A 48,686-nucleotide genomic window follows, 5' to 3' on the forward strand; every position below is an offset into this window, starting at 1 on the left:
CCGCGACGCGATCGGCCTCGGTGTCGGCACCGCTCATGCCTGCGCTCCGGACAGCAGCGGATCGAGCTTGCCGGCGCGCTGCAGCGCCATCATGTCGTCGTAGCCGCCGACGTGGACGTCGCCGATGAAGATCTGCGGCACCGAGGTGCGCCGGGTCGTGGCGACCATCTTCTCGCGCTCCGCCGGGTCGAGGTCGATGCGGATTTCGGTCCACGCCAGCCCGCGGCTGCGCAGAAAGTTCTTGGCGGCCACGCAGTAGCCGCAGATCGCGCTGGTGTAGAGGGTGATCGGCGGCGACGACGCGGGCGCGCCGGTATTGCTGGAAACGTTCAAGGCGGACTCCTGAAACTTGTGCGGCATGACGGGGTCGAAGATGGGGACGCCAGGGGCCGATATCGAGATCACCGACGGAACAGTGCATGGAAGGCATGGCACGACGCCATTGCACTGCGCACTGTCCGTGGGGCCTCGACATCGCCCGACGTCCCGCGATGCGCCAGCGCCGGCCCCTCGTCTGCCCGCCTATCGGGGCTGCCGATTAACGAGGAGTTCACGCCCGCGCGCACCATCCCCGGCATTCTGCCGGAGTTGCCATCCAAGGGGCATGATGGCGGTCTGTTCCGTGCTCAGCCCTGCCCGCCTACCGGATACGCAATGCCTCGAGTCCCGATCTTCCGCAGCCGCGCCGCGACGACCGCCTGGATGACCGCCCTGGTCCTGCTGGTCGCCAGTGTCTGTGCGCCGGCGCAGGAGAGTCGGCTGCCCGATATCGGCTCGTCGGCCGGCAGCGTGCTCGGACCGGCGCAGCAGCGCGAATACGGGCAGATGCTGCTCAGCCAGCTGCGCCATTACGACTACGTGCTCGACGATCCGCTCGTCGACAGCTGGCTGCAGGCCACCGGCAACCGCCTGGGCGCCGCCAGCGACCAGCCGCGCCAGGAATTCACGTTCTTCATGATGAAGGACCGCAGCATCAATGCCTTCGCGACGCTCGGCGGCTATATCGGCGTCAATGCGGGCCTGGTGTTGACTGCGGAGACCGAGGATGAGGTCGCGGCCGTGCTCGGCCACGAAATCGCCCATGTGACCCAGGCGCACGTGCTGCGCAGCGTCGAGCGCGCGCAGAAGGACAGCGTGCCGATCCTGCTGGCGATGCTGGGCGCCATCGCGATCGCACAGTCGGCCGGCGGCAGTTCCGCGGGCGATGCCTCAATGGCCGCGCTGGCCAGCGCCCAGGGCCTGATGGCACAACGCCAGATCGACTACACGCGCTCCAACGAGTCCGAGGCCGACCGCCTGGGCATCCGCACGCTGTCGCGCGGCGGCTATTCGGCCGACGCGATGGCCAGCATGTTCGAACGCATGCAATCGGCGTCGCGCACCAACCAGGGCAGCGAGCGCGAGCGCATGCCCGACTATCTCAAGACCCACCCGGTCACCACGACCCGCATCAGCGAGGCCAGGCTGCGCGCCGAGCAGCTGTCGCGCAATACCGTCACCACGATCACGCGCACGCCTGAAGCGGTCCGGATCGAGCGCGTCGACCCGACCGCCGTCCCGATCGGCGACGCCGTGCGCCCGACCGACAATCCACTGCTGCCGTGGTCGCTGCAGTTGCCCGAGGGCGGGCTGTCGACCGACGCCACCCAGTTCGGCTGGGCGCGCGAGCGCCTGCGGGTGTTCAGCGCCAACACCCCGGATGCGGCGATCCGCGAATACGAGCGCATGCAGCGCGCCAAGCCCCTGGACGACGCGCAACTGTACGGCCTGGCGCTGGCGCGCCTGCGCGACGGACGCGCGGCACCGGCCTCGCTCGAGTTCGCCAAACTGCTCGAGCGCCATCCCGGCGACCTGTGGCTGTTGCTGGGCATCGCCGAGGCCGAGTCCAAGGCCGGCCATGCCCGCGATGCCGACGCCCAGTACGAAGCGCTGCTGGCGCGGATGCCGCGCAACCGCGCGGTGACGCTGAGCTATGCGCAGTCGCTGTCGGAGCGCAATACGCCCGAAGCCGGCCGGCGCGCCCAGGAAGTCCTGCGCCCGCTGGTTGCCGCTGGCGGCAACGACCCGGTGTTCCAGCGCGCCTTCGCGCGCGCCTGCGAAATCGCCGGCGACCCGGTCCGGGCCGGCGAAGCCTGGGCCGAGGCCTCCTTCCTCAGCGGTCGCGAGGAGCAGGCCCTGGTCCAGCTCAACACGCTGAAGAAGCGCAGCGACCTCGATTACTACGCCCGCGCCCGCATCGACGCCCGGATCGCGACGATCACCCCGATCGTGCTGGAGCTGCGCCGCCAGGGCATCCGCGACCCCGACTTGCGGCGGCAATAGGCTCGCAGCCAGCGGACGACAGGGTTGGAACAGGCCGATGAAGGGCCGGCGTCACAGGCCGACAACCAGCCTGTCGCGGTGCCGCCACAAGGCCGCCGGACGCCAGCCCCGACCGCTGTCACATTAAAGTCATAAAACTGTCGTCTAATGCCGGTGTCGGCCAACCGGCCGTCCAAAGCGGACAGACACATGCAGAAGCGGATCCTGATCGTCGACGATGAACCTGCCATCCGCGACATGGTCGCGTTCGCGCTGCGCAAGGGCGAATTCGAACCCATGCACGCCGGCGACGGTCGCGAGGCGCAGGCCGCCATCGCCGACCGCATTCCCGACCTGATCCTGCTCGACTGGATGCTGCCCGGCACCAGCGGATTGGAACTGGCGCGGCGCTGGCGCAAGGACGCCCTGACCCGCGAGATCCCGATCATCATGCTGACCGCACGCGGCGAAGAGAACGATCGCGTCGGCGGACTCGAGGCCGGCGTCGACGACTATGTGGTCAAGCCGTTCTCGGCACGCGAACTGCTGGCGCGCATCCGCGCGGTGATGCGCCGCTCGCGCGAGGACGACGAGGACGGCAGCGTCAGCGTCGGCCGCCTGCGCATCGACGGCGCCGCGCACCGGGTGTTCGCCGACAACGAACCGGTCAGCATCGGTCCGACCGAGTACCGCCTGCTGCACTTCTTCATGACCCACCCCGAGCGCGTCTACACGCGTTCGCAGTTGCTGGACCATGTCTGGGGCGGCAGCGTCTACGTCGAGGAGCGCACGGTCGACGTGCACATCCGCCGCTTGCGCAAGACGCTGGAGCCGACCGCGCTGGACAACATGGTGCAGACGGTGCGCGGCTCGGGTTACCGGTTCTCGGCATCGGTGTGAGACAGGCACTGTGACGGGAGCACCTGGCGCAGGACGCGACAGCACGATGGTCATGGCGGACACGCCCGCGATCGCAGATGCTCTTACCATGGTCGCGTCCCGACTCTCCTGTTCCGGTCCCTGACCATGCCTCCCCGCATCCATTCCGCCTGGACCCGCACACTGGGACAGCTGGCGCTGATCCTGCTCGCGGGCGGGCTGGTCGGCCTGCTGGTCGGGCAGGTCTGGCCGGTGCTGACCGCGACCGCGCTGGGCGTGGTCGCCTGGCACTACTGGAAGCTACGCAAGCTGCTGTCGCGCCTGACTTCGCGCACGCGGTTGCCGGAGAATTCCGGCTTCGGGGTCTGGAACGAACTCGACCGCCTGCTGCACCAGAACCAGGACGGCATGCGCACGCGCAAGCGTCGGCTGCTGGCGATCCTGCGCGCCTACCGGGCCGCGGCCGCCGCCCTGCCCGATGCCGTCGTCGTCGTCGACCGCAACAGCCAGCGCGTGCAGTGGTTCAACGAAGCCGCAGGCAGCCTGCTGGGCCTGCGTTATCCGCAGGACATCGGTTCGGCCCTGGGCGAGCGTCTGCAACCCTTGCCGATCTCGCACTGGCTGGCGGCCGGACGCCATGCCGAGCCGATCCTCGATATCGCATCGCCGTTCGCCGACGGCACGCGCCTGAACCTGCGCCTGATCCCCTATTCCGACGCGCACTGGCTGCTGATCGCACGCGATGTCAGCAAGCTGATGCAGCTTGAGCAGATGCGCCGCGACTTCATCGCCAACGTCTCGCATGAACTGCGCACGCCACTGACGGTGGTCCACGGCTACCTCGACATGCTCGATCCGGCCGACCAGCCGGAATGGGCGCCGATGCTGAAGGAAATGCAGCACCAGTCGCAGCGCATGACGCAACTGGTCGAGGACCTGCTGACATTGTCGCGGCTGGAAGCGCAGGACAGCATCGAGGACGACGTGGTGTCGATGTCGTCGATGCTGTCCACGCTGCGCCGCGAGGCCGAGGCGCTGAGCCAGGGCCGGCATACCGTCGTGCTCGAAGACCTCGCGGCGGTCGACCTTCAGGGTTCCACCCGCGAGCTGCACAGCGCCTTCTCCAACCTGGTCAGCAATGCGGTGCGCTACACGCCCGCCGGTGGCCAGATCACGATCCGCTTCGCACCCGACGGCCAGGGCGGCGTCGCGCTGTCGGTGCGCGATACCGGCTACGGCATTCCGGCCTCGCACCTGCCACGGATCACCGAGCGCTTCTACCGTGTGTCCAACAGCCGCTCGCGAGAATCCGGCGGCACCGGCCTCGGGCTGGCAATCGCCAAGCACGTGCTGAACCTGCACCAGGCCCGGCTGGACATCCACAGCCAGGTAGGCCAGGGCAGCTGTTTCTCCTGCCATTTCGGCGCCGAGCGCACCAGCGCGCGCCATGAACCGATGTCCGGAGTCTGATGTGACCCGACCCACCAAGCCCCGCTCCACCGACCGATCCACTACGTCCCGCTCCACCAAGTCACGCCCCGGCACGCTCGCGGCGACGGCGACGTCGCCCGCCAGCCCCCGCGCCGCCACGGCGAAGCGAACGCGCAAGGCCGCCGGCAGCCTGCTCGATGCACCCGCCGTCGAGACGCTGCAGGCCGACAACGACCCCCTGCTCGACCCCGCGCTGTACCTCAACCGCGAACTCTCGCAGCTCGATTTCAACTTCCGTGTGCTCGCGCAGGCGATGGACGACAGCGTGCCGCTGCTCGAGCGGCTGCGTTACCTGTGCATCTCCTGCACCAATCTGGACGAGTTCTTCGAGATCCGTGCAGCGACCGTGCGCCACGCGCAGGATTTCGGCGTGACGATCCAGCCCGACGGCCTCGCGCCGGCCACCGTGCTCAAGCGCATCCACGAACGCGCCGCCGAACTGGTCGACGCCCAGTACCGCTGCTGGAACGACGTGCTGCGTCCGACGCTGAGCGACAACGGCGTGCGCGTGCTGTCGCGCGGCAGCTGGAACGCGCGCCAGACCCGCTGGCTGCGCGCGTACTTCCGCGACGAGATCATGCCAGTGCTGTCGCCGCTGGGGCTGGACCCGGCGCATCCGTTCCCGAAGATCCTCAACAAGTCGCTGAACATCGTCGTCGTGCTGAAAGGCAAGGACGCATTCGGCCGCAGCGGGCACCTGGCGATCGTGCGCGCACCGCGCTCGCTGCCACGGATCATCCAGCTGCCGGAGAGCATTTCCGGTGGCGAGTACGACTTTGTGTTCCTGTCGGCGGTGCTGTCGGAATTCGTCGACGAAATGTTCCCGGGCATGCAGGTCACCGGCTCGTACCAGTTCCGGGTGACGCGCAATTCCGAATTGCTGGTCGACGAGGAAGTCGAGAACATCGCGCTGGCGCTGCGCGACGAACTGGTCGGACGCGGTTACCTGCGCGCGATGCGGCTGGAGATCGCCGCCAACTGCCCGAAACCCATCGTGCGCACCCTGCTGCAGAACTTCGACCTGCCGGAAAACGCGGTGTACCGCATCGATGGTCCGGTCAACCTCAACCGCGTGGTCCAGGTCTACGACCAGGTGCAGCGTCCGGACCTGAAGTTCACCCCGTACCAGGCGCGCATCCCCAAGGGCATCGACGCGATCTTCAGCCGCATCTCCGAACAGGACCTGCTGCTGCACCACCCCTTCGAATCGTTCGCGCCGGTGCTGGAGCTGATCAAGCAGGCCGCCGAAGACCCCAACGTGCTGGCGATCAAGCAGACACTGTATCGCACCGGCAAGGACTCGACGATCGTCGAGCACCTGATCCAGGCCGCACGCAACGGCAAGGACGTCACCGTCGTCGTTGAGTTGCGCGCGCGCTTCGACGAGGAGGCCAATCTTGGCTTGGCCGACCGCCTGCAGGAAGCCGGCGTGCAGGTCGTCTATGGCGTGGTCGGCTTCAAGACGCATGCCAAGATGCTGCTGATCGTGCGCCGCGAGGGCCGCAAGCTGCGCCGCTACGTGCACATGGGCACCGGCAACTACCACGCCGGCACCGCGCGCGCCTACACCGACATCGGCCTGATCACCGCCAATCCCGAGATCGGCACCGACGTGCACCTGATCTTCCAGCAGTTGTCGGGACTGGCCCCGGCCATCCAGCTCAGCCGGGTGCTGCAGTCGCCGTTCACGCTGCACGCGGGCATGATCGCGCGCATAGAGCGCGAGCGTGCGCATGCGCTGGCCGGCCGTCCGGCACGCATCGTCGCCAAGATGAACGCCCTCAACGAGCCACACGTGATCCGTGCGCTGTACGCGGCCTCGCAGGCCGGCGTGCAGATCGACCTGATCGTGCGCGGCGCCTGCAGCCTGCGCCCGGGGCTCGAAGGCATCTCCGACAACATCCGTGTGCGTTCGATCGTGGGGCGCTTCCTCGAGCACCATCGCGTCTACTGGTTCGCCAACGATGGCGATCCCGAGCTGTTCTGCGCCAGCGCCGACTGGCTGGAGCGCAACCTGCTGCGACGCGTGGAAACCTGCTTCCCGATTCTCGATCCCGAGTTGGTGCAGCGGGTCAACGAGGAGGTCTTGACAAATTATCTCGCAGACAATCTCAACGCATGGGAATTGCGCAGCGATGGCAGTTACCGCAAGCTATCCCCCGACGGCGATGCGATGCCCCATTCGGCGCAAACCTCGTTACTTGCGAAGATCTGTGGATGACCGACACCATCGCCCTGGCTGAATCCCTCGTGCCTGCCCTGCAGGACGGCGACATGCTCGCCGCCATCGACATCGGCTCCAACAGCTTCCATATGCTGGTCGCGAGCTATACCTTGGGCCAGCTGCGCGTGGTCGATCGCTTGCGCGAGACCGTGCGCATGGCCGAGGGACTGGACGCCAAGGGCGGGCTCTCGGTCGAGGTGCGGCAACGCGCCCTGCAATGCCTGGCCCGTTTCGGCGAGCGCATCCGCGACATCCCGCCACAGCGCGTGCGTGCGCTGGCGACCAATACCGTGCGCCGGCTGGCCTCTCCGCAGGCGTTCCTGATGCCGGCCGAAACCGCGCTGGGCCACGCGATCGAAGTGATCTCCGGCCGAGAGGAGGCGCGCCTGATCTACCTGGGCGTCGCGCATGCGCAGCCGCCCAAGAGCGGGCAGCTGCGGCTGGTGATCGACATCGGCGGCGGTTCCACCGAATGCATCATCGGCGCCGGTTTCGACGCCATCGAGCGCGAGAGCCTGCAGGTCGGCTGCATCGGCAGCACGCGGCGCTTCTTCACCAATGGCAAGCTGTCGCGGCGCAGATACCGCGAGGCCCTGCTCGAAGTCTCGGCCGAGTTCCAGCAGTTCGCCGGTGCCTATCGCTCACTGGGCTGGCAGGAAGTGCTCGGCGCGTCCGGCACGGTCAAGGCGATCGGCGAGATCTGCGCGGCGATGAAGCTGACCAAGGGCGCGATCACCGCCGAGGCCCTGCCCATCGTACGCGACCATCTGCTGACCGCCGAACATATCGACGAGATCCAGCTGCCGGGTCTCTCCAGCGACCGCAGGCCGATCATCGCCGGCGGCGTGCTGGTGCTGGAGGCCGCCTTCAACGCGCTTGGCCTGCAGCGAATGGCCGTCAGCAAGGCGGCGATGCGCGAGGGCGTGCTGTACGACATGCTCGGCCGCGGCAGCGAGGACGATCCACGCGAGCTGTCGATCACCAGCTTCACCCAGCGCTACGGCATCGACACCGCGCAGGCCGCACGCGTGGAATCGACCGCGGTGCGCCTGTTCAACCAGGTCGCCAAGGCCTGGAAGCTCGATGCCGACGACCTGCTGATGCTGGCCTGGGCCGCGCGCCTGCACGAACTCGGCCTGGCCGTCGCGCACAGCCAGTACCACGTCCATGGTGCCTACCTGATTGAAAACTCGGACATCTCGGGTTTCTCGCGCCAGGAGCAGCTGTTCCTGGGCGCACTGCTGCGCACGCATCGCCGCAAGATCCCGAAATCCGCATTCGATGCCCTGCCCGACCGCCTGCTCGCCGCCGCCAAACGCACGGCCGCCCTGTTGCGGCTCGCCGTGCTGCTACATCGTTCGCGCGAAGAAGGCGAGATCCCGCAACTGTCGCTGTCGATCGCCGACAACCGCCTGCAGTTGCAGCTGTCGCGGCGCTGGCTCGACAGCCGCCCGCTGCTGCGTGCCGACCTCGAAGGCGAGCCCAGCGACCTGGCCGCACTGGGCTTCCAGCTGGTCACCACGTCCGAATAGCGCGCTGGCGCAAAGGCTGGCGATCGCAGGCAAACGCGAAGTCGCAGCGGCCCACGCGACGCGTCATCCCACGGTCACGGCAACGACATCCTGGCTTAACCCGCGTGCGGCAGCATGCGGAAAACCGGGAGTCGCAGATGCGCCATGCCATCGTCACCGAGACGTACCCGCCCGAGGTCAACGGCGTCGCCCTGACCGTGCGCAGCCTCGAAACCGGCCTGCGCGCACGCGGCCACGATGTCAGCGTGATCCGTCCGCGCCAGCTCGCAGACAGTGCCGCCGATCTCCCGCAGGACGACGGCGGGCAGCCATTGCTGGTGCGTGGCCTGGGCCTGCCACGTTACCCGGGCCTGCGCTTCGGCATGCCCTCGACCCGGCGACTGGTGCGGCAATGGCAGCAGGCGCGCCCTGACGCGATCTACATCGCCACCGAAGGCCCGCTGGGCTGGTCGGCGTTGCGTGCGGCACGCCAGCTGCAGATTCCGGTCGCAACCGGATTCCATACCCGCTTCGACCACTACATGCGCGACTACGGCGTGCGCTGGATGCAGCCGGTCGCGCTGGCCTGGATGCGGCGCTTCCACAACGCCGGCAATGCGACCCTGGTGCCGACCTGCGAACTGCTCGACTTCCTGCACGGTGCCGGCTTCCAGCATCCGGTGCGGCTCGCGCGCGCGGTCGACAGCGGGCTGTTCAACCGCCAGCGCCGCGACATCGCATTGCGCAGGCAACTGGGCGTGGCCGATGACGCCCTGATGGTGATCCATGTCGGACGCATCGCCGCCGAAAAGAACCTCGATCTCGCGGTCCGCGCATTCCGCGCGATCCAGCGGCAGCGTGCCGACGCACGCTTCGTCTGGGTCGGCGACGGTCCGCTGCGCGAGTCGCTGCAGGCCGGACATCCGGACTTCGTGTTCGCCGGCATCCAGCGTGGCGAGGAGCTGGCGTGTCATTTCGCCAGCGCCGACCTGTTCCTGTTCCCCAGCCTGTCGGAGACCTTCGGCAACGTCACGCTGGAAGCACTGGCCAGTGGCGTACCGACCGTCGCGTTCGACTACGGCGCCGCCCGCGAACACCTCAGCGATGGCATGCACGGTCGCCGCGTCGATTCGGACGCCGCGTTCATCGCCGCCAGCGTCGAACTCGCGACCCAGGACCAGCGCCGGACCGTCATGGGCCTGTCCGCGGCCGACGCGATGCTGGCGCTGCGACCGGAGCAGGTCGCCATCGATTTCGAATCCATCCTCCACCGCCTTGCCCACCAGGGGACGACCCATGCGCCAGATGCCTTCGCGCCGAGCCATGTCCATCCATGAGGCACGCTGGTGCCTGCATGCCAACCGCTGGGGCCAGCGGCAGGCCATCCGCACCGTGTTCTCGGCGATCAGCCGCCTCGGCGACGGCGTGTTCTGGTATGCGCTGATGCTGGCGCTGGTGGTCTTCGACGGCCTGCACGGCCTGCGCGTATCTGTCCACCTGGCAGTGACCGGGATCATCGCGCTGGCGCTGTACAAGGGCCTCAAACGCTGGACGCGACGCCCGCGCCCGTTCGCCAGCGATGTCCGCATCCGTGCCTGGGTCGCGCCGCTGGATGAATTCAGTTTCCCGTCGGGGCACACCCTGCATGCGGTCGCATTCTCGATCGTCGCCATCGCCTACTACCCGATGCTGGCCTGGGGTCTGGTGCCGTTCGCAGCCAGCGTGGCGCTGTCGCGAGTGATCCTCGGCCTGCACTATCCCAGCGACGTGATCGCGGCACTCGCGATCGGCAGCGGCCTGGCCGGGCTGTCGCTGTGGCTGCCGGCGGCACTCGCGACGATGCCCTGATCCCTGTCCCGCGATCGCGATACCCGCGTCCCGCCGTACGCCGGCGGCAGCGGGCGCTCACGGGACATCGTGTAAGGTGTCCGCCTCGCCAGCGGCACGACACGTCGGGAGCCCCGCATGCATCGCAAGACATCCGCCGCCATGGGCGCCGTACTGGTCCTGTTGATGTGCATGCTCACCGCCTGCGCGACATCACCGCGCGCTACGGCGTCGAAACCTGCGCCGGATGCCGACGCGGAAGCCGGCATCTTCGACGTGGTCACGCTGAACCTCTATCACGACAAGGCCGACTGGCCGCGGCGCCAGCAGCAAATCATCGCCGAACTGCGCGCACACCAGCCCGATGTCATCGCCTTGCAGGAAGTGCTGCAGACCGCCGAGTTGCAGAACCAGGCACAGACCCTGGCCGAGGCCCTGGGTTACCGGTTCGTGTTCTTCTCGACCGATCCACAGGCCAATGTCCACCGTTACGGCAATGCGCTGCTGACGCGCCTGCCGATCGCCAAGCAGGCGCAGGCCGACCTGGCCCCGCTCGACGACCATCGCACCGCCGGCATGCTGCGACTGCGCAGCGAGGGCGGCGATGTCGACGTTTACGTCACCCACCTGCACTGGACCGACGACGGCGGCGCGATCCGTGCGACCCAGATCCAGGACCTGCTGGCGTTCATTGCACGCAACTCGGGGGATGGCACGGCGCATGTCGTGGCCGGCGATTTCAATGCGCCGGTCGACGCGCCGGAACTGGCGCCACTGCTGGCATCGCATCTCGACAGCTTCGGTCTGCGGCATCCAGACGCCAGCGCCGACGACAGCACGACGCTGAATCCGGCGTGGTACACGCAACGCCGGCGCATCGACCACATCCTGCCGCAGCAAGGCCGCTGGGACGTCATCGACGCCGGCCGCCTGTTCACTGCGCCCGATGCCAACGGCACCTGGGCCTCGGACCATCACGGTCTGCAGGCGCGGTTGCGGCTGCGCCAGGAGAACGCAGCGCCGTCGACCACAACGCAACCGACCGCACCGCCGTCGACCGCGACACCATGAGCCCATGTCTCGCGCAGCCGACCTGATGGACGGCCGCACGAACGATCAGGGATCCAGCGCCTCCAACCTTACCTGGGCGATCGCGGGTCGCAGCTGCGCCATCCAGTCTCGGTCGACACCGACCTGGGACGCGGCACGGGTCGTTTCCAATGCCCCGATGTCGAGATCGGCGACCGCCCACACCTGGGTGTCGGCCGTCTGCGCCACGATGCCATCGGCCGGGAAGCCCACATCCATCGGTGCATACAGCGTGGCTTCGCCGGTATTGACGTCCAGCGCCGGACTCCAGGGCGCCAGCCCTGCGGTCACCGCCTGCGCCACGAAGCAGCGGTTCTCGAGCGCACGCGCCATGCAGCCCACGCGCACGCGGGTCGCGCCGGCCGCAGTGTCGGTGCAACTGGGCACCAGCAGCAGGCGTGCGCCGGCATCGCGCTGGGCGCGGACCGACAGCGGGAATTCGGCGTCATAGCAGATCGCCAGCCCGACCCTTACGCCTTCGATGTCGAACACCTTCAGCGCATCGCCGGGCACGATGGCGCCGGTGCCCTTCTCGAAGCCGGTCAGCTGCAGTTTGTCCTGCCAGGCATGACCGCCCGATGGCGAGAACAGGTCGGCACGGTTGCGGTAGCGGCCATCGTCCATCGCCAGCAGGAAGCTGCCGGCGACCACGTGCAGGCCGGTCTCGCGGGCCAGGCCCGAAAAAAAAGCGCGCCAGGGCGCGCGGTAGCGCTGGATCGCCGCCAGCGACGCCAGCAGGTCGCCCTGGACATCCGGTTCGAAGGTCGCGGCCAGCTCCAGCGACAGGTATTCGGGCAGCACGGCAATGCGCGCGCCCAGTGCCGCGGCCTCTTCGAGCAGGCGCCGCAGCCGCTCGGCGAAGACCTCGAACGAGGCCGGCGCCTGGATCGGGTATTTGGCGACCGCGACTCTCATGACACCTGCTCCCGGACATCCGTGATTGGTCGCCGGCGGTCCGCAGCACGCTCCAGCGGGCGCAGCCAGAACGTCAGCGGATGCGAGATCTCGCCGGCATCGATCTCGTCCCACGGCAACTGCATCGTCATGCCAGGCTGGCGCCGGTAACCGCGCCCGGTCCAGAACGCGTCGTTGTCGCGATGCTGCGCGGGCCGGCGCGGATCGGCAGGGTCGCGATCGACCGCGGCGAACGCCGTGCAGCGGAAACGGCCCAGCGCGCGCGCATGCGCCTCGCGATGGTCGAAGAAGGCATGCCCCAGCCCACGGCCGCGCCACGCGGGCAGCAGCACCGACTCGCCGAAATAGAACACGTCCTCGATCCGCAGCCCGCGCTGCTCGAACGGCTGCCGGAACGCCTCCGTATCGTCGGCCAGCGGGATGCCGGTCGCGGCTCCGACGATCTCTCCGTCCGCCAGTGCCAGCACGAACACGCTGTCCGGCGAAGCCGCATAGGCGGCCAGGTAGTCGCGCTCGTAGCCAAGGTCGCCGGCATACAGGTACGGCCAGTCGCGGAACACCGCGATCCGCAGCGAGGCCAGCGGCTCGACATAGCGCGCCGCGGCGGTGCCACGCACGATCTCCACGCGTGGATCGGCAGGGTCATGCATCGGTTTGGGGGTCCACCGGACGGCTGGGGTCGCTGCGCATTGTGCAGAAATCCCGCACCCGCAGCGACCGGCGCAGGCTGTCCGGATTTCGGCGGACTTCGCGTGTCTTTCAACAACATCGGAGAAAACAGCCCAATTTCATCGAAAGTCGAGTTCACAGCCAAGAGGAGAGAGGATGACATCACTCAGCGCAGACCTTCATTTCTGGACCAGACGCGCCGCCATCGGCGGCATCCAGGCATTGACCGCCCTCGCGCCGCCGATCCGCAACTACCAGCGCGTCGCCTTCCACATGGACACCGTGTTCTGGCAATGCGCCGCCCATGGCTATCCGCTCGAGGCGCCACGCGTCCTCGATCCATTCGCCGGGGCCGGCATCAACCTGTCGCACAGCTACCTCGATCGCGCGACCCGGGCGCACCTGTGCGATATCAACGCCGACTATGCGCGGCTGGCCGACAAACTCGGCCCCAAGGTCACCGCCATCCACGGCGACAGCTTCAAGATGCTCAACGAGGGCGATCCACGGCTCGGCACCTATGACCTGATCGTGCTCGACAACAATCTCGGTGGCGTCTACTACGGCTTCTGCGAGCACTTCGACGCGATGCCGGCCACGTTCCGCTATCTGGATCCGGAAGCGCCCTACGCCGTGGTCGCGCTGAACTTCATCACCGACCCCGTGCAGATGAACGCCGACCCGCGTTTCCAGACGCCGGAGGCCTCGTTCCGGGAACAGATGGCGCGCCGCGCCGCGTTCTACGGCACCGATGCGGCCACAATCACGCCCGAGATCGGCGCCGCCGCCTACGATCGCCAGGCACGCACGCAGGGCTGGTACGTCGAAGGCCATGCATTGGCGCCGCGTGCGGAGTTCTTCCACTTCCTGCTGCTGTTCCTGCGCCGGACCTCCAACGCGCACTGTTGAAGCCACCACACTGCAGCCGCTGGATCGACATGGAGCGCACAAGGCGATGCACGTACCCTGCAACAGCAAAACCCGGACGACGATCCACCGTCGCCCGGGCTTTTCCTCGCCGATACGCCCGGGTCAGGCCACCGGTCAGGCGACCTGGTCGGGCAAGCGCGGCGGCTGTCCGGCCGACAGTGCGTACCAGTCCACCTTGCGCGTGACCACCATGATCGCGGCCAGGATCACGAACAGCAGGCCGGCACCCAGCACCAGCGCATTGTCTTCGGACACCAGCAGGCCATAGAGCGCGCCATACAGCAGGGCCAGCATCACCGCGAAACCGGCGCCGCGCGCGCGGCTGCGCAGCACGTGCGACAGGTAGAAGCCGAGCAGCCCGATGCAGGCCACGCAGGCGACCAGATAGGCGATGCCGAACGCGATGTGCTCGGACAGGCCGACCAGCAGCAGGAAGAAGATCGCCAGCGCCAGCCCGACCAGCACGTACTGGATCGGATGGATACGCAGTTGCTTGATCAGCTCGAACATGAAGAAGCCGACGAAGGTCAGCAGCACGAACAACAGGCCATACTTGCTGGCGCGATCGGCCTGGCTGTACGGATTGACCGGATCGACCAGCGAGATGCCGATCGCATCCAGGGCGGTGCCGACGCCATCGCGGATCAGCGCGACATCGCCCGAGCTCAGGTTGCCGCCGTTGCGGTACTGGGCCTGCGCATTGGCGGCCAGCGCGCTGACCTCCCATTCGGCGCGGAAGCCGTTGGCATCCAGCGTCTTGGCATGCGGCAGGAAGGCGCCGTTGAACTGCGGATGCCGCCAGGGCGAAGCGATGGCGATGTGGTTGCGTTCGGCCAGCGGCGCGATCGCCAGCGCTTCCGATCCGCCCAGCGACAGTTGCAGGCGCGCATCGAGCAGCAGCGGCTTGCCGGCGACCGGCACCGGCAGGCGCACATGCACGCCGGGCGCGTCGCGACTGCCCAGGCCCTGCAGCAGTTGCGCCTCGACCCCGTTGAGCTGCAGTCGTGGCGCACCGCGCAGGCCACGCACGTCGGCAATGCCGTAGCTCAGCCAAGGCCGCCCGATCCTGCGCGGCAGGGCGGGATCGGCATCGGCCGGGATCGCGACATGGAAACTCGCGTTCATGGCGCCCGACAGCGCGTACATGCGCACCTCGTGCAGTCCGATCTGGCGCGCATACGGCGCCATCGTCGCGTCCAGCGCGAACTCGCGCGGGAAGAAAGTCCAGGTGCCGCTCTCGCCGTCGCGCTTGACGGTGCGCACCACTTCGCCGCGGTTGTTCTTTTCCTCGACTTCGACGATCTCGGTCCATGGCACCACCAGCACCGGACCGGCGAGTCCCTGCGCGCCGGACTCGCTGCGCGCAATGCGCTCGACGGCCTGCATGCGGTACCCCTGCCGATCGGCGATGACGCCCCGGATCATCAACAGCGGCACCAGGATGGCCAGGGTCAGGCCCAGCACCATCAGAATCTTCAATGTCAGTCTCATCACGCGCTCCTCGTGGCAGGTCAGGTGCGCAGACTGGATCCGGCAGGTGTCGCGACGATGCGGCAACGGTGAAGCGGCAGTGAAGTGTTGCGCTGAAGTGTTGCGCTGAAGTGGCGCGCTGAAATGGTGCCGCCAAATGGCGCGGTGACCGCGGCGCGCCAACATGCGCGGCGATGCCGACCCTGAAGACCTCGGCGACCTCGACAACCCGCCCGCTTGATTTCATGTAACTAATGTTGTTTCATTATCGTCGACCTGCGATTAGGCCTCTCGATACGCGGACCACCCACCCGGCCCGGCCCGGGCGGTCGCAGCCACCCCGTTACGCCGCCAACCTACGAGACCGACCCCATGCGCGAATCGCAGTCCGCGTTCTCCGATGCCGCCAATGTCGCCCACTACGCCGAGGGGCCGCCGCGCCTGGTGCCCGGCTTCTCCGACCTGCATCGCATGACGACGATCCTGCTGGCCGAACGCAGTCCCGCCGACGCCGATGTGCTGGTACTGGGCGCGGGTGGCGGCCTGGAGATCGAGGCGTTCGCGAACCTGCATCCGCAGTGGCGCTTCACCGGCGTGGATCCGTCGGCGCCGATGCTGGCGCTGGCCGAGCAGCGTCTGGCCGCGCATGCCCCGCGCGTACACCTGCAGCAGGGTGACATCGACGATGCCCCCGACGGGCCCTTCGATGCCGCGACCTGCCTGTTGACTCTGCACTTCCTGCCGGTCGAGCAGCGCCGCCATACACTGACCGAGGTGCATCGCCGCCTGAAGCCGGGCGCTGCGTTCGTGGTGGCCCATGCCAGCTTTGCGCAGGACGACGTCCACCGGCCGCGCTGGCTGTCGCGGTACGCGCAGTACGCGGTCGCATCGGGGATGGATCCGGCCAGGGCCGAAATGGCGCGGACCGCAGTCGCCGCGCATCTGGACGTGCTCGATCCCGTGCAGGATGAAGCCATGTTGCGTGCTGCGGGATTCGGCGATGTCAGCTTGTTCTATACGGGCTTCGCCTTTCGCGGCTGGGTCGCACACGCCTGAACACCGCTGCCTGAGCATCGCTGCCTAAGCATCGCCGCCTGAGCGTCATTCCCCGAGCGTCGCCGGCGGCGCGCGCCCTGCGCGTCACGCCTGCCCGCCGCCTAGCTGCGTGCGTCGCCCGAAGCCGCCGCCAGCGGCAGCAGGACCCAGGCACGCGCGCCGCCACCATCGCGGTTGGACATTCCAGCCTTGCCCTGGTGCAGGCCGGCGACCTCGGCGACGAAGGACAGGCCCAGGCCACTGCTGCGACCACCGCCGCCGGGGCGCGGCAGCGAGTAGAAGCGCTCGAATACACGGCCGAGGGCGTAATCGGGAATGCCCGGCCCCCGGTCGCCGACATCGATGCGCAGTTGGCCGTCCTCGCGCTGAATCCGGCATTCGACCTGCCCGCCAGGCGTGGAGAAATCGATCGCGTTGTCGAACAGGTTGGCCAGCATCTGCCGCAACAGGAAGCGGTCGCCCGCCACGATCGCGCCCGGCGCGGCATCCTCGACCTGCAGCGCGACGCCACGTGCCTGTGCGCGTTCGGAGAACAGCGACACGACGTCGTCGACGACCTCGCGCACCGGCACCGCCTCGGGTTGTTCCAACTGCTGCCGATGCTCCACCGCGGCCAGCGCCAGCAGCTTGTCGATGGTCTGCGCCATGCGTTCGCTCTGGGCGCGGATGCTGCCGGCAAACCGTACGCGGTCGGCCTCCGGCAGCGATGTTTCCAGCAGTTCGGATGCACCGCGGATCGCGGTCAGCGGCGCCTTCAACTCGTGGGTCAGGCTGTGCACATAGTCCTCGACGTACTGCTTGCCATCCAGGCGCTCGCGCATCGTCTGCAACGCACGCCCGAGATCGCCGAACTCGCCGGCCGAGGACGGCAGCACCGCGCGTTCGCCCTGGGTCACCGCGTCGGCATAGCGGCGCAGGCCCGACAGCTGCCGCGACAGCCACCAGGCGGCGAGCATGCCGATCGCCAGGGCCACGCCCAGCAGCACCATGCCCCAGCGCAGCACGATGGCCTCGCTGCGCGCAATGAACGGTGCGATCGACTGGTTCGGCTTGGCCACCGTCAGCACGCCGACGATGCGCCCGTCCTGGCGGATCGGCGCAGCGACATGCATCACCGTCGAGGCCTCGTCGTCGGGATACAGCCGGGTCGAGCGTGCGCCGTACTGGCCACGCAGCGTCCGGTAGACATCGTTCCAGCGCGAGTTGTCGCGACCGACGTCCAGCCCGGCCGAGTCGTAGACCACGATACCGTCGGCGTCGGTCACGGTGATCCGGTAACTGACACGGCGCTTGTCGATCTCCCAGATCGCCGCGCCGATGTCGCGCTCGCCGAGGTTGGCGATGCGGCGGGCGAAGCGGCCGTCAGCGATGCGTCCGGCCAGCAGGTCGTCGGTGGCCAGCTCGGCGAGCACGTTGGCGGTGTCGGCCAGCGTGTCCTCCATCGCCTGGCGCACGCCCGGCTTGACCTGCTGCACGAAGACCTGCAGCAGCAGGAACGCCGCCAGCGCGACGATCGCGAAATATCCCAACAGGATGCGCAGCCCGATCCTCATCCGTTGGACGTCCTACTCGCTGTCGAGCGCATAGCCGAGCCCTCGATGCGTGCGGATCGGATCGACGCTGGGCGAGATCGCGCGCAGCTTGGCGCGCAGGGTCTTGATATGCGTATCGACCGTGCGGTCGTTGCTGTCGAAGGCATCGCCCCAGACGCGGTCCATCAACTGCGCGCGCGAAAACACCGCGCCGGGGCGCGACAGCAGCACCGCCAGCAAGCCGTATTCGTAGCGCGTCAGGTCCAGCAACTGGCCGTGGTAACGCACGCGCATGCCGGCGCTGTCATGCGCGAAGCCGCCCGGCGCCAGCGCGGTCGCCGCCACGCCATCGTTGCGCCGCAGCACCACCCGCACGCGCGCGACCAGCTCGCGCGGCGAGAAGGGTTTGGGCACGTAATCGTCGGCGCCCAGTTCGAAACCGAGGACGCGCTCGGACTCGGCATCACGCGCGGTCAGGAAGATCACCGGCAGCGGCCGTTGCGCCCGCAGCTGCGCGCACAGGGCAAAGCCATTGAGATCCGGCAGGCCGACGTCCAGGATCGCCAGGTCGAAGCCGATGCCCGCAGCCGCCACCAGCGCATCGCGTGCGGTCAGCCGGTGCTCCAGCTGGTGGCCATCGGCCTGCAGCGCGTAGATCACGGTCTCGGCGATGGCGGATTCGTCTTCTACCAGCAGGATGCGTGACATGCGGGCGCGTGCGGATGGGACGGGAATGGGCGGAAGCTTACGGCATCGGCGTCGCGACGCCCCCGCCGTACGCGCACACGATGCATGCGTGCTTCCGGTTTCCGGGTAACCTGACGGCATGAATTACCGTCACGCCTTCCACGCCGGCAACCATGCCGACGTCCTCAAGCACATCGCCCTGCTGGCCGTCTGCGATGCCCTGACCGCCAAGCCCGCGCCCTGCTTTGCCCTCGACACCCACGCGGGACGCGGCCTGTACCAGCTCGATGCCGAGGCCGCGCAACGCACCGGCGAGGCCGAAGGCGGCATTGCGCAGATGACCGGGCGCTTCCGGGGCCAGGCGCCGCAGGTGCCGCAATCGACGGCGATCGCGCGTTACCTGGCCGCGATCTCGACCTGCCGCAACCAGCATGGTCCGCAGGCCTATCCCGGCTCGCCGTGGTTGCTGGCGCACGCGCTGCGCGAACAGGACCGCATCGCCTGCTGCGAACTGCAACCCGAGGAGGCCACTGAACTCAAGCGCCAGCTGGGCAGCGAGGCGCATGTCGCGGTCCACCAGCGCGATGGCTATGCGGCGGTCAAGGCGCTGTTGCCGCCCAAGCTCGGCGATGTCCGCTTCGCCCGCGGACTGGTGCTGATCGACCCGCCATACGAGGCCCAGCTCGACGAGTTCGAACAGATCCTCGATGCGCTGCGCAGCGGCCTGCAGCGCTGGCCGCAGGCGACCTTCATGCTGTGGTATCCGATCAAGCAGCGGCTGACCCTGCGCCCGTTCTTCCGCCGCGCGCGCAACCTGCCGGCCAAGCAGTTGCTGGTGGCCGAACTGCTGGTGCGCCCCGATGACTCGCCGCTGAGAATGAACGGGAGCGGACTGCTGATCTGCAATCCCCCGTGGAAGCTCGACGAGACCCTGACCCCCGCGGTGCGGGAATTGCAGAAGACGATGGGCGAAAAAGGCTCGTTTTCCCGCGTGGAATGGCTGGAACCGGCACCCGGCGCGCTCAGGAGTCCGTCCCGGGGATCGTGAGACGGGCTTCACATTCGACCTGCCAACATCGCTCCATGGTCGCAAGAAACCGCCTTCCCCCGTGGCACGAAGAAGTCCGACTCGCCAACGGACGCGAGGTGCTGATCCGCCCGATCCGGGCAGACGACGCCGATCCCCTTCGGGCCGCCTTCGATCTGCTGCAGCCCGACGAGATCCGCCAGCGCTTCCTGCACACGCTGACGGAAATGACGCCGGAACTGGCACGTCGGCTGACGCAGCCCAATCCACGCAGCGAATTCGCGCTGGTCGCGGCAGAGCCGCTGCCACCGGGCGAGGCGCTGATCGGCGCGGTCGCCCGCGCCGCGATCCAGCCCGATGGCCAGCATGCGGAATTCGCGATCCTGGTCAGCCGCTACATCGCCGGCATGGGCCTGGGCCGGCATCTGCTGCGGCGGATCGTCCGCTGGGCCAAGGGCAAGCGCCTGCAGACGCTGTACGGCGACGTGCTGGAAAGCAACCAGCCGATGCTGGCGCTGGTCGAATCGCTGGGTTTCCGTCGCGAAACCGCCGGCACGCCGGGACTGATCCGGGTGGTGCTGGAACTGGCGCCCGCCCTGGTCCAGCCTGCTTCGACGACACCGGTGGCCGCGCCGCTGGGCTGATGGCATTGGGTTGACGCGTTGGCTTGATGCGCTGGGGTTGATTCGCCCGATCGATGGCGTGGTTTGACGCGTTGGTCCGAGCGCCCACGCCCACTCGCGCCATGCGACGCGCCTCGGATCCGCACACCGCCATCGCGGTCGCCGTCGCGGTCACCATTTCCGTCGACCGCGGCCCACTGGCGTAAAATTGTCGCTTCGATGCGCTGGCAGCGCCGTCTGCCGGCGCTGTCCTGCATTTGTCCGGTCGCAGATTCCATGTCCAAACGCACGCTTCCCAGCCCTCTTCCGCTTCCCAAGGCCGGCCAGGCCCGTACCTGGTGGCGCGCACCCGCCAGCCGCAGCGCACTGGCCTGGGCGGTGGGACGTGCAGCACAGGCACATGCCGGGCCGATCCTGCTGGTGGCCCGCGACAACCATGCCGCGCACCAGCTCGAAGCCGACCTGCACACGCTGCTGGGCCCCGACAGCGTGGGCCCCAACAGCGAGTTCCCGGTCCTGGCCTTCCCCGACTGGGAAACCCTGCCCTGGGACCGCTTCAGCCCACACCAGGACATCGTATCCCAGCGCCTGGCCGCGCTGCTGCGGCTGCCGACGCTGGCACACGGCATCGTCGTCGCGCCGATCCAGACGCTGATGCAGCGGCTGCCCCCGCTGCGCTATGTCATCGGCAACACCTTCGATGTCCGCGTCGGCCAGACGCTGGACATGGACGCCGAGAAGCGCCGGCTCGAAAGCGCCGGTTACCGCAACGTGCCGCAGGTCTTCGACCCGGGCGACTTCGCGGTGCGCGGCGGTCTGCTGGACGTCTACCCGATGGGCGCCAGCGAGCCCTATCGCGTGGAGCTGTTCGACGACAGCATCGAGTCGATCCGCGCCTTCGATCCGGAAAGCCAGCGTTCGCTGGACAAGGTCGACGCAGTGCGGATGCTGCCCGGCCGCGAAGTCCCGCTCGACGATGCCGCGACGGCAATGGCGATGGCCACGCTGCGCGACCGCTTCGACATCGATACCCGGCGCAGCGCGCTGTTCCAGGACCTGAAGGCGGGACTCGCGCCGGCCGGCATCGAGTACTACCTGCCGCTGTTCTTCAAGGACACCGCGACGCTGTTCGACTACCTGTCCGGCGACGCGCTGCCGATCATCGACGACGGCGCGTTCGAGGCCAGCGATCATTTCTGGACCCAGACCGCCGACCGCTACGAGCAGTTGCGACACGACATCGAACGCCCGATCCTGCCGCCCGGCGAGCTGTGGCTGGCGCCGGACCTGCTGCGCGAACGGCTCAACCAGGGCGACCGCGTCGAGGTCTGTGGCCCTGCGCACCCCCGTCGCGAACAGGCCGTACCACTCGGCGAACAGCCGGCCCCGGAACTGCCGCTGGCCGCGCGCGACAGTGAGCCGGCATCCGCGCTGCGCGCGTTCCTGGCGCACTACCCGGGACGCACGCTGATCGCTTCCGACACCGCCGGCCGCCGCGAGGCGCTGCTGGAAGTGCTGCAGGCCGGCGCGCTGCACCCCGAGGTGGTCGCCGATTTCGGCACCTTCCTGTCGGCGCAGCCGCCGCAGCGTTTCGCGATCGCGGTCGCGCCGCTCGATGACGGCTTCGCGCTCGACGATCCCACGATCACCGTCCTGACCGAGCGCCAGCTGTTCCCCGAGCGCGCCGCGCAGCCGCGTCGCCGCAAGCGCGTCGGCCGCGAGCCCGAGGCGATCATCCGCGACCTCGGCGAACTGTCCGAAGGTGCACCGATCGTGCACGAGGATCACGGCGTCGGCCGGTATCGCGGCCTGGTGACGCTGGAGGCCGGCGGCCAGCCCGGCGAATACCTCGACATCGAATACGCCAAGGGCGACCGCCTGTACGTGCCGGTCGCTCAATTGCACCTGGTCAGCCGCTACTCCGGCGCATCGCCGGAGACCGCGCCATTGCATTCGCTGGGCGGCGAGGCCTGGTCGCGCGCCAAGCGCAAGGCCGCCGAGAAGGTCCGCGACGTCGCCGCCGAACTGCTGGAGATCCAGGCCAAGCGGCAGGCGCGCGCAGGCCTGGCGCTGCAGGTGGACCGGTCGATGTACGAACCCTTCGCCGCCGCCTTCCCGTTCGAGGAGACCCCCGACCAGCACAGCGCGATCGAGGCGGTCATCCGCGACCTCGGGTCAAGCCAGCCGATGGACCGCGTAGTCTGCGGCGATGTCGGTTTCGGCAAGACCGAGGTCGCGGTACGCGCGGCCTTCGTCGCGGCGGCCGCGGGCAAGCAGGTCGCGGTGCTGGTGCCGACCACGCTGCTGGCCGAGCAGCATTTCCGCAATTTCAGCGACCGCTTCGCCGACTGGCCGCTGCGCGTGGAAGTGCTGTCGCGCTTCAAGTCGACCAAGGACATCAAGACCGCGCTGGACAAGGTCGCCGAGGGCAGGATCGACGTCATCGTCGGCACCCACCGCCTGTTGCAGAAGGACGTCAAGTTCAAGGATCTGGGCCTGGTCATCGTCGACGAGGAGCAGCGCTTCGGCGTGCGCCAGAAGGAAGCGCTGAAGGCGCTGCGCGCCAACGTCCATCTGCTGACGCTGACCGCCACACCGATTCCGCGCACGCTGAACATGGCGATGGCCGGGCTGCGCGACCTGTCGATCATCGCTACTCCGCCGGCGCACCGGCTCGCGGTACAGACCTTCGTCGCGGCCTGGGACGATGCCCAGCTGCGCGAAGCCTTCCAGCGCGAGCTCGCGCGCGGCGGCCAGGTGTACTTCCTGCACAACGACGTCGAGAGCATCGGGCGCATGCAGCGGCAACTGCAGGAGCTGGTGCCCGACGCGCGCATCGGCATCGCGCATGGCCAGATGCCCGAACGCGAACTCGAGCGGGTGATGCTGGATTTCCACAAGCAGCGCTTCAACGTGCTGCTGTGCTCGACGATCATCGAGTCCGGCATCGACATCCCCAACGCCAACACCATCATCATCAACCGTGCCGACAAGTTCGGCCTGGCCCAGCTGCACCAGTTGCGCGGTCGCGTCGGCCGTTCCCACCATCGCGCCTACGCCTACCTGGTGGTGCCTGACAAGCGCTCGATCACCGCCGACGCGCAGAAGCGCCTGGAAGCGATCGCGTCGATGGACGAACTCGGCGCCGGCTTCACGCTGGCCACGCACGACCTGGAAATCCGTGGTGCCGGCGAACTGCTAGGCGAAGACCAGAGCGGACAGATGGCCGAGATCGGCTTCAGCCTCTACACCGAGTTGCTGGAGCGCGCGGTGCGCTCGATCAAGCGCGGCGAGCTGCCCGACGTCGATGGCAGCACTTCGCGCGGCGCCGACGTCGAACTGCATGTGCCGGCCCTGATCCCGGACGACTACCTGCCCGACGTGCATACCCGCCTGACCCTGTACAAGCGCATCAGCTCGGCGCGCGACGCCGAGGAACTGCGCGAGATGCAGGTCGAGATGATCGACCGCTTCGGCCTGTTGCCCGACCCGGCCAAGCACCTGTTCATCGTCGCCGAGATGAAGCTGCTGGCCACGCGCCTGGGCATCCACAAGCTCGACCTTGGCGAGAAGTCCGGACGCATCCAGTTCGTCGACAAGCCCAACGTCGATCCGATGGCGGTAATCCGGCTGATCCAGGGCCAGTCCCAACACTACCGCATGGACGGCCCCGACAAACTGCGGATCACCCTCGACCTGCCCGACGCCGCCACCCGCATCAACGCGGCGCGCGGCCTGCTGACCGCGCTGTCCCCGAACTGATCCGATGTCGATGTCCTTCGATCCCGCCTCCGTCGCCGAGGCCGCCGATACACAGATCGCCCCCGGGTTCCACGGCAACCTGTCGGGTTCGCTGCACGCGCTGTCGTGCGCACTGGAAGAGCGCGACGCCGGTACCGACCTGCACTGCGATCGCGTCGCACACCTGGCGCAACAGCTCGGGCGTCGTTGCGGCCTGGCACCCGCAAGGCAACAGCGACTGGCGCTGGCCGCACGCTTCCACGACATCGGCAAGCTCGGCATCCCCGATCGGGTGCTGTTGTCGCCGCGCGGGCTCGACGACAACCAGACCGCGGTCATGCGCAGCCACTGCGAACGCGGCCAGCGCATCTTCCTGGCCACCGGCCGCGAGGATGCCGGGCAGGTCGCATCGCTGATCCGCGCGCACCACGAAGCCTTCAACGGCAGCGGCTATCCCGATGGCCTGCGCCAGCAACAGATCCCGCTGGAAGCCCGCATCCTCGCGATCGTCGACGGCTATGACGCCCTGGCCAGCCATCGCCCCTACCGCGCACCAATGGCGCATGCCGACATCATGCAACTGCTCGAAGACGAGCAGGACACCCGCATCGACCCCGAACTCTTCCGCGAGTTCACCGCCCTGATGCCGTAGGGCGGGCCCAGGCCCGCCGCCATTCTCCTGATCGCGGCGGCGCCATCAATCCCTCTCCAATCACCCCCATTCCCAACGCCCCCTCTCTCGATCCCCCTCAACCCCTCTCCCCATCCTCGCGCGTTCCACCTCCCGACCATCACGGGAGAGACCCCATGCAACGCCACGCACTCACGACCGCCCTGCTCTGCGCGCTGACCTTGGGCGCGTGCCAGAGCACCTCGCCGACCGCCTCGCAGACCGCAGGCGCCAACGCCGCGGCCGATACCTATGCCAAGGCCGACGCCCAAGCCAACGTCGGCGTGATGCACGCGCCGCCTCCGCCTGCACCGCCACCGGCCTCCGCGCAGCGCCAGAGCCTCGAACAGGTCGTGGTCACCGGCAGCCGCATGCGCGTCGCCGAGATGGCCGCGGCACCAGCCCCGGCGATGTACGCAGCGCCGATGATCGCCGCCGACGCCATGGCCTCGCAGCCGGCGAACACCGAACGCTATGCCGAACGCGACGACAACCCGATCCACCGCGCCAGCGAGCAGCCGGTGTCGACGTTCTCGATCGACGTCGACACCGGCAGCTACAGCAACGTGCGGCGGATGCTGCGCCAGGGCGTGCGCCCGCCGGCCGATGCCGTGCACGCCGAGGAGTTCATCAACTACTTCAGCTATGGCCATCCGGCGCCGACCGACCTGAAAACGCCGTTCCGCGCCACGACCGAACTCGCGCCCGCGCCGTGGAACCCGCAACGCCAGTTGCTGATGATCGGCATCAAGGGCTACGACGTCGACAAGTCCGAGCTGCCGCCGGCGAACCTGGTGTTCCTGATCGACACCTCGGGCTCGATGTTCTCGCCCGACAAGCTGCCGCTGCTGAAGCAGTCCTTCGCCGAACTCACGCAGCAACTGCGCCCGCAGGATCGCGTCTCGATCGTCGTCTACGCAGGATCGGCCGGCCTGGTGCTGCCGCCGACCAGCGGCGAGCGCAAGGACGAGATCCTGGCGGCGCTGGAACAGTTGCAGGCCGGCGGCAGCACCAACGGCGGCGACGGCATCCGCCTGGCCTATGCGACCGCGCGTCAGGCCTACGTCAAGGGCGGCGTCAACCGCGTCATCCTTGCGACCGACGGAGACTTCAACGTCGGCACCGTCGATGGCGGATCGCTGGAGACCATGGTCGCCGACCAGCGCAGCCACGGCATCGCGCTGACCACGCTGGGCTTCGGCCAGGGCAACTACAACGACGCACTGGCCGAGCGCCTGGCCGATGCCGGCGATGGCAACCATGCCTACATCGACACCCTGCAGGAAGCGCGCAAGGTGCTGGTCGAGGAAATGTCGTCGACGCTGTTGACGATCGCGCAGGACGTCAAGATCCAGATCGAATTCAATCCCGCGCAGGTCGCCGAGTACCGCCTGATCGGCTATGAGAACCGCATGCTGGCGCGCGAGGACTTCGCCAACGACAAGGTCGATGCCGGCGACATCGGGGCCGGCCACGAGGTCACCGCTTTGTATGAGATCACCCTGGCAGGCTCCGGCGCCGAACGCCTGCCGGCACTGCGCTACGGCGAAGGCAAGCCGGCCGCGACCACGCGCACCGGCGGTGAGCTGGCGCACCTGCGCCTGCGCTACAAGCGCCCCGGAGAAGCGAGCAGCCAGCTGATCGAGACCCCGATCCTGCGCAGCGCGCTGAAGGCGCAACCCAGCGACACGATGCGTTTCGCGGCGAGCGTGGCCGCCTACGCCGATGCGCTGCGCGGCGGCAAGCACCTCGAACAGTGGAACTGGCAGTCGATCGCCGACAACGCGCGCGTGACCACCGGCGCCGACCGCTGGAAGCTGCGCGCGGAATTCGTCGACCTGGTCGATGCCGCGCGAGGCCTGGTCGAAGGCACGCCCGACGACCAGGTGCAGGTCAGCGTCGCCCGGTAACGCCGGCCATCGCCACGGATCGAGCTGCCAACACGCGGGCTCGATTCGCGGCAGTTTCCGCACCGTCGATCCTCAGCGCCCGACCTCGGCCACCGGCCGCCCGAACAGGAAGCCCTGGCCATAGCTGCAGCCCAGTTGCAGCAGCAGGTCGCGCTGCTGGCGGGTCTCGACGCCTTCGCCGACGGTGTCGATGCCCAACGTCGTCGCCAGCGCAAGGATCGCGCGCACCAGCGCCAGGTTCTCGGCCTGCATCTCGCCATCGAGCCCTGCGACGAAGCTCTGGTCGATCTTCAGGGCCTGGATCGGGAAGCGATGCAGGTACGACAGCGCCGAGAACCCGGTGCCGAAATCGTCGAGCAGGGCCAGCACGCCGCGCCCGCGCAGGGTATTGAGGATCTGCAGCACCTTGGGCGCATCGTCGAGCAGCGCGACCTCGGTGATCTCGATGCGCAGGCGCCGCGGGTTGGCGCCAACGTCGTCCATCATCTTCAGCAGGCGATCGGCGAAGTCCTCGGCATGGAAATGCCGCGGCGAGACGTTGATCGACACATAGCCTTCGTGGTGGCGCGTCATCCAGTCGATGACCCGGCGATACAGCAGCCAGTCCACCTGTTCGACCAGGCCGCTGTCCTCGCCGACGCCGATGAACTCGCCCGGCGGCAGCGGACCATGCAGCTCGTGCCGCCAGCGCAGCAGTGCCTCGTAGCCGACGACGACGCCATCGGCCAGGTTGACGATGGGCTGGAAATGCGGCTCGAAGGCATCGGCGATGATCGCCCGGCGCAGGTCGGCCTCGAGATCCAGCAGGCGCATCGCTTCGGCGCGCATGGCCTCGTCGAAGCGCTCGCTGCGGTCGCGTCCGCGCGACTTGGCCTTGTACATCGCCGCATCGGCGTCGCGCAGCAGCTCTTCGCCGTGGCGGTACATCGGCTGCCAGGTGGCAATGCCGATGCTGGCCGAAGGGAACAGCTCGCGGCCGGCCACCCACATCGAACGGCCGAGCTTGTGCAGCATCTGCGCGGCGATCCGGTCCGCCGCCTGCGGCTCGCCGACGCTGTCGAGCAGCACTGCGAATTCGTCGCCGCCCAGCCGCGCCACCATGTCGTCCGGTCCCAGCATGCTGCTGATGCGCCGGCCCACCTCGACCAGCATCGCATCGCCGGCGGCATGGCCGACGCTGTCGTTGACCAGCTTGAAGCGGTCGAGGTCGAGGAACAGCACCGCGAACGGATTGCGGCCAGCGTCGCGCATCGCAGCCAGCGCATTGTCCAGCCGCTCCAGCAACTGCACGCGGTTCGGCAGCCCGGTCAGGTGGTCGTGCCGCGCCTGGTGCACCAGGCGCTGCTGCGCGCGCACGCGCTCGCTGATCTGCGCGCGCAGTTCACGGTTGGCCTCCTCGAGTTCGTGCGTCCGCGCCTCGACCCGGAACTCGAGCTCGGCATGTGCGGCCTTCAGGTATTCCTGTGCGCGCTTGCGCGCCAGGGCGGTGTCGATGTGGCGGCCGACGAAGGTCAGCAGTTCCTGGTCGGCCTGGGTGTAGCGGATGTCCGGCTCGTAGCTCTGCACGGTGATCACGCCGATGGTGTTGCCGTCGCGCAGCAGCGGCACCCCCAGCCACTGGTGCGACTGCGTGCCCAGGCCCAGCGCGATGCCGCGCGCCTCGATGTCCTCGAGCAGGGCGCGGTCGGCCAACAGCGGCCGGCCGGTCGACAGCACGTATTCGGTCAGGCCGCGGCCGAGCGGACGCGAATGGCGCACGCGGTCGCGCTCGTCGACCGAGTACGGGAATTCGATGCGGGTACCGTCGCCGCTGAGCATCGCGATGTAGAAGTTGCGCGCGTACAGCAGCTCGCTGGTCACCGCATGCAGGTCGGCATAGAAGCGTTCGAGGCTGCCGGCGTTGACCGACATCTCGCTGATCCGGTACAGCGCGCGTTGCAGGCGCTCGGCGCGCTTGCGCTCGACGATCTCCGCCTCCAGGCCGTTGTTGGCCAGCTGCAGCGCGACTGTGCGCTCGGCGACGCGGCGCTCGAGCTCGTCGAGCGCGTGCTTGCGGTCCAGCGCGGCCAGGATGTGCTGGGCCACGAACTCCAGCAGCGCGCGGTCCTCGTGGCTGTAGCGCGTGGGTTCGTCGTAGCTCTGCACCACGACCGCGCCACTGACGCGATCGTCGCGGCGCATCGGCACGCCCAGCCAGTCGGCGCTGTCGGGGCCGTGGAAATCGTCGAACGCGACCCCGAGCTCGCGGCGGATGCGCTCGGACGGGCCGCGCATCGGCTGGCCATGGCGCAGCATCGCCACGGTCAGGCTGGTCGGCAGGTCGCTGACCGCGATCTCGGCATCAGGCTCGGCGACCCAGGGATCGCGCTGGTCGACGAAGTACATGAAACGCACGGTTTCACGGACATCGTCGTAGAGCACGATGTAGAAATTCTCGGCCGGCATCAGCGTGCCGACGACGGCATGGATGCGCGCCAGCATGTCGCGCATGTCGCGCGAGGAACCCGACAGGTCGGAAATGTCGTACAGCGCCTTGCGCAGGCGCTCGGACATGCGCAGCGAGCGGATCCGCATCTGCGCCCGCGCCAGTTGCAGGCGCGCCGAGACCAGCGTGCGCGCCAGCGTGCGCCAGCCATCGCTGGTGGCCTGCGGCAACTGGCGGCCGGCATGCGCCAGCAGCACCACGCGCGCCTTGTCCTCCTCCCACACCAGCTCGACGCCGTGCTCGCGCGGCGGGCGGCGTTCGCCGGCTAGCAGCGCACGCGCATCCTCGACCAGACCCAGGCACAGCGCACCGGCCTCGCATTCGGCCGCGCCCAGCAGGGGATCATCCCAGCAGGCGACGACGGTCGAACCGGCCGGCATGCTTTCGAGCAGGTCGCCGGCAAGCGCGGCCAAGCCTTCATCCTCCGGCAAGGCCAGCCCCGTCATTTGTCCTATCGCCGATACAGTCACACGTCCCCCGAGGCAGCTCGGCAAGAATAACGTCAACCAGTGCCGCAACCGGCCCCGCCCCGCGCATCGGTCGCCGCGATCGGCGCGACGGGGTGGTCCGGGATGAACACCCAGGCAGCCCGGGAACCCCAAGCCGGACGCTGGAACGTTCTGATCTGCATGCACGCCAGCGCCGCCATGCCGCTCCTGTCCACCGCCCCGCGACCCGCGCCACGCCCTGCTCCAGGCAGGGCCGAGCGGGCGCCGGCAACACCTGCAGGCTTCACCTTCACGCCGGCAACCCGTAACCTGCCGCGGATGAACGACGTTGCCGCCACCGCCGCCGAAGTCAGCGACGACACGCTGATGCTGGCCTATGCCGCTGGCGACGTGGCCGCATTCGACACCCTGTATGGCCGCCACCGCCAGCGCCTGTACCGCTTCCTGCTGGGCCAACTGCGCAATGGCGCGCTGACCGACGAGCTGTTCCAGGACATCTGGCAGCGGGTCATCAGCGCGCGCCAGGGCTGGAAGCCCGACGCCCCGTTCCCGACCTGGCTGTACCGGATCGCGCACAACCGCCTGACCGACCACTGGCGCGCGCAATCGCATCGCCCGCCGGCGCCGATCGATGCCGACGAGCGCACCCTGCGCGTGCCCGACGACGCGACGCCCGAGCGCGAACTGTCGGATTTCGAACAACGCCGCCGGCTGCAGCTCGCGCTCGACGAACTGCCGGTGGAACAACGCGAGATCATCGTGCTGCGACTGGAACAGGAACTGACGCTGGAGGAGATCGGCGAGATCACCGGGGTGGGACGCGAGACGGTCAAGTCCAGGCTGCGCTACGCAATGGACAAGCTGCGTGCGAGGTTGAACGAATGAACATCCCACGCGACGACGACATGGCCACCGACGACAGCGGGCTGAGCCCGGAAGAGCGCGCACTCGCGCAGCGCCTGTCGCAGCTGGACGCACGCGCGGCGCCGTCCCCGGCGCTGGACGCGCGCATCCTGGCAGCGGCCCGCGGCCTCGCGCCGCCGGCCGAGCAGGCAGGCCAAGACCATCAGGCCCATACCGCCAAGGCCTCGCCTGCCCAGCCGTCATCGCAGGCGCAGCGTCGCAGGCCGCGTTGGCAGCTCCCGGTCGGCATCGCGGCGTCGCTGGCGCTGGCGATCGGCATGGCGTGGCAGTTGCGCCCGCAGCCCGAGACCCATCTGGAATACCACGCACCCGCCGCCGGGCCGTCCGCACAGGCCGCCGCCGAGACCGAGCAGGCCGCTGCGGCCGACGCCATCGCACCGCCATCGGCCACCGCACCGGCCGCCGATACGGTGGCGACCGAAGCGCCCGCCGGGCCCACCCGCCCGGCACTGCGGCAGAGCGCGCCCGCCCAGCCCACGTCCGACCTGCCAGCCGCGGCAGCAGAAGAAGAAGCCTCCGCTGCCCGCCGCCAGGCGGACACCGTGTCGGCACCCGCACCGGTAATGGCGCCGCCACCGCCGCCGCCCGCTCCGCCCGCGCCCCGCGCCCTGGTCGAGCGCGCTGTCGTCGCCGAACCGGCTGCCGATACGCCCCCCCGCTTCACGCCCTCGCCCGCCGAGGCCAAGGCCGCGGCGCAAGCCGACGCCTTCAAGGCCGAGGCCGAACGCAGCGAAGCCGACCAGCCGCAGCGCGCCGCGCGCAACCAGGTCGCACCGGTACCGCAGGCCGCGCCCGCCGCCACGCCGTCGGCCTCACCGGTGCTCGACAGCATCTCGGTGACCGGCAGTCGCGTCCGCAGCAGCAGGCGCGTCGTCGACACCCATCACGACCAGCCGATGGACGACCAGCCGCCGGCGACCGTCGACTCACCCGAGGTTCGCAAGGCCTGGCTGCAACGCGTGCGCGAGCTGCACGAAGACGGCCATCTGGACGAGGCCCGCGCCAGCCTGCGCGAATTCCGCCGTCGCTACCCGGACGCCATCCTGCCCGACGATCTGCGCCCGCTGCTCGACGAATGAGCCTGCATACCCTGGCCCGTCCGGCCAGCCATACCGTCGAGATCAAGCACAGTCGCTTCACCGCGCTGGCCGCACCGGTCGAGAGCCCGGCAGCGGCGCTGGCTTATCTCGATGCGGTCGCCACGCCCGATGCCACCCACAACTGCTGGGCCTGGCGCATGGGCGGCGACTATCGCTCCAGCGACGATGGCGAACCCGCCGGTACCGCCGGGCGCCCGATCCTGGCCGCGATCGATGGCCAGGGCTACGACCGCGTCATGGTGGTGGTGACGCGCTGGTACGGCGGCATCAAGCTCGGCGCCGGGGGGCTGGTGCGGGCCTATGGCGGTGCCGCCGCCGAGTGCCTGCGGCTGGCCGAGCGGGTGCCGCTGATCGCGACCACGCGGCTGTGCCTGCAGGTGCCGTTCGCCGATCTCGGTACCGTGCACCAGCTGTTGTCGGTGTTCCATGCCGACAAGCAGGGCGAGCGTTTCGACGCCGACGGCGCATGGATCGACATCGAGCTGCCCATCGACGAGGTCGACGGCCTGCGGCCGCGCCTGCGCGATGCCACCCGCAACCGGGCCCGTATCGACGACAATAGCGGCGATGGCCAGCACACCTGATCCCAGTTCAACATCCGCTCCCAGCCGCCGCAGCGACGCGCCGGTCGACGACACCCCAAAAGCCCGCATTGGCACGCTGCGCATGCTGTGGCCGCTGATGCAGCGCCAGAGAACGCTGTTCGTGGCCTGGTTGCTGGCGCTGGCGGCCTCCTCGGCCGCCACGCTGAGCCTGCCGGTCGCGGTGCGCCACATGATCGACAAGGGCTTCAGCAGCGGCAGCAACATCGATGCCGCGTTCACGTTGCTGTTCCTGGTCGCCCTGGCGCTGGCGCTGGCGACCGCGGCGCGCTTCTTCTTCGTGTCGCTGCTGGGCGAGCGCGTCGTCGCCGACCTGCGCAACCAGCTCTACGGCCACCTGATCGGCCTGGACCAGGCGTTCTACGAGAAAAGCCGCAGCGGCGAGCTGGTCTCGCGGCTCAGCGCCGACAGCGAACTGCTGCGCAGCGTCGTCGGCTCGACGATGTCGATCGCCCTGCGCAGTGTCATCACGGTGCTTGGCAGCGTGGTCATGCTGACGATCACCAGTCCGCGCCTGGCCGCCTACACGCTGATCGGCATCCCGCTGTTCGTGCTGCCGTTGGTGCTGGGCGGGCGCAGGCTCGGCAAGATCTCCCGGCAGAGCCAGGACCGTGTCGCCGATGCCAATACCCTGGCCAGCGAGAGCCTGGGCGCCGTGCGCACGGTGCAGGCCTACGCCCGCGAGGCCTACGAGCGCAGCCGCTTCGGCGAGGCCGTGGCGTTGTCGGTCGCGACCGCGCGCAAGCGCATCGGCATGCAGGCCATCGTCACCGCGGTCGCGATCTCGGTCGTGTTCGGCGCGATCATCCTGGTGCTGTGGTCCGGGGCACACGACGTCATGCGCGGCGACATGACGGCCGGCACGCTCGGCCAATTCCTGCTGTATGCCCTGCTCGGTGGCGGCTCGGTCGGCGCGCTTGCCGAAGTCTGGAACGAACTGCAGCGCGCGGCCGGCGGCATGGGCCGCATCACCGACCTGCTCGAGGAACACAACCAGATCCAGGCGCCGGCCGCGCCGGTCCCGCTGCCGACGCCGCTGCGCGGCGAGCTGCATTTCGACAGGGTTTCGTTCCACTACCCCACGCGCGCCGACATGCCGGCGCTGCACGACTTCTCGTTGCGCGTCGCGCCTGGCGAAACCGTGGCCCTGGTCGGCCCGTCCGGTGCCGGCAAGAGCACCGTGCTGTCGATGCTGCTGCGCTTCCACGACCCGCAGTCGGGCCGCGTCTGCGTCGACGATCTCGACGTGCGCGGCTTCGATCCGGTGGCGCTGCGCGAAACCATCGCGCTGGTGCCGCAGCACCCGGCGATCTTCGCCGCCAGCGCGCGCGAGAACATCCGCTATGGCCGGCTCGAGGCCAGCGACGACGAGATCGTTGCCGCTGCCCGTTCCGCCGAAGCCGACAGCTTCCTCAGCGAACTGCCCAACGGCTACGACGAACTGCTGGGCGAGCGCGGTGCACGCCTGTCGGGCGGTCAGCAGCAACGCATCGCGATCGCGCGCGCCCTGCTCAAGGACGCGCCGATCCTGCTGCTGGACGAAGCCACGTCCGCCCTCGATGCCCAGAGCGAACGCGCCGTGCAGACCGCGCTCGAGCACCTGATGGAAGGCCGCACCACCCTGGTCATCGCGCACCGCCTGGCGACGATCCTGAAGGCCGACCGCATCGTCGTCATGGATCGCGGCCGCATCGTCGCCGAAGGCACCCACGAGCAGTTGCTGGCGCAGGACGGGCTGTATGCCGAACTCGCCCGCCTGCAGTTCATCGACTGAGGCGAACGGGAGCGAAGCGCAGCCGATGACGCCCCTTCGTCGCAACGCGTGGCCTGACACCGACCGCACCGGAGCACATGCATGGACACGATCGCATCGATCCTCGGCATCGAACTGGCCGTCATCCAGGCACCGATGCTCGGCGTCCAGGACGAGCGGCTGGCACTGGCGGTCGCAGGCGCCGGCGGACTGGGCTCCATCCCCTGCGCGTTGTTCGATGCCCGGCAGCTCGATCAACGGCTGCAACAGCTGTCTGCGCACACCGCACTGGCCGCCCAGTCGATCAACCTGAACTTCTTCTGCCATGCCATGGCCGCGCCCGATCCCGGACAGGAGCGCCGCTGGCAGCAGGCCCTGGCGCCCTACTACGCCGAACTCGGCATCGCCCCGATGCCTGCGGACCCTGCGGCGGTCCGCAGGCCGATCGATGCCGCGATCGTCGAGGTCATCGAGCAGCACCGGCCACGCATCGTCAGTTTCCATTTCGGCCTGCCGCAGGCCGACCTGCTGCAGCGGATCAAGCGCAGCGGTGCGCGGGTCATGGCATCGGCAACCACCGTCGATGAAGGCCACTGGCTGGCCGCACAGGGTGCGGACATCGTCATCGCCCAGGGCATCGAGGCCGGCGGCCATCGCGGCCAGTTCCTGCCCGACGCCCTGCGAGCACCCGCCACCACACGCATGCTGGTCCAACAACTGGCGGCAGCGTTGCCATTGCCGATCGTCGCCGCTGGCGGCATCGGCAGTCGCGACGACGTGCAGGCCTTGTACGAGGCCGGCGCCAGCGCCGTGCAGGCCGGCACCGCGTATCTCCTCTGCCCCGAGGCGACCACCTCGGCGACGCACCGGGACGCACTGCGCGCCCCCCATGCAACGACCGCTCTCACCAACCTGCTGACCGGGCGCGCGGCGCGCGGACTGGTCAACCGGTTGATGCGCGAGCTTGGCCCGATGTCCGACCTGCCGCCGGCCTTCCCCTGGGCCGCGCAGGCGCTGGCGCCGCTGCGGGCACATGCCGAAGCCGCAGGACGAGGCGACTTCAGCCCGCTGTGGTCGGGCACGCGACCGGGTGTCTTCAGCGACCTTGATGCAGCGGCGGTGACGCGGGTGTTGGCCGGGGTGGGTTGAGGACGGCAGAAGTCAGCGACGCATCGTCGATGGTATGGGCCACGACCTCCGCGCCTGGACCATCATTCACTGCACCGGTGATGGACAGCCTGCACAACGCGCAACGCGACACGTCACCAGCGTCGGAAGAGCACGCTGGCATTGACGCCTCCGAAGCCAAAGCCGTTGGACAAGGCATAGTCGAGTGCGGCGCGCCGCGCTTGCCCGGCGACCAGGGTCAGGCCGTCCGCTGCGGGATCTGGAATTTTCAGGTTCAACGTGGGAGGGACGATCTGGTCGCGCAGCGCCAACACGGTGAAGATGGCTTCGATCCCTCCCGCCGCGCCGAGCATGTGTCCCGTGCTGGATTTCGTCGCGGAGACCAGCAGGTCGCGTCGATGGCCGAACAGCGCTGACATCGCAGCGAGTTCAGCGCGATCGCCGACCTGCGTGGAGGTCGCATGTGCGTTGATGTGATGGACATCGTCCGGGCTGATGCCGGCTTGCGCGATCGCAAGTTCCATCGCACGGCGTGCGCCCTCGCCATTTTCGGGGCCGGCGGTCAGATGGTAGGCATCGGCGGTCGTTCCATAACCGACCAGCTCCGCGAGCGGCGTGGCGCCACGCTCCAACGCATGATCCAGCCGCTCGATAACCAGCAGGCCTGCCCCCTCGGCCATCACGAAGCCGTCGCGTAGCGTGTCGAACGGTCGTGACGCGACCTGCGGCGAGTCGTTGAAGGATCTGCTCAGTGCCTTGGCCGCTGCGAAGGCCGCCAGGCTGACCCGATGCATCGCGGCCTCTGCCCCACCGCATAGGGCAATGTCGGCTTCACCGGCGCGGATCAGCCTGGCCGCGTCTCCAATCGCCTGCACGCCTGCAGCACAGGCCGTCACCGGCGTGGCGAGCGGTCCCTTGAAGCCATAGCGAATGGAGGCGTGACCGGACGCCATGTTGGCCAGGAACGTGGGGGCGGAAAACGGGGACAGCCTGCCCGGGCCCTTGGTGTCGGTGGTGTGGACGGCATCGAGGATCGAGCCGAAGCCACCGATTCCCGACGCGATCACCGTCGCGGTACGGGCCTGCTGCCTGGCCTGGTCGGGAAACCATCGCGCCTGCGTCAGCGCCTCGTGCGCCGCCACCAGGGCAAACTCGACGAAACGATCCATCTTCTTCAGATCTTTCGAAGCAATGACCTGGCTGGCGTCGAAGCCTGCCTCGGGATCGTCTGCGCGCTCGGGCACGCGCCCGCCGACCGTGCAGCCCACACCTGCGACCAGCGCCTCTGGCAATCGTGCAATGCCGGACTGGCCTGCCAGGATCCGTGGCCAGACCTTGTCGACGCCGCAGCCCAACGGGCTGACAGCGCCCATGCCTGTGACCACGATGCGTGTCTGGTCATGGGTGTTCATGCGTTGTTCCCGGGAATCTGTGCCGAGTGGCGTGCTGTCGGGGTAGGCCCGGCGGATGGAGGGCTACCCGTCACGGGGTCCGGTGGCGGCCGCCGGATCTTGAACCAGATCGCGTACATCGCCGGCAGGAACACCAGCGTCATCACCGTCCCCGCGATCGTCCCTCCAATCAAGGTGTAGGCCAAGGTCCCCCAGAACACCGAATGGGTCAGCGGAATGAAGGCCAGCACCGCGGCCAACGAGGTCAGGATCACCGGCCGTGCGCGCTGGACCGTCGCTTCGATGACCGCCTGGAACGTCTCCATCCCCGCCTGCTCGTTCTCATGGATCTGACCGATCAGGATCAGCGTATTGCGCATCAGGATCCCTGACAGCGCGATCAGTCCCACCAGCGCATTGATGCCGAAGGGTTGCTTGAACAGCAACAGGGTGGGCACCACGCCGATCAGGCCCAATGGACTGGTCATGAACACCATGACCATCGCCGAGATGGATCTGACCTGCAGAATGATGATCAGCAGCGTGATGGCCAGCATGATCGGGAACAGCGGAAGCATCGCGGCCATGGCCTTGGCCGACTCTTCGATCGATCCTGCCTGGGCAATCGAGTAACCGTCGGGCAGCGCATTGACGATCGGCTGGATCTCGCGCGTGATCGCGGACGACACATCCGGTGGCTGAAGGTCGTCGGCAATGTCGCCGCGAACGGTGATGGTCGGCATCCGATCGCGACGTCGCATGATCGGCTCCTCCATGACGACGTCCACGGCACCGATCTGCGACAGCGGAACACGCTGGCCTGCCCCGCCCACCAAGGTGAAGTCCTCGACCCGTCCGGGATCGAGTCGGGTGTCGCCGGCCGATCGCGCCACGACTTCAACGGTCCTGATGTCTTCCCGCACCGTCGTGACCGGAACCCCGCTCAGGAAGAACTGCAGCTGCTGCGAGACCGACGCCGACGTCAGGCCCAGGGCCTGCAACCGATCCTGGTCGAGAATGAAACGCAGCGTCGGCGTGCGTACGCCCCAATCGGTGTTGACCGTCCTCATCAGGGAACTGGCGTGCATGAGCGCTTCGACGTCACCGGCGATCTTTCGCACCACCGCGAGATCCGGACCACTGACCCGGTAGGCCACCGGGAACGGCGAGTACGGACCGAAGACCAGCTGGGTCACCCGGATCCTGGCTTCTGGCGCCAGTCCGGACGCAACGGCTTCGCGCAGGCGTCGTTTGAGTGCATCGCGCTGTTGCTGGCTGCCGGTCCGGACCACGATCTTGGCGAATGCAGGATCGGGAAGTTCGGGCGAGATCGCCATATAGAAACGTGGCGCCCCCTGCCCCACGTACGCCGTGACAATCTCGGCTTCTTCCTGTTCGCCAAACCAGGCTTCCACCTTGCTTGTCGCATGGCTGGTCTGCTCGATCGAGGTGCCATACGGCATCTGCACTTCGACCAGCACCTCTGGGCGATCGGAGATCGGGAAGAACTGCTTCTTGACCAGCCCCATACCGAGGACGGACAGCACGAACAGCAATACCACCGAGCCGGCCGCAAGCCACTTGCGCTGGATGACCTGCGCCAGCATCGCGCGGAAGCGGTTGTAGCGGGGTGTCCCATACAGGGCCGCATTGCTCCCGTGATGCCCCTGGATGTCCGGCAGCAGCTTCACCCCCAGATACGGCGTGAACACCACCGCGACCACCCACGACGCAATCAGCGCGATGCCGACGATCCAGAACATGTTGCTGGTGTACTCGCCGGCGGTGGACCGCGCGAAACCATTGGGCATGAAGCCGACGGCCGTCACGAGGGTGCCTGCCAGCATCGGCGCGGCGGTGTGGCTCCACGCATACGCAGACGCCGCAATGCGCGTATAGCCTTCCTCCATCTTCACGACCATCATCTCGATGGCGATGATGGCATCGTCCACCAGCAAGCCCAGCGCCAGGATCAGCGAGCCCAGGGTAATCCTGTCGAAGTTCTTTCCGGTGGCGGCCATGACCATGAACACCGCAGCCAGGGTCAACGGCACCGCGGCCGCGACCACGATGCCGACACGCCACCCCATGCTGACGAAACACACGACCAGCACCACCAGCAGCGCCGCGAAGAACTTCAACATGAACTCATCGACCGATGCGCTGATGTTCACCGCCTGATCTGTGACTTTGGACAGCGACATTCCCACGGGCAGTCCATCATTGATCCTGCCCACCTCGGCATCGAGCGCTGTGCCCAGGTCCAGGCCATTCCAGCCATCGCGCATGACGATGCCCAGCAGCAACGCAGGTTCGCCACCGTTCCGGATCAGGAACGTCGAAGGATCTTCGTATCCGCGCGCAATCGTCGCGATGTCCATGAGCTTGAACAAGCGTCCGTTGACGACGATCGGGGTGTTGCGGATCTTGTCCAGCTCATCAAAAGCGCCATCCACGCGGATCAGGATCTGCGGGCCCTTCGTTTCGACGGCGCCGGACGGGGTCAACGCGTTCTGGTTGTTCAACGCCGCGAACACGTCCTGGGGACTCACGCCAACCGTCGCCAGGCGCTCGTGCGAGAGTTCCACGTAGATGCGCTCGGCCTGTTCGCCGATGATGTTGACCTTCTTGACGCCCGGCACATGCAGCAACCGCTGGCGAAGCACCTCGGCATCGCGTGCCAACACACGGGACGGCTCGCCTTTCGCCTTCAGTGCGAACAGTGCGAACGTGACATCCGAGTACTCGTCGTTGACCATGGGACCGATGACCCCGGCCGGCAGCCTGGCAGCCTCATCGGTGACCTTCTTGCGTGCCTGATAGAACTCCTCCGGCACCTCGGACGGCGGCGTGCTGTCGAGCAACGTCAGCGTCGTGAAGGCCAGCCCCGGCCGCGTATACGTCTCGCTGCGATCGTACCAGCGAAGCTCCTGGAGACGCTTCTCGATTTTTTCGGCCACCTGGTCCTGCATTTCCAGGGGCGTGGCGCCGGGCCACGCGGTGACGATCGTCATCACCTTGACAGTGAACGCAGGATCTTCGGCGCGGCCGAGCTTGAAGAAGGCTGCGATTCCCGCCAGGGACACCAGGAAGATCAGGAACACCGTGACAGCGCGCTCGCGCACCGCCAGTGCCGACAGGTTGAACCTGCTCACCTTGCCGCTGCCTTGCTTGCCACTGCCTTGCCGGATGCATCGACGGATCCGTGCTCGACACGGACCTCCTGATCGGCGCGCAACAGGTGCGCGCCCAATGCCGCGACACGGTCACCTTGCTTGAGCGATCCTTCGACGAAGGCCGACTCGTCGCCGATCCGCTTTATTTTCACGGGCTGCCAGCGGGCCCTCGTGGGCGAACCACTGATGAGCCAGACGCCGGTTCCCGTTCCCGGATCCAACAGCGATGCCAGCGGAACCTCAAATCCTTCGTCCGCCTCGCCCGGATGCGTGCCCGCAAGCTCGACGGCTACGGTGGCGCCGAGCGGGAGCCCGGCGTCGTCCTGCTCCAGCGTGTATCGCGCCTCGAACGTCCGCGTCGCGGCATCAGCCGCTCCCGACAGCACCCGCAGGCGGACGGGGATGCGCGTGGGCCCGCTGAAAAGTGACGCGGTCGCCTGCGAACCGATCTCGGGGCGGATCGTTTCGGGCAACTGGACCACCGCCTCGCGTCGTCCCGATCGCGCCACCCGCACGATCACCTGCCCTGCAACGACCACCTGTCCGGGTTCGGCCAGCACCTCGGTGACGATGCCATCGGCATCGGCGAGCAGCCGGCTGTACAGGCTCGCGTTACGGGCCACCGCGGACTGCGCTTGGGCGGCACGCAATTGCGCCGACGCAGCGTCCGAGGACGCCTTGACCAGCTCGTAGGCTGACCGGGAGACCAGCTTCTTCTCCTGGAGCTCGCGATACCTGGCCTCTTCGGCAGATGCATGGGCTGCCTGCGCGCGCGCAGCGACAACGGCCTGCCTTTGCGCGTCCGCGCCCAGGTCGAGGTCCACGGGATCGATCCGGTACAGCAGTTGCCCGCGCTGGACGACCTGCCCGTTGTCCACGAGCCGCTCGAGCACTTTTCCCGGCACGCGAAAGGCCAGGTCGCTCTGGACGCGGGCCGCAATCGTGCCGGTGAACGTCCGCGAGCGTGTGCCGGGGCCAGCCTCCACGGTCGCAGTGCGCACAACCGGGGGCGCCGTACGTGGGTCAGCCTGTGGGGCGGTCCCACACGCGGAGAGCAGCACCGGAAGGACGCCGCACAGGGCGGGAACAAGGAAACGGCACCGCATAAGCCATCCGGAATGAAATGATCCGGCGGCATGATGTTACTAGTGACCAATCATGTCAACGGTCACATCCTCAAGGCGACAGGCTTCTCAGGACCAGATTGGACAACATGGCTGAGGCCTGTTTCGGGTCGCCGGCGAGGTGCTGGAGGATGACGGGATTGATGTACGGGCGCAGCACCAGGTAGGTCGCGGCCTCGGCTTCATCGAGCGGCGTCCTGCGCTCGAACTCCCCCGCGTCGCGCCCCTCCTGGAGGATGCGGGAGACCAGTTGACGGATACGCGTTTCATATGCCGTCGCGCTTCCCCAACGTTCGGTGGCGGCGGCCGCGGCGATTTCGTACAGCCTTCGATCCTGGAAAAAAAGGCGGAAACTGGCATCCATGATCGATCTGAACAAACGGCGAAGCTTCTCCGACGCCCCGCCAGCACCTTCCAGCGCGGCCAAGACCTCACCTTCGATCTGCGCAAGACAATTGCCGCAGATGACCTCGCCAATCGCCTGCTTGGACGCGAAGAACTTGTAGATGTACGCCTTCGAGAAGCCGATGGATTTCGCCAGGTCCGACACCGTGGTCTTGTCGTAGCCGAAGTGCCGGAAATGCTCGGTCGCAGCCAGCACGATCTGTGTCCGCACATCATGGTCCGCAGGCCCGCGCAGCGGTGGGGAAGGGGCAGTTTTCGTTGACATGGGGCTAGCTTAGCGCTTCTTTCGCGGCGTTGACTAACCAGATTGGATTCTGGTCACTTCCGTGCAGTCGCTCCGCCGGGCGGTTGAAGCGCTGCGGACGAAGCCGTCATTGGGTGGGCGGGCTTGTACTGGAGTTGCTTGGATGTGTCGGGCAGTGATCGACAAGGGAGCAAGCATCGAATGCTCAGGACGTCCGCATGCGTTTCACATCGCGCTGCGGTGACTCGCCGAAAAGCCGGCTGTATTCGCGACTGAACTGCGACGGGCTGTCGTAGCCCACCGTGTATCCCGCATTGGCCGCGTCCAGGCCGTCGCTGACCATCAGCCGGCGTGCTTCCTGCATCCTCAGCTGGGTCCGGAACGCGAGCGGGCTCATCGCGGTGACCGCCTTGAAGTGCGCATGGAACGTCGAACGACTCATGCCGGCGATACTGGCGATGTCGTCGATCCGGCAGGCGTCCCTGAAGTTCGCCCTGATCCACAGGATCGACCGTGCGATCTGGCCGTGCCGGCTGTCGGCCTGCGCCATCGCGTGGATGCTTGCGCCATTGGGCCCCGTCAGCAGCCGATACAGGATCTCGCGCATGGCCAGCGACGCCAGCGCGTCCAGGTCCTCCGGCGCATCCAGCAAGGCCAGCAGCCGTGTCGCCGCATCCAGCAGGGCCGGCGTCATGGTGTTGAGGCTCAGCCCCGTCGACATCGCATGCGCGTCGGCACGGCGCGGATGCTTCAAGGCCAGGTCGACCAGTTGCGTGGCATCGAGATCGAGCTGCAGGCTCAGGTAGGGCTGCGCTGCACTTGCCTCGATGACCGCGCCCATGACGGGCAGTCCCACGGACGCGACCAGATAACGGCTCGGATCGTAGTGGAACACGCTGCTGCCCAGCGTGGCGCGCTTGCGGCCTTGGGCGACGAAGCAGGCCGTGGGCTCGTAGATCACCGGCATCGGCATCGTCGGCGTCGAACACCGGATCAGCTTTACGCCGGGGAGCGCGCAATCGAAGGTGCCGTCCGTCGGTGTATGCCGTGCGAGGGCGTCGCGGAACAACGCGAGCTGGCGCATGGGGTCTGATCCCATCGAATCACGTATCGGAGGGGCATCATCCGACGCCTCCGGACGATCATGCAAGCATTCCGGAGAACATGCCTATCGGGTGCCGGCCGGGATCGGAAGAATGGACACAGGCCAAGGGACGCCTTCGCCAGCACAGGCAACAGGCATCCGCGCGCAGGTCCGCGCCAGCAGATCCCGTTGCCGCCACTTCCTTCGCACACCTCACACACCTGGAGAAGGCGATCATGAGCTTCGCAACTTCGCTCGACCATTACCGGCTGCTCGGCCGCTCCGGCCTCCGGGTCTCGCCGCTGTCGCTCGGCACGATGACCTTCGGTTCCGACTGGGGCTGGGGTGCCGATGAAGCGGAAGCGCGGCGCATCTTCGATGCCTACGTGGATCGCGGCGGCAACTTCATCGACACCTCGGTCAACTACACCAACGGCGCCTCCGAGCGGATCCTCGGCGGCCTGGTGAAATCCAGGCGCGACCGAGTGGTGCTGGCCACAAAATTCACGATGGCGCGCGATGCGTCCAACATCAATTCGGGCGGCAACCACCGCTTCAACCTGGTGCGCTCGCTGGAGACCAGCCTGCGCCAGCTTGGGACCGATCGCATCGACCTGATGTACGTCCACGCCTGGGACTTCACCACCCGGCCCGATGAAATCATGCGCGCGCTCGACGACCTGGTGCGTGCCGGCAAGATCCTTTACCTCGGGATCTGCAACACGCCGGCCTGGCGCGTCGCCGAGTTGCAGACGCTTGCGGACCTGCGCAGCTGGTCGCCACTGGTTGCACTGCAGATCGAATACAGTCTGGTCGAGCGCACCGTCGAGCATGAACTGCTGCCGATGGCGCAGGCCCTGGGCCTGGGCGTACTGCCGTGGTCGCCATTGGGTGGCGGCATCCTGACCGGCAAATACGGCGCTGCGGACCTGTCCGACGACAACGGCGCCGACGTCGCGAGCAACCGCAGGGGCGTGATCGCATCGACGGGACATCTGAACCGGCGCTCGTTGCAGATCGCCGAGGTCGTTGGCGTGGTGGCGGACGAACTGGGCGTCTCGCGTTCGCAGGTTGCGATCGCCTGGACGCTGGCCAACCCCGCGGTCGTTTCGCCGATCATCGGTGCACGCACGCTGCAGCAGGCCGAAGACAACCTGGACGCGGTCAGCGTGGTGCTCAGCGAAGACCAGTTGGCCCGACTGGACCAGGCCAGCGCGCCCGCGCCGATCTTCCCGGCCCGCTTCATCGGCCGGCCAATGGCGCAGCAACTGATCTTCGGCACGTCCACGCTGACCGGGCGGAGTTAGCGCATGACCACCCGCTTCCAAGCCTGGACGATGGGTTTGCTGATCGGCGCGACCTCCCTCGCCTGCGCGCCGTGGATGTCCATCGCGATCGCGTCCGACACCGATGCACAGCCCCTGTACAACAAACAACGGGTCAGCGAAGCCTTCGATCGCTGGGCCGGCGGAGGTTCCGACGTCTTCGGCAAGCTGCTGTCGCCCGACGTCGTCTGGACGATCGCGGGTTCCGGCACGACCGCAGGCGTGTATCGCGGGCTCGACGATTTCAATACGCGCGCGGTACAGCCCTTCGTCAGTCGCCTGCGGACGCCGCTGCGCCCGATCGCCACGCAGGTCTGGGCGGACGGCGACCACGTCATCATCCACTGGACCGGAGAGGCGGTGGCCCGCGACGGTCAACGCTATCGGAACGACTACGCCTGGATCTTCCGCATGCAGGGCGGCCAGGCGGTCGAAGTCACTGCATTCCTCGACCTGGCGCCCTACGAGGACGTCATCCGTCGCATCCCCGGTGCGCCCGACAGCGCTGAAGCGCGGTGACGACGGCCGCCGGATGTCCATCGCCACGCCCGGAAAGTCGGGCCGTGGCGAACGGGTTCAACCCGACAGATGTCGCTCAGAAGCGGTTCCGGTCCGGCTCCACGGCCGTGCAGCTTCCCTCGAACTTCTCCAGGCCCTGGACGCGGATGTGGCCGCTGCGGCGGTCGATGTCCACGGTCGGCGCGTTGAGTCCATTGAACTTGTAGGAGGCCTGTATGCGATCGGGCGTGATCCTCAGGTCATGCAAGGGCCACCAGCCGTTGCTCCCGCCACTCGAAATCGGAGGCACCATGCGCTTTGCCGGACGGATACTGCCCGCGCCGTCGTGGATCTCCACCTGCACGTCGGCTTCCATCTGTTCGCGGCTGTACGCATAGCCCGACTGCTGCACGTACTTGTGCTGCTTCTGATCCCATTCGTAACCGTAGGTGCTGTGGGCCGACAGATGTTCGCCGACACCGGTGCAGATGAGATCGAAATCGGTCCTGTCGGCCGCCTGCGCATGCGCCTCATGCGCCTGGAGCGCATCGGGCTCGGCGCGTGCAGGCGACATCAGTGCGAGGGCAGCCGCCAGGGACCATGCGGACACGATGATCGGATGCGGTTTCATGGCGAAGCCTCCATGTGGATGGGGCGGGAAGTGGATGGAGTCGAGAACGGGCGCCTGTCCAAGCCTTGCGTCGCAGCCTGGACCCGGCCGCGATCCAAGGCTCCCCTGCCCCTGTGCGACCCTGCCCCCATTGCCGTGAAGAACGGATGCAAAGCCTCGCTGCGGTCACGCATGGGCCGCTGCGACGCCAGTACGCTAGAGGGCGGGCGGGTCCGAGTTCAGCACCTGCAACTGGGCACCGGTGGTCTCCGCAAGCACATGCTGATCGGTCTGCAGCAGCACTACCCCGGGCTGCAGCAAGGGCGTGACGAGGCTCACGAAGGCCTGCGGCACCTCCAGCCGCGCGGCCTCTTGCGGCGTCACGCTGAGGCCGGCCTCCTGCTCGTGCCCGGGGATGCCGATCCTGATCCAGGCAGGCGCCTGGTCGGCCCCGCGGCTCGCCGACACCATGTAGGCATGCGTGCCCTGCGGAACCGGTCCATTGCGGAAATCGATGCGGGCGCGACCGACCTCGATGCCGTTGCGGAACACGAACAGGCGCCGGTCGATCGTACTCATGACCATCGAGATCGGACCGGTGGGTGCCTTCTGCGGCTCCCATCGGAAGGCCTCGCCCGCAGCGAGCAAGGCGTCCGTATCGACGGCACCGGTCGCCGGATCGATCGGGCTCGCGACCGCCGGATGCACCAGCACCGAGGGCGAGGTGCCTTCCTTCGCGATCACCACGACCATGCCCATGTTGGTGGCATCGAACAGCAGCCGCGCGAACTCCGACGGCAGGTGTACGCAACCGTGGGATTCGGGATAGCCCGGCAGCCCGCCGGCATGCAGCGCGACACCATCCCAGGTCAGGCGTTCCTGGTAGGGCATCGGCGCGTCGTTGTACTTGCTGGAGTGGTGATCCTTGTCCTTCTGCAGAATGGTGAACACGCCGGTGGGCGTCTCGTGCCCGGGCTTGCCCGTGCTCACGGTCGACACGCCGATCAGCAATCCGTTGCGATAGGCGTACGCGCGTTGCTCGGTCAGGCTGACAACCACCGCCATCGGCCCCAGCGCCTTGGCGTCGCCGCCCCAGATCCACTCGCCCGGGTGCAGCGCCGCAGGCGGCGTGTCTGCGGGACTCGACACCTTGGCGCCCCAGAACGGCGCGGCAAGACCGGGGATCGGCAGCAGGCCCAGCAACAGCAGGCAGGCACAGGCAAAGCGGATCATGACGTTGGCGTCCCGGCGGATGGATGGCGGAGGAAAAAAGCCCCTGGCAGCGCAGGTGCCGCCGCGCTGATCGACAGCCTCCGGTGCGCCTCTGCGCAGACAGATTACTGCGGCACGGAGCATCGGTCGATTGCGGCGGCCATCGCCATGCAGGCAGGCCCCGCGAGATGCCGGGTGTCGATGTGACGCTTCCGCGATGCATGGCGCACTGCGATGCCAATGCGTGACGTACGTCATACCTCGTTGCTGGCAACCGGAAGCGGCGACGCGTGAAGGCGCGTCGATGTCGATGGCCTCCGCGTGAAATCACGAAGTCTTCACCTGTGCGTCGGGGACATTAGCCAGCGTTGCGCGCGCGATGCGCACTGACGGCTTACCCGGCGACCTTCTTCTTGCGAGAGGCGGCAGCATGGCAACCAGACGCGCTACATTCTTCTCAGCATCACGATTTTCAGCAGCGTGCCTTTCAGCGGCATGCTCTTCCACGCCAGGCTGTTCTACGACTGCACCCGCTGTCGCCTGCTCGGGCGCAGCCCCGTGATCGGCCGGCGCTCGCCGCTGTTCGCGGCACTGGGACTGGCACTGTCGCTGCCCGGTACGGCATTCGCGGACTGCAGCTCGACCACGCCCGACACCGGCGAAAGCGTCACCTGCACGCCGGCCGCGCCCAATCCCTCCACGCAGGGCGTCGTCGCACAGCCCGGTAGCAGCGGTGTCGGCGTCGATATCGCCAGCGGCACCCTGCTGGACGTGGCGACCGGTCCGGGCGTGCATCTGCGTTCGGACAGCCGCGTCGACAACGCCGGCACCATTACCCTGCTTGCAGGCAACAGTTGGGATGCGCTGTTCGCCGATGGCAACGGCAATACCCTGCTCAATCGCGGCAGCCTGACAACTGCTGGCGCGACCGCAGACGGCATCCAGGTCAACGGCAGCAACAACACACTGACCAATGCCGCCGGCGCCACCATCGCGACCAGCGGCAGCAATGCCAACGGCCTGCTGTCCGCGGGCGGCACCGGCAACACCCTGGTCAATGCCGGCAGCATCACGACGACCGGCGCGGGCTCGGCAGGCATCCGTGCGCAGGGCGGGAGCGGATTTACGCTACTCAATACCGGCAGCCTGCGTGTCGAAGGCAGCGGTTCGGTGGGCGTGCTCAGCGATTCGGGAGGGGTGCTGAGCAATGAGGGCAGCATCTTCTCGGTCTCCGGCATCGGGGTGTCGTTCACCGGCAGCGCGGACACCACGCTGATCAATCGCGGCAGCATCCGCGGCGCAACGCAGGCGGTCGCATCCGGCGCCGGCAACGACCGCCTCGACATGCAGGGTGGGCAGCTCACCGGAACGGTCAGCCAGGGCGCCGGCAACGACAGCCTGGTCGTCAGCGCGGGCACGATGGGCGCGGTCGACCAGGGCGATGGCATGGACTCGGCCCGCATCCTCGGCGGCACCGTCAACGGCACGATCCAGCAGGGCGCGGGCATCGACGATTTCTTCATGTCCGGCGGCGAAATCGGTGCATTGCTGCAGGGCGATGCGCTGGACACCTTCCTGATGACGGGCGGGCGCATCGTCGGCGCCTTCGACGACGGCGACTATGCCGTGATGACCGGCGGACGCATCGGCCGCGTCAACATGAAACTGGACGACAACACCTTCGACATGTCGGGCGGCACCATCGACGGCAACCTGGTCACCGGCTTCGGCCGCGACATCATCCGCCTGTCCGACGGCTACATCGGCGGCAACATCAGCGTCAGCGGAGGCAACGACGCGGTCACTGTCGCCGGCGGTACGGTGCGCGGCGAAATCCGGCTCAGCTTCGGCGACGACCTCTTCGCGTGGAACGGCGGTGGCGTCGTCTACGGTGCCATCGACCTGGGCGAAGGCACCGACATCGCGACGCTGTCCAGCCTCAACCAGTCGCACCTGGGCGCAACGCCGCTGGTCGACGGCGGCGCGGGCATCGATGCCCTGTCCTTCGACAACGTCACCACCGACAACATCGCGCGCTTCCGCAACTGGGAGTCGGTCGTTGCACGCGACGATACCGAACTGACCTTCGATGGCGACCTCGTGCTCGGCGATGCGGGCACCGGCACCGGCACGCTGGAGCTCGATGCCAGCAGCACGCTGTTCGCAGGCGCCGGCGCGCAGGCCGCCGTCACTCCGTTCAATGCCGGGCAATGGGTCACGTTCACCAACGCCGGGCGCATCGACCTGAGCAATGGCACCTCCGGCGCGACCGACACCTTCACCATCGTCGGCAACTACATCGGACAGAACGCCGCGCTGTACCTGCAGACGGAGCTGGGCGCGGACGATTCGGCGTCCGACCGGCTGGTCATCGCCGGCGGCAACGCCAGCGGCACGACCGGCCTGGGCATCCTCAATCTCGGCGGCAGCGGCGGACAGACCGTCCTCGACGGCATCCTGGTCGTCGAATCGCTGCAGGGCGCCACCTCCACGGGCAATGCGTTCGCGTTGATGTCGCCGGTCGCAGCGGGCGCCTTCGAGTACTTCCTGTTCAAGGGCGGCATCAGCGACGGCACGGCGGAGAACTGGTACCTGCGTTCGACGATCGTCGCGCCCCCGCCCCC

The 48,686-nt window shown here is 68.0% G+C and carries 37 protein-coding genes and 1 pseudogene (1 of these 38 cut by a window edge); 23 read left to right on the plus strand and 15 right to left on the minus strand.

Going from position 1 to position 48,686, the window contains the following annotated elements:
* Both ACYX7E_RS10945 and grxC read right to left on the minus strand, forming a co-directional pair.
* Positions 1–37, minus strand: partial view of a carboxymuconolactone decarboxylase family protein gene (locus ACYX7E_RS10945; protein WP_462080596.1) — the beginning only. The gene continues 365 nt to the left of window position 1, outside the view; only the first 37 of its 402 coding nucleotides appear in the window; it begins with the start codon at positions 35–37; its stop codon lies beyond the left edge, outside the window.
* Positions 34–333, minus strand: a complete 300-nt coding sequence (gene grxC / locus ACYX7E_RS10950) for a glutaredoxin 3 (RefSeq protein WP_462080597.1) — start codon at positions 331–333, stop codon at positions 34–36. Before grxC ends, ACYX7E_RS10945 begins: the two co-directional genes overlap by 4 nt.
* Positions 334–654: 321 nt before the next feature.
* Here grxC and ACYX7E_RS10955 point away from each other — a divergent pair, with 321 nt between their 5' ends.
* From ACYX7E_RS10955 to ACYX7E_RS10990, 8 genes are all read left to right on the plus strand, one after another.
* Positions 655–2,322 carry a M48 family metalloprotease gene (locus ACYX7E_RS10955; RefSeq protein WP_462080598.1) on the plus strand — a complete coding sequence of 556 codons (1,668 nt, stop codon included), beginning with the start codon at positions 655–657 and terminating at the stop codon, positions 2,320–2,322.
* 189 nt (positions 2,323–2,511) lie between these two features.
* Positions 2,512–3,201, plus strand: a complete 690-nt coding sequence (gene phoB, locus ACYX7E_RS10960; protein ID WP_462080599.1) for a phosphate regulon transcriptional regulator PhoB — start codon at positions 2,512–2,514, stop codon at positions 3,199–3,201.
* Between the two features lie 126 nt (positions 3,202–3,327).
* Positions 3,328–4,650 (plus strand): phosphate regulon sensor histidine kinase PhoR, encoded by a 1,323-nt coding sequence (phoR, locus tag ACYX7E_RS10965; RefSeq protein ID WP_462080600.1) that lies wholly within the window; start codon positions 3,328–3,330, stop codon positions 4,648–4,650.
* A gap of 151 nt (positions 4,651–4,801) precedes the next feature.
* Complete coding sequence (gene ppk1 / locus ACYX7E_RS10970; RefSeq protein WP_462080648.1) at positions 4,802–6,892, plus strand: polyphosphate kinase 1; 2,091 nt, start codon at positions 4,802–4,804, stop codon at positions 6,890–6,892.
* A gap of 14 nt (positions 6,893–6,906) precedes the next feature.
* Positions 6,907–8,427, plus strand: a complete 1,521-nt coding sequence (gene ppx, locus ACYX7E_RS10975) for an exopolyphosphatase (protein ID WP_462080649.1) — start codon at positions 6,907–6,909, stop codon at positions 8,425–8,427.
* Between the two features lie 137 nt (positions 8,428–8,564).
* On the plus strand, positions 8,565–9,743 hold the full coding sequence (locus ACYX7E_RS10980; RefSeq protein WP_462080601.1) for a glycosyltransferase family 4 protein: 1,179 nt from the start codon (positions 8,565–8,567) through the stop codon (positions 9,741–9,743).
* Positions 9,730–10,254, plus strand: coding sequence for a phosphatase PAP2 family protein (locus ACYX7E_RS10985; protein ID WP_462080602.1), 525 nt, complete (start codon positions 9,730–9,732; stop codon positions 10,252–10,254). The genes ACYX7E_RS10980 and ACYX7E_RS10985 overlap by 14 nt, the downstream gene beginning before the upstream one ends.
* A gap of 117 nt (positions 10,255–10,371) precedes the next feature.
* Positions 10,372–11,304, plus strand: coding sequence for an endonuclease/exonuclease/phosphatase family protein (locus tag ACYX7E_RS10990; RefSeq protein WP_462080603.1), 933 nt, complete (start codon positions 10,372–10,374; stop codon positions 11,302–11,304).
* 45 nt (positions 11,305–11,349) lie between these two features.
* Here the strand turns inward: ACYX7E_RS10990 and ACYX7E_RS10995 are convergent, their stop codons facing one another.
* The gene (locus tag ACYX7E_RS10995; protein WP_462080604.1) at positions 11,350–12,237 is read right to left on the minus strand and encodes a carbon-nitrogen hydrolase family protein; all 888 of its coding nucleotides are present in this window, start codon (positions 12,235–12,237) and stop codon (positions 11,350–11,352) included.
* Entirely contained in the window at positions 12,234–12,887 is a 654-nt protein-coding gene (locus tag ACYX7E_RS11000; RefSeq protein ID WP_462080605.1) for a GNAT family N-acetyltransferase, read from the minus strand. The genes ACYX7E_RS10995 and ACYX7E_RS11000 overlap by 4 nt, the downstream gene beginning before the upstream one ends.
* A gap of 175 nt (positions 12,888–13,062) precedes the next feature.
* Here ACYX7E_RS11000 and ACYX7E_RS11005 point away from each other — a divergent pair, with 175 nt between their 5' ends.
* Positions 13,063–13,815 (plus strand): class I SAM-dependent methyltransferase, encoded by a 753-nt coding sequence (locus ACYX7E_RS11005; RefSeq protein WP_462080606.1) that lies wholly within the window; start codon positions 13,063–13,065, stop codon positions 13,813–13,815.
* Between the two features lie 135 nt (positions 13,816–13,950).
* On the opposite strand, the gene creD is transcribed toward ACYX7E_RS11005, so the two are convergent.
* A complete protein-coding gene (gene creD, locus ACYX7E_RS11010) occupies positions 13,951–15,327 on the minus strand; it encodes a cell envelope integrity protein CreD (protein WP_462080607.1) in 1,377 nt (458 codons plus the stop codon).
* Positions 15,328–15,678: 351 nt separating this feature from the next.
* Here creD and ACYX7E_RS11015 point away from each other — a divergent pair, with 351 nt between their 5' ends.
* Complete coding sequence (locus ACYX7E_RS11015; RefSeq protein WP_462080608.1) at positions 15,679–16,362, plus strand: class I SAM-dependent methyltransferase; 684 nt, start codon at positions 15,679–15,681, stop codon at positions 16,360–16,362.
* 101 nt (positions 16,363–16,463) lie between these two features.
* On the opposite strand, the gene creC is transcribed toward ACYX7E_RS11015, so the two are convergent.
* Together creC and creB are read right to left on the minus strand one after the other, a co-directional pair.
* Positions 16,464–17,915, minus strand: a complete 1,452-nt coding sequence (creC, locus tag ACYX7E_RS11020) for a two-component system sensor histidine kinase CreC (RefSeq protein WP_462080609.1) — start codon at positions 17,913–17,915, stop codon at positions 16,464–16,466.
* Between the two features lie 12 nt (positions 17,916–17,927).
* Positions 17,928–18,602 (minus strand): two-component system response regulator CreB, encoded by a 675-nt coding sequence (gene creB, locus ACYX7E_RS11025; protein ID WP_462080610.1) that lies wholly within the window; start codon positions 18,600–18,602, stop codon positions 17,928–17,930.
* 118 nt (positions 18,603–18,720) lie between these two features.
* Between creB and ACYX7E_RS11030 the strand changes: the two genes are divergently transcribed.
* The 5 genes from ACYX7E_RS11030 (at position 18,721) to ACYX7E_RS11050 (ending at position 26,552) form a co-directional block, all read left to right on the plus strand.
* A complete protein-coding gene (locus ACYX7E_RS11030; protein ID WP_462080611.1) occupies positions 18,721–19,629 on the plus strand; it encodes a 23S rRNA (adenine(2030)-N(6))-methyltransferase RlmJ in 909 nt (302 codons plus the stop codon).
* Positions 19,630–19,664: 35 nt separating this feature from the next.
* On the plus strand, positions 19,665–20,252 hold the full coding sequence (locus ACYX7E_RS11035; RefSeq protein WP_462080612.1) for an N-acetyltransferase family protein: 588 nt from the start codon (positions 19,665–19,667) through the stop codon (positions 20,250–20,252).
* A gap of 255 nt (positions 20,253–20,507) precedes the next feature.
* Positions 20,508–23,993 carry a transcription-repair coupling factor gene (gene mfd / locus ACYX7E_RS11040; RefSeq protein ID WP_462080613.1) on the plus strand — a complete coding sequence of 1,162 codons (3,486 nt, stop codon included), beginning with the start codon at positions 20,508–20,510 and terminating at the stop codon, positions 23,991–23,993.
* A gap of 4 nt (positions 23,994–23,997) precedes the next feature.
* Complete coding sequence (locus ACYX7E_RS11045; RefSeq protein WP_462080614.1) at positions 23,998–24,624, plus strand: HD-GYP domain-containing protein; 627 nt, start codon at positions 23,998–24,000, stop codon at positions 24,622–24,624.
* 155 nt (positions 24,625–24,779) lie between these two features.
* Positions 24,780–26,552 carry a vWA domain-containing protein gene (locus tag ACYX7E_RS11050; RefSeq protein WP_462080615.1) on the plus strand — a complete coding sequence of 591 codons (1,773 nt, stop codon included), beginning with the start codon at positions 24,780–24,782 and terminating at the stop codon, positions 26,550–26,552.
* Between the two features lie 72 nt (positions 26,553–26,624).
* Here ACYX7E_RS11050 and ACYX7E_RS11055 read toward each other — a convergent pair whose 3' ends face one another.
* Entirely contained in the window at positions 26,625–29,450 is a 2,826-nt protein-coding gene (locus ACYX7E_RS11055; protein WP_462080616.1) for an EAL domain-containing protein, read from the minus strand.
* A gap of 354 nt (positions 29,451–29,804) precedes the next feature.
* Between ACYX7E_RS11055 and ACYX7E_RS11060 the strand changes: the two genes are divergently transcribed.
* From ACYX7E_RS11060 to ACYX7E_RS11080, 5 genes are all read left to right on the plus strand, one after another.
* Positions 29,805–30,371: an RNA polymerase sigma factor gene (locus ACYX7E_RS11060; RefSeq protein WP_462080617.1), complete on the plus strand. Its 567-nt coding sequence runs from the start codon at positions 29,805–29,807 to the stop codon at positions 30,369–30,371.
* Positions 30,368–31,489, plus strand: coding sequence for a hypothetical protein (locus ACYX7E_RS11065; protein ID WP_462080618.1), 1,122 nt, complete (start codon positions 30,368–30,370; stop codon positions 31,487–31,489). The genes ACYX7E_RS11060 and ACYX7E_RS11065 overlap by 4 nt, the downstream gene beginning before the upstream one ends.
* Positions 31,486–32,094, plus strand: a complete 609-nt coding sequence (locus tag ACYX7E_RS11070) for an IMPACT family protein (RefSeq protein WP_462080619.1) — start codon at positions 31,486–31,488, stop codon at positions 32,092–32,094. The genes ACYX7E_RS11065 and ACYX7E_RS11070 overlap by 4 nt, the downstream gene beginning before the upstream one ends.
* The gene (locus ACYX7E_RS11075) at positions 32,078–33,886 is read left to right on the plus strand and encodes an ABC transporter transmembrane domain-containing protein (protein WP_462080620.1); all 1,809 of its coding nucleotides are present in this window, start codon (positions 32,078–32,080) and stop codon (positions 33,884–33,886) included. Before ACYX7E_RS11070 ends, ACYX7E_RS11075 begins: the two co-directional genes overlap by 17 nt.
* 81 nt (positions 33,887–33,967) lie before the next feature.
* Positions 33,968–35,014, plus strand: a complete 1,047-nt coding sequence (locus ACYX7E_RS11080) for an NAD(P)H-dependent flavin oxidoreductase (RefSeq protein ID WP_462080621.1) — start codon at positions 33,968–33,970, stop codon at positions 35,012–35,014.
* Positions 35,015–35,127: 113 nt separating this feature from the next.
* Here the strand turns inward: ACYX7E_RS11080 and fabF are convergent, their stop codons facing one another.
* The 5 genes from fabF to ACYX7E_RS11105 form a co-directional block, all read right to left on the minus strand.
* Positions 35,128–36,405 carry a beta-ketoacyl-ACP synthase II gene (fabF, locus tag ACYX7E_RS11085; protein WP_462080622.1) on the minus strand — a complete coding sequence of 426 codons (1,278 nt, stop codon included), beginning with the start codon at positions 36,403–36,405 and terminating at the stop codon, positions 35,128–35,130.
* Positions 36,402–39,539 carry an efflux RND transporter permease subunit gene (locus ACYX7E_RS11090; protein WP_462080623.1) on the minus strand — a complete coding sequence of 1,046 codons (3,138 nt, stop codon included), beginning with the start codon at positions 39,537–39,539 and terminating at the stop codon, positions 36,402–36,404. Before ACYX7E_RS11090 ends, fabF begins: the two co-directional genes overlap by 4 nt.
* Complete coding sequence (locus tag ACYX7E_RS11095; protein WP_462080624.1) at positions 39,536–40,666, minus strand: efflux RND transporter periplasmic adaptor subunit; 1,131 nt, start codon at positions 40,664–40,666, stop codon at positions 39,536–39,538. Before ACYX7E_RS11095 ends, ACYX7E_RS11090 begins: the two co-directional genes overlap by 4 nt.
* A gap of 70 nt (positions 40,667–40,736) precedes the next feature.
* Positions 40,737–41,354: a TetR/AcrR family transcriptional regulator gene (locus ACYX7E_RS11100; RefSeq protein WP_462080625.1), complete on the minus strand. Its 618-nt coding sequence runs from the start codon at positions 41,352–41,354 to the stop codon at positions 40,737–40,739.
* A gap of 184 nt (positions 41,355–41,538) precedes the next feature.
* A complete protein-coding gene (locus tag ACYX7E_RS11105; protein ID WP_462080650.1) occupies positions 41,539–42,417 on the minus strand; it encodes an AraC family transcriptional regulator in 879 nt (292 codons plus the stop codon).
* 236 nt (positions 42,418–42,653) lie between these two features.
* On the opposite strand from ACYX7E_RS11105, the gene ACYX7E_RS11110 reads away from it, so the two are divergent.
* Both ACYX7E_RS11110 and ACYX7E_RS11115 read left to right on the plus strand, forming a co-directional pair.
* Complete coding sequence (locus tag ACYX7E_RS11110) at positions 42,654–43,724, plus strand: aldo/keto reductase (protein WP_462080626.1); 1,071 nt, start codon at positions 42,654–42,656, stop codon at positions 43,722–43,724.
* Between the two features lie 3 nt (positions 43,725–43,727).
* Complete coding sequence (locus tag ACYX7E_RS11115) at positions 43,728–44,261, plus strand: nuclear transport factor 2 family protein (protein ID WP_462080627.1); 534 nt, start codon at positions 43,728–43,730, stop codon at positions 44,259–44,261.
* 76 nt (positions 44,262–44,337) lie between these two features.
* Here ACYX7E_RS11115 and ACYX7E_RS11120 read toward each other — a convergent pair whose 3' ends face one another.
* Both ACYX7E_RS11120 and ACYX7E_RS11125 read right to left on the minus strand, forming a co-directional pair.
* Positions 44,338–44,871, minus strand: coding sequence for a hypothetical protein (locus tag ACYX7E_RS11120; protein WP_462080628.1), 534 nt, complete (start codon positions 44,869–44,871; stop codon positions 44,338–44,340).
* 195 nt (positions 44,872–45,066) lie between these two features.
* On the minus strand, positions 45,067–46,083 hold the full coding sequence (locus ACYX7E_RS11125) for a L,D-transpeptidase (RefSeq protein WP_462080629.1): 1,017 nt from the start codon (positions 46,081–46,083) through the stop codon (positions 45,067–45,069).
* 474 nt (positions 46,084–46,557) lie between these two features.
* Between ACYX7E_RS11125 and ACYX7E_RS11130 the strand changes: the two are divergent.
* Positions 46,558–48,686 (plus strand): annotated as a pseudogene (locus ACYX7E_RS11130) (hypothetical protein); the annotation flags it as partial.

The sequence above is a fragment of the Luteimonas sp. RIT-PG2_3 genome (assembly GCF_054902115.1).

Bases quoted from the DNA above. Each gene is read 5' to 3' on its own strand.
- ACYX7E_RS10955 (WP_462080598.1), top strand. From the start codon at position 655: ATGCCTCGAGTCCCGATCTTCCGCAGCCGCGCCGCGACGACCGCCTGG.
- phoB (WP_462080599.1), top strand. From the start codon at position 2,512: ATGCAGAAGCGGATCCTGATCGTCGACGATGAACCTGCCATCCGCGAC.
- phoR (WP_462080600.1), top strand. From the start codon at position 3,328: ATGCCTCCCCGCATCCATTCCGCCTGGACCCGCACACTGGGACAGCTG.
- ACYX7E_RS10980 (WP_462080601.1), top strand. From the start codon at position 8,565: ATGCGCCATGCCATCGTCACCGAGACGTACCCGCCCGAGGTCAACGGC.
- ACYX7E_RS10985 (WP_462080602.1), top strand. From the start codon at position 9,730: ATGTCCATCCATGAGGCACGCTGGTGCCTGCATGCCAACCGCTGGGGC.
- ACYX7E_RS10990 (WP_462080603.1), top strand. From the start codon at position 10,372: ATGCATCGCAAGACATCCGCCGCCATGGGCGCCGTACTGGTCCTGTTG.
- ACYX7E_RS10995 (WP_462080604.1), bottom strand. From the start codon at position 12,237: ATGAGAGTCGCGGTCGCCAAATACCCGATCCAGGCGCCGGCCTCGTTC.
- ACYX7E_RS11000 (WP_462080605.1), bottom strand. From the start codon at position 12,887: ATGCATGACCCTGCCGATCCACGCGTGGAGATCGTGCGTGGCACCGCC.
- ACYX7E_RS11005 (WP_462080606.1), top strand. From the start codon at position 13,063: ATGACATCACTCAGCGCAGACCTTCATTTCTGGACCAGACGCGCCGCC.
- creD (WP_462080607.1), bottom strand. From the start codon at position 15,327: ATGAGACTGACATTGAAGATTCTGATGGTGCTGGGCCTGACCCTGGCC.
- ACYX7E_RS11015 (WP_462080608.1), top strand. From the start codon at position 15,679: ATGCGCGAATCGCAGTCCGCGTTCTCCGATGCCGCCAATGTCGCCCAC.
- creC (WP_462080609.1), bottom strand. From the start codon at position 17,915: ATGAGGATCGGGCTGCGCATCCTGTTGGGATATTTCGCGATCGTCGCG.
- creB (WP_462080610.1), bottom strand. From the start codon at position 18,602: ATGTCACGCATCCTGCTGGTAGAAGACGAATCCGCCATCGCCGAGACC.
- ACYX7E_RS11030 (WP_462080611.1), top strand. From the start codon at position 18,721: ATGAATTACCGTCACGCCTTCCACGCCGGCAACCATGCCGACGTCCTC.
- ACYX7E_RS11035 (WP_462080612.1), top strand. From the start codon at position 19,665: ATGGTCGCAAGAAACCGCCTTCCCCCGTGGCACGAAGAAGTCCGACTC.
- mfd (WP_462080613.1), top strand. From the start codon at position 20,508: ATGTCCAAACGCACGCTTCCCAGCCCTCTTCCGCTTCCCAAGGCCGGC.
- ACYX7E_RS11045 (WP_462080614.1), top strand. From the start codon at position 23,998: ATGTCGATGTCCTTCGATCCCGCCTCCGTCGCCGAGGCCGCCGATACA.
- ACYX7E_RS11050 (WP_462080615.1), top strand. From the start codon at position 24,780: ATGCAACGCCACGCACTCACGACCGCCCTGCTCTGCGCGCTGACCTTG.
- ACYX7E_RS11060 (WP_462080617.1), top strand. From the start codon at position 29,805: ATGAACGACGTTGCCGCCACCGCCGCCGAAGTCAGCGACGACACGCTG.
- ACYX7E_RS11065 (WP_462080618.1), top strand. From the start codon at position 30,368: ATGAACATCCCACGCGACGACGACATGGCCACCGACGACAGCGGGCTG.
- ACYX7E_RS11070 (WP_462080619.1), top strand. From the start codon at position 31,486: ATGAGCCTGCATACCCTGGCCCGTCCGGCCAGCCATACCGTCGAGATC.
- ACYX7E_RS11075 (WP_462080620.1), top strand. From the start codon at position 32,078: ATGGCCAGCACACCTGATCCCAGTTCAACATCCGCTCCCAGCCGCCGC.
- ACYX7E_RS11080 (WP_462080621.1), top strand. From the start codon at position 33,968: ATGGACACGATCGCATCGATCCTCGGCATCGAACTGGCCGTCATCCAG.
- fabF (WP_462080622.1), bottom strand. From the start codon at position 36,405: ATGAACACCCATGACCAGACACGCATCGTGGTCACAGGCATGGGCGCT.
- ACYX7E_RS11095 (WP_462080624.1), bottom strand. From the start codon at position 40,666: ATGCGGTGCCGTTTCCTTGTTCCCGCCCTGTGCGGCGTCCTTCCGGTG.
- ACYX7E_RS11100 (WP_462080625.1), bottom strand. From the start codon at position 41,354: ATGTCAACGAAAACTGCCCCTTCCCCACCGCTGCGCGGGCCTGCGGAC.
- ACYX7E_RS11105 (WP_462080650.1), bottom strand. From the start codon at position 42,417: ATGCGCCAGCTCGCGTTGTTCCGCGACGCCCTCGCACGGCATACACCG.
- ACYX7E_RS11110 (WP_462080626.1), top strand. From the start codon at position 42,654: ATGAGCTTCGCAACTTCGCTCGACCATTACCGGCTGCTCGGCCGCTCC.
- ACYX7E_RS11115 (WP_462080627.1), top strand. From the start codon at position 43,728: ATGACCACCCGCTTCCAAGCCTGGACGATGGGTTTGCTGATCGGCGCG.
- ACYX7E_RS11120 (WP_462080628.1), bottom strand. From the start codon at position 44,871: ATGAAACCGCATCCGATCATCGTGTCCGCATGGTCCCTGGCGGCTGCC.
- ACYX7E_RS11125 (WP_462080629.1), bottom strand. From the start codon at position 46,083: ATGATCCGCTTTGCCTGTGCCTGCCTGCTGTTGCTGGGCCTGCTGCCG.